The organism is Thermomonospora sp. CIF 1, assembly GCF_001896795.1.
Taxonomy (GTDB): Bacteria; Actinomycetota; Actinomycetes; order Streptosporangiales; family Streptosporangiaceae; genus Thermomonospora; species Thermomonospora curvata.
Window position 1 is genome coordinate 1 of sequence record NZ_MOYN02000012.1, and the last position, 54,003, is coordinate 54,003.

The window sequence follows — 54,003 nt, forward strand, 5'->3', positions numbered from 1 at the left end:
CCGCAGCCGAAGCCGCCGCTGCCGCCGCTGCAGGGGTCTGCCAGGGCCGGTGATCCTTGCAGGGCGGCCTCGCCGAGGACGGTGAGGGAGCTTGCGAGGATGATGGCGGCTGCGCTGAAGGCCGTGCGTTTCGTGGTGCGGCGGCCGGATGGTGCGGCGGGGGACGCCTTGTCTGCGGCTCGCGCAACGGTGTTGCGGGCTCTTGAGAGCAGTGGGCTGATCAGCATGGTTTGTCTCGCTTTGTGTTGGAGACCTTCCAGGCGCCGGATTCGTATGTGACGGCCGTGCGGTACTGGTAGGTGCCGCCGGGGCCGCCGCCGAGGCGCTTGCCGGTTTTGGCGGAGAAACGGTAGGCGGCCAGGGTGCGCATGCAGTCGACGACGTAGACGGTGTAACCGTCGTCGGAGCGGGCGTACACGCGCGGGTTGGAGATGTTGACGAAGCGCCAGATCACGCCTTTGGCGCGGGTGCGTTCGATGTCCTCGGTGAGAGTGGTGAGCAGGGGGTCGGTGGCCACCTCGGACAGCGGGGAGGGATCGTTGGTCTCGTACGCCTTTTTGTATGCCTTTTGGTAAGCGGCGTAGCTCTGCAGGACCTGGGCGTCGACCTGTTCGGTGGGCAGGGTGTGCGGGGCCGCCTGGGCCGCGTCGGAGGCGGCCGGGCGGGCGAGGCTGCCGGAGGGGCGGAACGTTCCCTTCCCGGAGGAGCCGGAGGCACAGGCCGCAGTCAGGCCGGTCAGCGTCAGGAGGCCGAGAGGCCGAACGAGCCGGGCGAGCATGCCTATCCCTGGTCGAGTGCGTGCCTGCGGAGCGCGGGGTACGCAGCGGAAGCTTACAGAAGCTTACAGAGACGCCTGTGACGGGAAAAGAGGATCGTTGCGTCCAGGCCCTTCCGGCGGTGAAGGGTTAGGTGGTTGTGACCTGCCGGGTCTTGGCGGGCGCGGCGGCGTCCGGGGCGTTACGGGCGTGATGCGAAGAATAGGGGAAGCCGGGGCCGGTGGTTTCCCGGCGTGAGGGAGAAAACCCGGGTGGAAACCGGTTCATCGGCCGGACCGCCCCGTAGCATGGGCGGACGCGGGGCTTGAGAGCGGTCGTGCGGCCGCAAGGCCCCGGATCGGTATGACGACATGGAGGGCCCGGTAATGAGCCGACGGCGGATCATCGCCATGGGGGGTGGGGCGGCGGCCATCGCCGCGATCACGATCGTGGGGTTCGCGGCAGCGAGCCAGGCCGGCCGCGCTCCCGATGCGCAGGAACCGGCACAGCCGGTGACGCATGAGGTGCAGCAGGATCCGCAAGAGGTCGAGGAGTACTGGACCGAGGAGCGGATGCGCAACGCCAAGCCGGCTCCCATGCCGGAAGTGAAGTAGTCGGCCGGGAGCCCGCTGAAGAACGCCTCGCACGAAGACACGACAAAGCGACGGGCCGTCGCCGGAGTGGTCCCCGGCGACGGCCCGTCTTTTCAGCTCAGCGGGTCGCGGTGAACGCGGGCCTCAGAGCTTGCGGACCGTCTTGTAGACGCTGGCCGCCGCCTTCCCGTGGTACGGGGAGTACATGTAGGTGTTGACCGTGGAGTGGGTGCTGTTGACACCCACGATCCGGCCCCAACCCTTGCTGTTCATCCCGTAGATCCACGGGCCGCCGCTGGCGCCGCCGCCCATGGTGCACTTGATGCCCAGGCCGATCGGCGCGTTGCTGTGGAAGCGGACACCCACGGTCTTACCGGTGCAGTAGTACATCCGGTGCCGCTGGGTCGGCTTCCCGGACGGCAGGAACACCATCGGGTAGCCGAAGAGGCGCATCGAGTAGGTGCGCTTCTTGTAACCCCAGTTGATGCCCTGGGCACCGGTCCGCGCCTGGATCCGCTTGCCCTTCCAGTTGCGGACGGTGAAGGCGGCCAGGTCGTACCCGTAGCGGCGGTTGACGTTCTTGCTGTTCACCCACTGCTTGGCGACCACCAGCTTGAGGGCGGTGTACTTACCGCGCGGCGCCTTGCCGTCGCGGTAGCCGGGCACGAACATGACGTTGGTGTGCCACTTGCCCTTGGGGCCGCCGCTGTGCAGGCAGTGCCCGGCGGTCCACACCGAACGCTTGTTGGGCGCGTTGACGACCGAGGCGCTGCAGACGTAGTCCTGGCCGTTCCGCTTGAAGAACACCCGGCCGGTCGTCTTGGCGATGCCGGAGTTGCGCTTGCTGGCCGGCCACTGCTTGGCCTTGATGACGGCCGCCGAGGAGATGCCGCCGGAGGCGGCCGCGGTGGCGCCGACGGGGGCGGGCGCCACACCGCCGGGGGCCACCGCCGCGTCGGCGGGGTCGACGGCGGCGGCCGCGGTGGCGGCGTTGTTCACGGTCTTGGGCACCGGAACGGGCTTGGCGGCCCGCATCCGCTTGGCGGTCCAGTACTGGAGCGTCGAGCTCGCGGAGACGTCGTTGACGGTGTGGACGACGACGTCGCTGGACGAAGGAGCGCTCGCCTTGCTCGCCGTGGCGGTCTTGTCCGGCCCGGCGGCGGCGAACGCCACGCTCGCGGTCGCGGCGGCCGTACCGATGACGGCGGCCGAGATGGCGATGCGGGGGGCTGAAAGACGCAAACTGCTGCCTTCCGTTTGAGACTGTTCGGAGCGGGGTACGGACGGAAAACCAAACAGGTTCTCGGCCAACTAGTCAAGCTGAAACCAAGTTGGCTATATCACTTTTGTGAAGTTTGTGGCTTTCTGTCCGAAATACTGAAGTGTGTGCGACCGGATCCGGCCGATCCGCGGATTCGGGCGACCGGATCGCCTCCGTTGGGCGATCCTTCCATATGAGGCCGGGTTCGACCGATCGTTCTCAGATGACGGATCGGTAAAGAATCATCTGCTACCGGCCGATATCGCGCACCAGGTCCAGGGCCAGCAGCAGGTCCAGGTGGATGAAGGTCTCCAGCTTGGCTCCCGGAGCGGCCGCGGGGTCGGCGGCGAGCTCCTCCAGCACGGCCAGCGCGGCCGGGCTGTCCAGGTCCTGCGCCAAGGCGGCCTCCGCGTCCGCGGCGTGCCGCCGGCTCATCGGCCTGCCGGGGGAGCGGGCCCACTCCGCCAGCAGGGCCCGCCAGCGGCCGAGCCGCGCCCGGGCATCGGCGGCCTGCTCGGGCAGCCGGAGCGGTTCGCGGTAGGGCGCGGACAGCATCGCCATGCGCAGCGTCACCGGATCCTCGTCGGCGAGCGACGACAGGGAGGACGGCTCGATGGGATGGACGAGCATCAGGTGCGCCGCTTTAGGACAGGCCGTTTCGGGCGGATCCTGCTCGGCCACCACCACCTGCGCGGACGCCGCGTCACCGGCGGGCACGTCCGGCACGTTGAATCCGGTGAGCGGCCAAGGGCGTGGGGGCGGCCCGGAACGGGTGAGGAGCGCGCGGCTGCGCCGCCGGGCGGCCGTGCGGCAGAGCACGTCGGCCGTGATGAAGGCGCGCAGCCCGGGCCCGTGCACATGGATGTGGAGCGGGCCCGGCGGCAAGTCCACCGCCCGGCCTTGGCGGGAGTCGTGAATCCGCACCGTCCCGTCCCTGCCTTCAGCCGTTCCGGTGCATGGCGGGCGTCTCCGGCGGCGGTCCGCCCGCGGGGGGACCCGCAGAAGGCGCGGCCTGCGGGTGCGGAGGCATGGCGGTGTGCATGTGGGGGCCGGTTCCGGGCGCGGGGCCTTGCTGCATGGCGGGCTGCATGGGAGTGACGTGCGGCGCGCTCGGCGGCTGCTGCGGAGGCGGTGGCGTGCCGGCCGACCCCCCGCGGCTCGCCGACCCGCCGCGGGGGCTGAAGGTGGGAGCCTTGCCGTCCGGTTTGCGCACCGCCGCGAAACGCAGCCGCACGTAGTCGGCCACCCACCCCGACTCGCGGCGCAGCGCGGGCGCGGCCAGTTCGTTGATGCGCGCCAGCAGCGGCTCGACGATCTCCGGGGGGACCTCTTTCAGCGCGCTGGCGGCGAACACCCGCACCCAGTCGGCGGCGCCGTTGGGTCCCTCGGTCATCAGGGTGGGACGGTCGAAGTACTCCAGCAGCCGCACCGTGAACCCGGCGGCCTCGAGCTTGGAGGCGTACTCGGCCGGGGTGGGGAAGTACCACGGCAGCTCCGGCTCGGCCAGCCCGAAGATCCGCCAGGCCGTCTGCATCGCGGCGATCAGCTCCGCGCAATTGCCGGCGCCGCCCATTTCGGCCACGAACCGCCCGCCCGGCCGCAGCGCCTTGTAGACCGCCTTGATGACCGCGTCGGGGTCGCGGGTCATCCAGTGCAGCGCCGCGTTGGAGGCCACCGCGTCGTAGGGCTCGCTGGTGGTGAAGTCGTGGGCGTCGGCGACCACGAAGGACAGCTGCGGGTAGGTCGCAGCGGCCTGCGCGATCATCTCCGGCGATCCGTCGATGCCCAACACCTGGGCGCCGCGCTCGGCGATGGCGGCCGAGAACACCCCGGTGCCGCAGCCCAGGTCGATGATGCGCTCGTCGGGCTGCGGATCGAGCAAGTCGACCAGCGGGGCGCCGTGCGCGGAGACGTACCCGAAAGCGGAGTCGTGTGTCGCAACGGCCCAGTTCACGTTCGTAACTTAGCCGACAATGCGAACAGTTGAACGAGGGTTGGCCAAGGGTATGCCCGACTCGGGCGAGCCCGTTACCCGCAGCGTTCACCGAACGACGTTCGGTCGCTGAAAGAGCCGGTACGGTGCCTGCCATGGGCATGCAAGGCCGAACTCACGGCGAGGTGACGATCGCCGGCCGGCAGACGCCCGAGGGGCTGACGCTGGTCACCCGGGGCCTGGCCGAGCGGGGCCTGCCGGAGCTGGCCGTCACCGGCCTGCCGCTGCTGCTGGGCCGGGGCTGGGCCAGGCTGCTGGCCGCGCTGGCGGTCCGCCTGGCCGCCTGCGGCGGCGACCCGCCCGGCGACCTCACGCTGACCCCCGATGATGTGTCGGCGATCGGCGCGGCGACCCGTCCCGGCTGGTCGAGCCTTACCGTCGGGCTGGCCCGCGACGGCGACCGGCTGACCCCCGTGCCGCCGCCCGGCTACGACGGCCCGCCCGAACGCTGGTACGCCGACGCGGTCACCCGGGTCTTCCCGACCCTCCGCGGCTGAGGCGGGCACGTCCCCTGAGACGGCACCGAACCGAACGCTCCCAGAACCGGGGGATACGTAATTAATAAGGGCGCATGGCGCCTGGAACCCCGCGCGCCGCTCCCCGGCGATTGCCGAGCGGAGAGGGGGAACGGATGGAGGGCCGGGCCTCCTCGAGGAGCCCGGGTGACGGGCGTGTCTAGAATCACATTCTGTTGCTGGTGGTGCAAGGAGAGGGCCGCGACGTGACGTACACCCAGATCGACTACAAGGTCGCCGACCGGATCGCGACGATCACGCTCAACCGCCCCGACCGGCTGAACGCCTTCACCTTCACCATGCGCAACGAGTTGCTGGACGTCTTCGACCGGATCGACGCCGACGACGAGGTGCGGGCGGTCGTGGTCACCGGGGCGGGCCGGGCCTTCTGCGCCGGCGCCGACCTGCAGGCCGGCGGCGACACCTTCAACAAGGACAAGAGCCTGGAGATGTTCGGCGGCGACGACCTGCTGGAGGACGGCACGCCCCGGGACGGCGGCGGCACCGTGGCGCTGCGCATCGCCCGCTGCCTCAAGCCGGTCATCGCCGCCTTCAACGGCGCCGCCGTGGGCGTCGGCGTGACGATGACGCTGCCCATGGACATCCGCCTGGCCTCGGAGAAGGCCAAGTTCGGCTTCGTGTTCGCCCGCCGCGGCATCGTCGCCGAGGCCGCCTCCAGCTGGTTCCTGCCCCGCGTGGTCGGCATCTCCCAGGCCATGGAATGGGTGGCCACCGGGCGGGTGTTCGACGCCCGGGAGGCGCTGGCCGGACGGCTGGTCTCCCGCGTCTGCCCGCCCGAGGAGCTGCTGCCGGCCGCCTACGCGCTGGCCCGGGAGATCGCCGACAACACCTCGGCGGTGTCGGTCGCCGCGATCCGCCGCCTGATGTGGTCGGGCCTGTCGGCGTCCTCCCCGTGGGAGGCCCACCGCGCCGACTCCCGCCTGATGGCGGAGCTGGGCGCGGCCCCGGACGCCGCCGAGGGCGTCACCTCCTTCCTGGAAAAGCGCCCGGCCGCCTTCCCCATGCGCGTCAGCACCGACCTGCCGCCCCAGGTCCCCGACTGGCCCCGGCCCTGACCCGCGGCCCCGGCGGGCGGGGCATTCCGCCGGGGCGATGGGGCATTCATGGGGGTATGGCATCAATCAGGCAGCTGGTCGCCCTGGTCGCCGCCGGAGGCGGAGCCTGGCTGTTACCGGGATGCGGACGGGCCGAACGGGCACGGCCCGCGGCCGAGTGGACGCAGGCGCCGGGCACGGCCGCGCTCCCTTCCCGGCGGGCGCCGCGCGAGCCGTACCAGGGGGAGACCGTCGACTGCACCCGGGCCAAGTGCGTGGCGCTGACCTTCGACGACGGCCCCGGCCCCCACACCGCCCGGCTGCTGGACCACCTGGCCCGCGCCCGGGCGCGGGCGACGTTCTTCGTGGTCGGCGCCCAGGCGGAGGCGAACGCCGCGCTGCTGCGCCGGATCGTCGCCGAACGCCACGAGCTGGGCAACCACACCTGGTCGCATGCCCGGCTGACGGGACTGCCGGCGGAAGGGGTGCGCCGGGAGGTGCAGCGGACTCAGCAGGCCGTGCACCGCTGCACGGGGGTGCGCCCGAGGCTGTTCCGCCCGCCGTACGCCGTCACCGACGCCCGCGTGGCGCGGGCGGCCGGGCTGCCGCAGATCATGTGGAGCGTCGACCCGATGGACTGGCGCGCGGCCGACCCCGAGCGCACGGTGCGCGCGGTGCTGCGGGACGTCCACCCCGGCGCCATCGTGCTGCTCCACGACACCCATGCGCCGACCGTGGCGGCGGTCCCGCAGATACTGGCCCGGCTCGAACGCCGGGGATACCGGTTCGTGACGGTGTCGGAGCTCTTCGGCGGGACGCGGCTGCGGGCGGGCCGTACCTACCGGCAGGCGCCCGGCCTGCTCCCTGTGAAAACGCCTTGAACGAGCCGACGCGCGCCGGACCGTCCCTCTGCCCCGAGCCGGGAACGTTCCGGCTCTTCGTTCCTGAAACGCCGTCCGGACGAACGCCCCGTTCAGGACCTGCGGCGGGGCGGGGGAGGAGGCGGGACCACCTTGCCCGCCACGACCGCATCGCGGGGCACCTCCACCAGCTCGCCGCTGCGGCGGCGGACGGTGAGCACCCCGCCGCTCCACGATTCGAGAACGCCCACGATGTCGCTGTACTCTCCCGTCGGCAGGCGGCGGCGCAGCGAGACCCGCCGGCCCACGTCCGCCTGCGTCAGGGAGACCACGAATCGTGCGGCGAAACGGGCCGACATCTGGTGCCCCCCAAGTCGAATCGACGATCCCCCAGCCGCAATACTAGGTGGAGCGAGCTTGCGGTGAGCCGTGGCGCACGGCGGGGCCGGAAGAACCCGAGAGGAGTCACGACGTGACCTACGTCATTGCGCAGCCCTGTGTGGACGTGCTCGACAAGGCGTGCATCGAGGAATGCCCGGTCGACTGCATCTATGAGGGCAAGCGCCAGCTCTACATCCACCCGGACGAGTGCGTCGACTGCGGTGCGTGCGAGCCCGTCTGCCCGGTTGAGGCGATTTACTACGAAGACGACATCCCCGACCAGTGGAAGGACTTCTACAAGGTCAACGCGGAGTTCTTCGACGACCTCGGCTCACCCGGCGGCGCCTCCAAGGTCGGGAAGATCGACAAGGATCACCCGTACGTGGCCGCGCTGCCCCCGCAGAACGCCGACTGAACCTTTTTCAACACGCCGTCTCCGCAGGTCGAGACGGGGCCTTGCAGCCAGGGCGGCGCCGTGACCGGCGACGTCGCGGCACCGGAGGTCACCGGGGCTCCCGTCCCCAGGGCCGTGGACCAGGCGTTGAAAAGGATTCACTGACGGGAACGCTGCAAAAGCCGAGCTTCACGGGCATCGCGGGACACCCCGCGATCGGCACGCTCACCGGGCCATCGGGCCGTGGCCTGTGCGAGGGCCACGGCCCCGTGGCGGCACGAGCCCGGTGAACGACGAGACCTAGAGAGGGGCTGCGTGTTCACGCTCCCGGACTTCCCCTGGGACCGGCTGGCCCCGTACAAGCAGATCGCCGCCCGGCACCCCGGCGGGCTGGTGGACCTTTCGGTCGGCACGCCCGTCGACCCGACGCCCGAGCCGATCCGCCGGGCGCTCGCCGAGGCGGCCGACGCCCCCGGCTACCCGCAGACCTACGGCACCGCGGCGCTGCGCGAGGCGGCGGCCGGCTGGCTGCGCCGCCGCCTGGGCGTGGCGGGGGCCGACCCGGCGGCCGTGCTGCCGGTGATCGGCACCAAGGAGCTGGTGGCCTGGCTGCCGACGCTGCTGGGCTGCGGCCCCGGCGACCGGGTGGTCTTCCCCGAGCTGGCCTACCCCACCTATGACGTGGGCGCCCGCCTGGCCGGGGCCGAGCCGGTCGCCGCCGACGGGCTGCTGCGGCTGGGACCGCTGCGGCCCAAGCTGCTGTGGATCAACTCCCCGTCCAACCCCACCGGCAAGGTGCTGCCGGCCGAGCACCTGCGCAAGGTGGTCGCCTGGGCCCGCGAGCGGGGCGTGCTGGTGGCCAGCGACGAGTGCTACATCGAGCTGGCCTGGGAGGACGACCCGGCCAAACAGCCGGTGTCGATCCTGCACCCGGAGGTGTGCGAAGGCAGCCATGAGGGGCTGCTGGCGGTGCACTCGCTGTCCAAGCGCTCCAACCTGGCCGGTTACCGGGCCGGGTTCGTCACCGGTGACCCCGCGCTGGTCAAGCGGCTGCTGGAGGTCCGCAAGCACGCCGGCATGATGGTGCCCGCCCCCGTGCAGGCCGCGATGACCGTGGCCTACGGCGACGACGCCCACGTGGACGAGCAGCGGGCCCGCTACGCCCGCCGCCGCGCCGTGCTGCGGGAGGCGCTGGAGCGGCACGGCTTCCGCATCGACCACTCCGAGGCGTCGCTGTACCTGTGGGCCACCCGGGACGAGCCCTGCTGGGACACCGTCGCCCACCTGGCCGAGCTGGGCATCAGCGTCGCCCCCGGCGACTTTTACGGCGCGGCCGGATCCCGGCACGTCCGCGTCGCCTTCACCGCCACCGACGAACGCATCGAGGCCGCGGCGCAGCGCCTCTGAGACCGAATCGAAATCGGGATTTCCCCATCCGGTATCGGATGTGTGTTGCGTCCGGTCCGCGGAGGCTCAGTAGGATCTGCGCGCTGGGTGTTGATCCCTTTCCGCACCGTCGCCATGGGAACGCGGCAACGCCGGACGGACCCGCGTCCCGCCGGCGCCGGTCGGTGAGGGGAGCAGCGGACCGACTTCCGGCGCGTGGAGGTGTGGAGCATGCTGGCCGCGGTGGTCGTGCTGCTCGCATTGATCCTGCTCGCCCTGATCGTGCTCATCGTGGTGCTGGTGCGCCGCCAAAGCCCGCACGAGCCGTCCCCGCAGCCCCGGCCCGCCCCCGCCGACCCGTTCGCCTCGGTGGGCGAGACGGCCGGCGACCCCCGCGCCCTCAAGGCCGGGGACATGGTCGAGTACCTGGGCACCCGTTACTTCGTGCGCGGCTCGGTGCGGCTGCGCGAGGGCGGCTACACCTGGAGCGAGCACCTGCTGGACGCCGACACCATCGAAGGCACCAAAGTGTGGCTGTCGGTGGAAGAGGACCCCGACCTTGAGGTCATCTGGTGGACCGAGGCCGACGTCGGCGACCTGCGTCCCGGCAGGCCCACCCTGACCTTCCAAGGGGTGGAGTACCGGCGTGAGGAGCACGGCACCGCCGAGTACCGCACCGAGGGCACCACCGGCCTCGGCGACACCGGACGGGTCGAGTACGTCGACTACGCCGCCCCCGGCGGGCGCTACCTGTCGTTCGAGAGGTTCGGCGGCGGCGCCTGGGAGGCCGGCACCGGTGAACGCGTCCCCGCCGGGACCTTGACCATCTACCCGGGGAGCTGAACGGCCGTGCACACCGACGCACCCCGGGCCGGCGGGGCCATGACCGCACCCGCGCACCGCGCCGGAGGCTGACCGCCGACCATGCGAGCCACCCTCGACGCCCCCTACCGGGACACCCGGGCCGACGCGCTGTCCTTCGCCCTCGGCCTGGAGCCCTTGGACGCCCTGGCGGTGCTGCCGGTGCGGCGCGGCGGGATCGACGTGGAGATGCGCCTGCTGGGCGCCTCCCACCAGGTCTTCGCCGGGCCGGTCAGCGAGACCGTCGCCTGCCTGCCCGGCCGGGCCGGCCCGCTGCCCGGCCGGATGCGCACTCAGGTGGACGGCTGGGCCTACGACTTCGGCGCACAAGTGCACACCCACGGCACCGATGCGGCGTTCACGGCGGCGGTGCGGCACCTGTGCGCCGCTCTCGCCGACCGGGACGACGCCCTGGTCGGCACGTTCCCCGGCTCGCCGCACGCGGTGACCGCCCTGGCCCTGGACGGCGATCCGCACGCCGGCACGCTGGGCTGGCGCACCTGGCACGCCTACCCGCAGACCCGTCAGATCGTCGTGACCCGCACCCTCCTGGAGGTCGCGCTGTGAAACATTACGTGGGCGGCGGCCTGCTGGTCCTGCTCGGAGCGCTCGTCGTGGTCGGCGCGCTGGCCGGCGGGAACACCTCGCCGCGCGGCTGGATCGGCGCGCACTACGCCAAGATCGCAGACGGCGCCTACCGGGCCCCGGAGCCGCCGACGAAGGTGGCGGCCGCCCTGTCCGGCAAGTTCAGACCGACGGACCGGGTCTACGACCCCTCCGGGGTGTTCCTGCGCTACCCGGACATGATCGTGGCGGTGCTGCCCGACGGCAAGGGCAGCCGGGTGCTGGTGGACGATGTCGAAACCGGCTACCGGCGGCACCACAGCTCGGTCGGCGGACGGTGGGGCGGGCCCGGCGGGCGCGCCTCCATGTTCCGCGGCGGCGGACCGGGAGGCGGCAAATGAGCGGTCCGGCCAAGTACGCCAAGTGGGAAAAGATCGGCAACCGTCTCTTCGTCTACCTGTTCGTGATCTCGGTGTTCGTGCCGATCGTCTACCTGGCGTTCAACGCCACCAGCGATGACGGGGACGCCACCGTCTACACCGGCGGGCTGTTCGACCGAGATGGGGCCGCTCACCTGGTGGACCGGCTGCGCACCGCCGCCGACGCCCAGGGCATCTGCTACGGCTGGGCGATCGACACCGACCTGCCGGACTTCCGGTCCTCCTACCCCGACACCGGCGCCGTCACCACCCCCGCCCCCGCCCCGACCCTCTCGGCGCCGTCGGAGCTGGAACAGCGGCTGCGGGAGCTGGAGCGGCAGGCGGTCCTCGACCTGGAGCCCGATGAGGACGTGGGCTCCAACCTCGGCGCCGGCGTCGACGCCCGGCGGGACCCGGTGCGCTGCCCCCGCTGGGTGGTGTTCACCGCCGACTACTCCTACAGCTCCTACGAGGAGGAGTGGACAGCGGTGAGCACGCGCATCGAGACCAACCTGCCGCTCACGCTGGACGCCTCCGACCTGCATGCCGCCGGGATCACCGATGACGACCTGCTCGGCATGCGGCCCTATGCCCGGCTGGCCGACGCCATCGGGGCGCTGCCCATGATCGTGGCGGAGAAGGGCGCCGCCGACCCGGTGCCCGCCCCTCCGACGCGGATCCCCTCGGCCGGGGACACCGTCTCCCCGCCCGGCATCGGCCGCTACATCTGGATGGGAATCGGGGGTCTCCTGGTCGCCCTCGGCCTGACCTGGATCATCGTCGCCGCCCTACGAAGCCGGAGGAGTGCCTGATGCTGAACACCATCGTCGAGGAAGGCGGCGCCGCGCTGGCGTACGGCGCGGTCGGCATCGCCCTGCTGGCCCTCGGCTTCCTGGTGGTCGAGGTCACCACCCCCGGCAGGCTGGGCCGGCAGATCTGGAGCGAGCACAACGCCGGCGCCGCGCTGATCCTGGCCGCCAAGCTGATCGGGCTGGGCGCCATCGTCACCACCGCCATCGCCACCAGCGAAGAGGGCCTGGCCGACGGTCTGGTGAGCACCGCCGCCTACGGGGTGCTCGGCATCATCCTCATGACGCTGGCCTTCTACCTGCTGGACCTGCTGACCCCGGGCAAGCTGGGCGCCATCGTGGTCGGCCGGGAGGGCCGGGCGCCCGCCGACCGCATGGCCCCGGCCTGCTGGGTGGTGGCCGCCACCGATTTGGCCATCGCCGCCATCGTCTCCGCCGCCATCGCCTAGCCCCCCGTCCCGTCTCCGCCGCGGCTGCGCCGTGAACCCGGCGGGGGAGCGGCCGCGTGCGCGGCTCTTTGGGCGCCGCCCGGGCCTGCTGCGGATGTGACGGTGGACTCGGGCGGCCGGTCCGGACGGTCCCGCCACGGCCGCCGGGCCGGATGCGGACTCCGGGCCGCCGGCCTCCCGGAGATGGAAACCGCATGGTGATCGGGACGGATAGCCTTCCCCCGATGCAGGAAGGGGATGCGGCGTGACCACTGACCAGGCCGAGTCCGAACGGGCCGAGCCGCAGGAGGCGGACCGTCCGGCGGTCGGGATCCGGGCGGGGGCGGCCCGGCTGCTGGTGCTGGCGGCGGTGTTCGCCTGCGCCGCCTGCGGGCTGGTGTACGAGCTGGCGCTGGTGGCGCTGGGCAGCTACCTGATCGGCAACGCCGTCACCCAGGCGTCGATCGTGCTGTCGGTGATGGTCTTCGCCATGGGCGTCGGCTCGCTGGCCGCCAAACCCCTGCAGCGCCATGCGGTCATCGCGTTCGCGGCGGTGGAGGGCGCGCTGGCGCTGCTGGGCGGGCTGTCGGTGCTGGGGCTGTACGCCGCCTACTCGTGGCTGGGCGTGTACGTGCCCGTCCTGGTGGTCGTGGCGTTCACCGTGGGCGTGCTGATCGGCGCGGAGATCCCGCTGCTGATGACGCTGCTGCAGCGGATCCGCCGCCAGGACGCCGGCAGCGCGGTGGCCGACATGTTCGCCGCCGACTATGTGGGCGCCCTGGTCGGCGGGCTGGCGTTCCCGTTCCTGCTGCTGCCGTTCTTCGGCCAGATCAAGGGCGCGCTGCTGGTGGGGGCCTGCAACGCGGTGGCGGGCATGGCGGTGGTGCTGTGGCTGTTCCGCGGCCAGGTGCGCCGGGCGCTCCGGGCGGCGCTGTGGGCGGGCATGGCGGTGGTGCTGGCGGTGCTCGCCGGCACCTACGCGCTGGCCGACCGGTTCGAGGTCTCCGCCCGCCAGGCCCTGTACCGGGACCCGATCGCGCTGGCCGAACGCACCCCCTACCAGGAGATCGTGATCACGAGGGCGCTGCGGCTGTCGGGCCGCTCCGATATGCGCCTGTTCCTCAACGGCGACCTGCAGTTCTCCTCGGTCGACGAGTACCGCTACCACGAGGCGCTGGTGCACCCGGCGCTGGCCGGCGCCCGCGGCCGGGTGCTGATCCTCGGCGGCGGGGACGGCCTGGCGCTGCGCGAGGTGCTGCGCTACCGCGACGTCCGCCGGGTGACGCTGGTGGAGCTGGACCCGGCGATGATCCGCCTGGCCCGCACCTACCGGGAGCTGGCCGAGCTGAACGGCCGCGCCTTCGACGACCCGCGGGTGCAGGTGGTCAACGCCGACGCCTTCACCTGGCTGCGCCGCCTGCCGCCCTCCCGGCAAGGCGCCTTCGACGCCGTCGTCGTGGACTTCCCCGACCCCGACGACGTGCCCACCGCCAAGCTGTACTCGCTGGAGTTCTACGGCCTGCTCCAGCGGGCGCTGGCCCCCGGCGGCCGGGTCGTGGTCCAGTCCGGCTCGCCGTTCTTCGCCCCCCGCTCGTTCTGGTCCATCGAGAAGACCATCCGCGCCTCCGGCATGGCCACCGTCCCCTACCACGTGGACGTGCCCAGCTTCGGCGACTGGGGCTATGTGCTGGCCGCCCCCGGCCGCACCGCCCCCGCGCTGCGGCTGGACCCGTCGGTGCAAGGCCTGCGTTTCCTGGACGAGCAGGTGCTGCGGGCCGCCGCGGTCTTCGCCAAGGACCTGCGCCGCACCGACGTGGAGGTCAACACGCTGGTCCGTCCGAAGCTGATCGACTACCACCGTCAGGAGTGGCAGGACCTTTAGCCGGGCGGTCGTCGTCGGCGGGGACGGAGCGGCGGATGGCGCGGTCCACGGCCTGCTGGAACGAGGTGACCAGGGACTGGATCATCAGCGGTTTGAGGCGGGCGGCGACCTCGATCAGCATCTGCCGTTCCTGGGGCTGGCGGCCCCGTTCGCGGTAGGGGCGGACCACGGTCTCCTGGAAGTTGCGCTGCAGTTCTTCGGCCAGGGCGGAGGTGTGGCGCTGGACGGCCTCTTGGGAGGCACGCAGCGTCTCCAGCGGCAGCGGCAGCTCGGCCAGTTCGGCGCTGACCCGCAGCAGGCCGGGGCTGATCACGCGGACGCGGCCGGCGGGCAGTTCCTCCACCACGCCCAGCGCGGCCAGCCGTTTGATGGTCTCGTCGTCCAGGTGGCGGCCGGCGCGGCGGTCCAGCTGGTGGCGGTCCATCTCCTCGGGGCGGTCGGGCGTCCACGGTGACAGCAGGGCCCGCTGCAGCGCCAGGTCCTCGGGGGTGGCGTCGTCGGGGATGCGTTCCAGGTGCCGTTCGATGGCGGCCAACGTCAGCCCCAGCGACTGCAGTTCGCGCACCAGCTCCAGGCGGGCCAGGTGCTCGGGCCCATACAGCCCGGTGCGTCCGCGCAGGCGGGGCGGCGGCAGCAGGCCGCGTCCGGCGTAGTAGCGCACGGTCCGGACCGACACCCCGGCGCGGGAGGCCAGCTCGTCCACCGTGAGCTCCATACGCCCCTCCCTTATGCGACAGTCCTGGTGTTACATTAACTCTGCATCAGAATTCACTTACATGTTGAGGAGACCCGCCGGATGGGACAGGAGATCTTTACCGAGGAGCACGAGGCCTTCCGCGACATGGTGCGCTCCTTCATTGAGAAGGAGGTCGCCCCGTACCACGAGCAGTGGGAGAAGGACGGCATCGTCTCCCGCGACGTGTGGCTGGCCGCGGGCCGCCAGGGGCTGCTCGGCATTGAGGTCCCTGAGGAGTACGGCGGTGGCGGCAACCCCGACTACCGCTACTACGTGATCCTCAACGAGGAGCTGGCCAAGGTCGGTGCGCACGGCCCCGGCTTCGCCGTCCACAACGACATCAACGGCTCCTACCTGCTGAAGCTGTGCAACGAGGAGCAGAAGCGGCGCTGGCTGCCCGGCTACTGCTCCGGTGAGATCATCACCGCGATCGCGATGACCGAGCCGGCCGCCGGCTCGGACCTGCAGGGCATCAAGACCACCGCGATCAAGGACGGCGACCACTACGTCCTCAACGGCTCCAAGACCTTCATCTCCAACGGCATCCTGGCCGACCTGGTCATCGTGGCCGCCAAGACCGACCCCTCGGCCGGGGCGCGCGGGGTGAGCCTGCTGGTGGTCGAGCGCGGCATGGAGGGCTTCACCCGCGGCCGCAACCTGGAGAAGGTCGGCATGCACGCCCAGGACACCGCCGAGCTGTTCTTCGACAACGTGCGGGTGCCCAAGGAGAACCTCCTCGGCGAGGAGGGCATGGGCTTCATCTACCTGATGCAGAACCTGGCCCGCGAGCGGCTGTCCATCGGCACCTCCGCGCTGGCCGGCGCCGAGGCCTCCTTCGAGCAGACCCTGGAGTACTGCAAGACCCGCGAGGCGTTCGGCCGTCCCATCGGCAAGTTCCAGCACAACCGGTTCGTGCTGGCGGAGATGAAGACCGAGCTGACCGTCGCCCGGGCCTTCACCGAGCAGTGCATCCTCAAGCAGGTCAACGGCGAGCTGACCGCCGAGGAGGCGGCCATGCTCAAGTACTGGAACACCGAGCTGATCAAGCGGGTCGTCGACCGCTGCGTCCAGCTCCACGGCGGCTACGGGTACATGCTCGAGTACCCCATCGGCAAGGCCTACCAGGACGTGCGCATCCAGACCATCTTCGGCGGCACCACCGAGATCATGAAGGAGATCATCGGCCGCTCCCTGGGGGTCTGACCTGCACTCGTGACCGGGCGCACGGCACCTGTGCCGTGCGCCCGGCCGTTAAGGCGCCGCTGGACGCCGAAATATGCTTTTCGGCTTGTCTGTGACCGTTGAGCTGGAATTTCGCGCCTTCGCGCGATCGCGCTCATCGGTGAGATGAGCGAAGCGGCATTGAATCTTCTTCAGTGAGCGTGGGTCTCGCGGACTTGCAGGACGAGGGCGGTCTGGGCGACATACTCGTCCCACTGCGTACCCGTCCCACTGCGGGCGGCGGCGCAGCTCGTACAGGACGCACCGGTTTTTCAACCGGGCGATCGCGTGTTCGGCCGGGCCGCGCGGCCGAGCGGGGGCGAATCTGAGGGACGAGCGGGCATGAGAGCCCAGACGATCTTGCCTTGGCCGGTGGCGGCGGGACGGGTGCCGGCGTCCCTGGCGTAGGCCGCGATGATGGCGAGGCCCCGGCCGGACTCCGATGTTTCGGAGGCCCGGCGGGGGAGGGGTCCCAACACTCCAGGAGCGGGGACCCGTTTTCAACGGCGCAGCGAATGCGGATGTGGCGGCCTCGGGCGGCGGCCACGGCGTTGGTGACGATCTCGCTCATCACCACCATGGAGTCGTAAATGACCTCACGGTCGTAATTCCACCTGGTAAGGGCGTAGCGGACCATCTCACGGGCCAGGACCACCGAGGAGGGCTCGGCGAGCAGAGTCAGGCGGACGTCCGGAGCGTCGGAGGCCGATGAGGACTGGGCGATGGTGTTCATGAAGCCGTCCTGAGGTCGGGGAATTCTCCCTCACTCTCGGTGTTCTCTGGCTAACGTGTGGTGCATTGAATGCAATGCAATACACGTACGGATGAGCGATGAGTGTCAGGGAGACCATCGACCCGAAGTCTTCGCTGGGGGGCCTGGTTGGCTTTTGACCTGTGGTTTTACCGGACTCAGAGAGGACTTTCGCCGGCCCAGACCGCCATGATCGTCAACGTGACGCGAGGGACTGTATCCAACTGGGAGGCGGGCCGTCTCCGGCCGGCTGAGAAGTGTCTGAAGCGCCTTGACGAATCCTGGAACACCGGAGGCCACTTCGAGTGACTTCACCTCTTCGCCTCAGCCGGACATGATCCCGATTGGTACAGGCAGTACCTGTAATACGAGGGAGCCGCGAAGATCATCAAGGTGTACCACGGGAAAACAGTCCCTGCTCTGGCGCAGGCAGAGGAATACGCTCAGGCGATCCTCAAGGCCGCCGGTCGCGCCTCCGAGATCAAGAGCGGTGCCAAGGCCCGGCTCAAGCGGCAGGAGATCTTGAAACGCGCGGACCCGCCGTATCTGTGGATTCTCATCGACCAGGAGGTCCTTGAGAACGTGGTCGGCGATGCCGCTGTCATGGCCGAGCAACTGCGCTATCTGCTCGAACTTGCAGAGGCCGATCGTGTGTGCATCCGGGTCGTCCCCAGGTCGGCCGGGTGGCACCCGGGGCATGACGGGCACTTCCAGGTGCTCACGACCGGTATCAGGGAGGTCGCATATGCCGTGGCGCAGGTCGCTGGAAGGCTGATCGAGACCGGGGACGAATCTGCCGTTCTGGGAGTGCGCTTCGATCAAATCGGGGCGCTGGCTCTGCCCCGGGCGGAGTCGAAAGCTCTGATCGAGCAGACGATGAGGATGTACCAGTGATCCAGTGGCGCAAGAGCTCGCACAGCGGCGGTGGAAACGATGATGCCTGTGTGGAGCTGGCGAGGTTTCCCGGTGGGATTGGGATCAGGGACTCCAAGCGTCCCGAGGGCGGCCGGTTGGAGGTTTCTCGGGATGCGTTCGCGGCCTTGCTGGCGCGGGTGAAGTGTGGTGAGCTCTGCCGGTAGCAGTCGGATGCCCGCTCATGAGAGCGTCCGTCGTCCTTGCTGGTCGGGGGCTTTTCTCTGCGCTGCGTTCCGGGCTGTGCGCCGGGTTCTGCGGTGAGGTCGAGAGGACGTCGAGGATGTACCAGTGATCCAGTGGCGCAAGAGCTCATACAGCGGCGGGCTGAACGACGATGCCTGTGTGGAGCTGGCGAGGTTCCCCGGCGGGATCGTGATCAGGGACTCCAAGCATCCTGAAGGATGCCGATTGGAGGTGCCCCGGGAGGCGTTCGCGGCCCTGCTGGCACAGATGAAGCGTGGTGAGCTCGGCCGATAGAGGTCGGATGCTCGCCCGTTGGGCGTCCGTCGTCCTCGCCGGCCGGATTCCTTATGGAGAGGGTTTCTCAGCGCTCCCGAGACCCAATGCTGAGTGGTGCGGGGGAAACGGCACGGCGACTTGGGCGTCGCACCGGTCATCGTGCCGTCCTTTCTGGGAGAACCGCGGCGGTCAGGGGCCGGCCGCCGCGGCCGGATGGGGGCCTTGGCGTTCCCCGGCGCGAAAAGCACACCGCCCGCCGGGCGTAAAGCCGCGACCTGCGAGGGCACGGACCTGCTTCACCGCGTGGCCTGACAACCCCGGCACTTGAGGCCGCGCGGGGAGCAAGGGTGAAATGATCGCCATTGGGCCGTGCCGTCGCAGGTCGCTTGGAGGCAGCGATGAGACGGGTCTACCGGGGCAGTGCCGCGGTGCGCATCGACGGCCGGGCGGCGGCGACCGTTGCGGTGACGATCGAGTTCGGCGGGGAACGGCCGATCTTCATGATCGCCTCCACCGGGAGCGGGCCCGGTGAGCTGCTGTGGATCGCCGCCGACGACGATGACGCCACCGTGGTCTTCGACCCGGCCGGCGGGCGGCTGACGGCCGACACCGATCACCGGCACGCCCCGGCGGCGCCTCCCACCTGGTTCGCCCCGGCCGGCGGGCCGCTTGGGAACATGGCGCTGCCGCAGGGCGCCGACCGGGCCCATGCGGTGCTGACGGTCTCTGCGAGCGGGCTGACCGGCTCGCTGACGATGAGCGGCACCCGCTTCGACGGGACGCCCACCCACTGCGCCGCCGAGGTGACCGCCGTCGCCGGGACGGGGCGCCGGTGACCGGCGACGAGCTGCTGAACCGCTTCCATGCCGCCTTGAACGCGCTGCAGGCGGCGCTGCGGGCCGGGGACTACCCGGCGTTCGTTGAACGGCTGACCGAGCTGGCGCGGCTGCGGCACGCCCTGGCGCACGCGCCCACCGTTTCAGAGTCCTGGCAGCGTGTCCGCGGCGAAGCCGCCGCGATGCTGCGCATGGACGCAGGCTGGCTGAGCCAGATGGTCCCGAAGCTGCCGGCGGACTCCCCGCAGGCCGCCCTCCTGACGGAGGCGAGCGGCACGGCCGTCCGGGCCGCCGGCGAACTGGAGGCGCTGGGCGCCGCGCCCGACGCCGCCTCACGCGCCCAGGAGATCCTCGGCCGCGCCGAGACGGCCCTGCGCGAGGCGGCACGGGCGGCGCTGCGGCACGACGAGCACCTTTTGGACGAGGCCCGGCGGCGGCGGCGCGAAGAACTGCTCGACCACCTGGCCGCCGGCTCTCAGGAGGTGGCGGCCTGCGAAGCGGCGTGGTGGGCGAGCCTGGACGACGACTCCGCACAGGTCGAGCTCGTCAGGGCCGTCACCATCATCGCCATCTACTTGACCGGGGCGGCGGCGCGCGCCGGGCAGCACCGGTGGCGGCTGCAGCGGCTCGACCTGCCCGCCGCCGCCGACTGGCACCGGCGCAGCAACGTCGAGGCGCTGGCGAAGCTGAACCGCTTCCTGGAGGGGTGGCGGGGCGGCCTGGCCGACGACTGGGCGCGGATCGAGGCGATGGACGGCGCCCGCACCGCTCACGCCGCCTTCGTCACCGCCCTGTACGACCTGGGCGCCCTCCCCGAGGCGTTCGCCGCCGCCGAGATGGCCCGCGCCCGCGCCCTGGCCGACCTGATGACCCCCGGCCGTCGCACCGCCCGCGTCCTCACCCCCGACCGGCTGCGCCGGGCGCTGCGCGGCCGGGCGGTGGTGGAGTACTTCCTGGCCGGGGACCGGCTGCTGATCTTCTGCCTGAGCCCAGAAGGCGAGCTGGCCGCCGCCGACCGGACGGTGGACCGCGCCGCCCTGACCGCCGCCGTCGACCGGCTGCACGCCCTGCTGACCGCCCACGACCTGGACTCAGCGGGCCTGGCGGAGCTGGGCCGGCTGCTGGAGGAGCTCGGCCGGACCCTGTGGGAGCCGCTGCCGTGGCTGCCGGAGGACGACCGGCCGCTGCTGGTCGTCCCGCACGAGGAGCTGCTGCGGGTGCCCTTCGCCGCGCTGCGCACCCCGGACGGGCGGCCGGTCGCCGCCCGTCACCCCACCAGCGTGCTGCCGGCCGCCGCGCTGGCGGCCCGGCTGCCCGAGCATCCGGCCCGCCCGGGCGGCCCGGCCCTGCACGCCCTGGTGGCGCCGGAGCCGATGCCCGAACCGGACCTGCGGCCGCTGGACCGCCTGGCCCGCCGTTTCCCCGCCATCGCCGCCCGCTACCCCGGCCCGGTGCGGGTGCGCTACGGGGACCGGGCCACCGTCGCGGAACTGGCGCACGTGCCGCGGCTGCGGCCGGACGTGCTGTGCCTGGCCACCCACGCCAAGGCCCTGCCCGAGCGGCCGCTGGAGTCCTACCTCGCGCTGGCCGGGGAGCGTCTGGAGGCCCGCCGGGTCGCCGAGCTGGAGCTGCCGGCCCGCCTGGTGATCCTGGCGGCCTGCGAAAGCGGCGCCGGCCGGGTCAGCGCCGACGGCGTGATCGGGCTGAGCCGCTCGTTCCTGCTGGCCGGGGCCGGAGCGGTGCTGATGACGCTGTGGTCGCTCACCGAACGCGACACCCTGGCGCTGCTGACCCGCTTCCACGACCACTACCTGGCCGGCGCCGCTCCCGCCCGGGCGCTGCGGGCCGCCCAGGCCGAGCTCGCCGCCGTTTACCACGATGATCCGCGACGCTGGGCGGCGTATGTCCTTTTTGGATCTCCTGACTGACAGGCCTCTTATGTGAAACCCTTGCTCACATGCCGGGGTTGGAATTCGACGTGCTCGCGCACCTGCCGCTGGGCGCCGAAGAACCGCTGCAGGGCCGCGCCGGAACGAGGTTCACCCGAGAGGCGGGGGTCATCATCGGGCGTCCCGTCGTCGAGGCGCTGTCCCCTTCGGACTTTCCGCCATCCGCCGCCTCCCGGGTCGACTTCGACCGATGGCGGTACTTCCAGATCCGCTTCCCCTTCGACCTGGAGGAGGCCCGCTACGGCCAGCGCTACATCGAGGCCCAGTACGAGGTCACGCTGATCGAGCTGGACGCGGTGGCCCTGCAGCTGGGCAAGACGCCCCTGGCGCCGGACGCCGGGCCGCTCCCGGACGAGGAGCTGACCACCTTCGGGCTCGGCCAGCGGGTCTTCCGCTGGCGGCTGCGCCCCCACGGCGACCGGCCGCTGACCGAGGGCAGCAGGGTCGTCCGGGTGGTGCTGCAACTGCCGCCGGACCTGACGGTGCTGCGCGGCGAGATCGGCGTCTCGGCCCTGCTGCAGGACGCCGCCGATCCCGGCGAGACGGTCCGGGTGAACCAGCCGGGCCCGCAGCCGTTTCGGCTCAACCTGTCCGACGGCGCCTTCGACACGCTTCCGGAAGCACCATGACCGATACCTACCACCTGTGCATGGCCACCGACCTGGAGTCCTACAGCGGTGTCGGTCTCGACGGCCACCGGCGGCTGCAGGAGATGCTGTTCGGCGCGCTGCAGGCGGCGCTGCGGGCCGCACTCGGACCGGACCTGGAGGACTGCAAGCGGCAGCCGCAGGGCGACGGGGAGCTGACGGTGCTGCCCTCCCACCGCAGCGACGGCGCCACGCTGCGCGTCCTGCTGATCGAGCTGATCTTGCAGCTCGCCCGGGCCAACGACGCCCTGCTGCCCGACAGGAGGGCCCGGGTCCGGATCGGGCTGGAGGGAGGACACCTCGGCGCGGCCCCCGGCGGTCACGCCGGGGATCCCCCCATCGCGGCGTTCCGGCTGTGCAACGCCGAGCCCGTCAAGGCGGCGCTGGCCGCATCGGCCGGCCACTACGCGGTGGTGGCCTCCGACTACGTCTACCGGAACATGATCAGGCCCGGCTTCACCGGCACCGGCTGGCAGTTCCGGCAGATCCCGGTGTCGGTGAAGGAGTACTCCGGCATCGGCTGGCTGCACGTCCCGGACGAGACCGGCGAGGCGGGACCGCTCGCGCCGCCGCCCGCCCGCCCCGATGCCGCCTCTTCTCCGCGCGGCGTCCGCTCCGCGCAGGACGGCCCGCCGCGGCTGCAGGAAGGCGGGCTGGTGTGATGGCGGTGCACGACGGCCCCTGGCCCACCGGCAGCCTGATGGCCCGCCTCAGCCCCGCCGACCGCGCCGCGCTGCTGGAGCTGGGCACCCGCGTGCAGTTCGCCCACGAGCAGGTCCTGGTCCGCCAGGGCGAGCCGGGACTGGAGCTGTATGTGCTGCTGGACGGCTTCGTCAAGGTCACCTTCGACACCCACAACGGCACCGTGCTGCCGCTGATGGTGCGCGGCCGCGGCGACCTCATCGGCGAGTTCGCGGTGCTGGACGGGCAGGAGCGGACCGCCACCGTCAGCGCGGTCGGCGCCGTGGTGGCGGTACGGATCGGCCGCTCCCGCTTCCACGACTATCTCGCCCGGCATCCGCAGGCCCGTTCGCAGATCGAGGCCGGCGTGCTGGCCAAGACGCGCCTTTCCATCCGCCGCCGGATCGAAAACCGCTCCCTGGACGCCAACGCCAAGGTGGCGGGAGGGCTGTACGACCTGGCCACCGCCTACGGCGAGCCCGTGCCGGAGGGCGTGATGATCGCCGTGCCGGTGTCGCAGGTCGTCCTGGGCGGGATGGTCGACGTCGGCGAGTCCACCGTCGAGCGGGTGCTGCGGAAGCTGCGCGAGGACGGCGTGGTGCTGACCCGCTACCGCCGGATCGTCGTGCGCGACATGGACGCGCTGAAGGACATCCGTGACGGGGGGACCCCTTAGCGGGAGGGAATCGGCGGGCTCCTTCTGCCGCATCGTTGGCTGGTATGGCCGAGCCAACCGGTATCCGCAGGCTTTGCCTTGCGGTGAACCTCTTCGAGCAGCCCCCTCCAGGGGAGGGGCGGCCGCCGGCCTCGGCCGCGGGGCCGTCCCGTCTCATGGACCGCCTGCTGCGCGAGACCGTCCCGGAACGCGTGTCGTGGAACAGCCGGGAGAGGCGGCCGTGGGTGGGCGTGCTGGCGCCGGGGATCGACGAGCCCGAGGCGCTGGCCGGTCTGCTGGAGGCGGCCCAGCGGGCCGTCCGGAGCGAGAACCTGCGCCGCCCGGGTTCTCCGGTCAGGCTGTGCCTGGCGCTGCACGAGGGCCTGGTGTCGCTGGAGGACGGGGAGTTCGACGGCCCTGCGATCACGGCGGTGCGGGCGCTGGCCCGCGGCGTCGCCCCCCGGCGGGCGCCGCTGCTGGTGGTGTGCTCGCTGCGGATCTTCGATGATCTGGCCGCCCTGGGGCCGCCCTGGCTGCGGCCGGACCGCTTCCGCCGCCTGGTGGACGCGGCCGTTCCCGCCCTGGCCGCCGAGTGGGATGAACAGTCATGATCTGGTGATATCTCCCGGAATGCACAAAGAGTTCGGTGACGGCCGATATTGCGCAAGATGCCCCGCCGATTTGTCCAAGTCCTGCGCTATGGTGTTCGCTCACTGAGCCTTTTTCGGCACGTGACCTGTGAGTCCCGGGCGGCGTGCGAGCCGTGGGAACCGGTCACCGGACCGTCCATGTCATGGGGGGAGCCGGCCGCCCGCGCCGGCGGACGGGCGGTGCGGGCGGCCGGAAGGCGCACCGGCCAGGGTGAGGGAGGGGGTTCCCAGGAGTGAGCGGACGTCGGGTGCCCGAAGGGCTGAACACCCGGATGCCGCACCCCGCCCGGGTATACGACTACTGGCTGGGCGGGGAGAACAATTTCCCCGCCGACCGGGAATTGGGCGACCTGATGGCCAGGATCAGCCCGGACATTTCCGTCTCGGTCCAGGCGGTCCGCGCTTTCTTCAAACGGGCCGTGCGTCACCTGGTCCGGGAAGCGGGCATCCGGCAGTTCCTCGACCTGGGCAGCGGCCTGCCCACCCAGGGGAACGTCCACGAGGTGGCCCAGCGCCTGGACCCCGAGTGCCGGGTGGTCTACGTCGACAGCGACCCGGACGTATGCGCCCACGGCACGGCGCTGCTGGAAGGCCCGGCCGCGGAACGGACCCGCATGGCCCAAGGGGACATCCGCTACCCCGCCATGGTGCTGGGCCACCCCGCGGTGACGGAACTGCTGGACTTCGACCGGCCGGTCGCCGTGCTGTTCAACGCGATCCTGCACGTCCTGGAGGACCGGCAGGAGATCGAGGCCATCGTGGGACGGTTCGCCGACGCGCTGGTCCCCGGCAGCCGGCTGCTCATCAGCCTGCCCTCGGCCGAACTGCTGCCGCCCGGCCAGAGCGAGGCCCTCTACGGCTCGGCCCGGATGGCGCCCTACCCCATCTTCTTCCGCACCTACTCGCAGATCCTGCGGCTTTTTTCGGGTTTCGACCTGGTCGAGCCGGGCCTGGTGCACATCTGCCAATGGCGCCCCGACGGGCCCGTCCCGCAAGAACACCGCCAGGCCGCCATGTACGGCGGCATCGGCGTCAAAAGATGAACGCCGGACCTTCAGCGGATGATGACCCGGTCGGACGGGGCCTCCTCGTCCTCGGTCCAGCCGTCATGGCCGGCCTCGGCCCGCCAGCGGCGGCCGTCGTAGCGGATCTCCTGCAGCCCATAGCCCTGGGCGTGGGAGACCGCCCAGGAGGCCACCGCCCAGCCGGTGCGCCGGGTCGGCACCCGCACCGTGTGCCGGCCGTCCTCCTCGGTCACCGGGATCTTGCTGGTGCCGAACGTCTCGTGCAGCGCCCGGATGGCCTCCGCCCGCCGCGGCTCGGTCCGCTTGCGGGGGGAGAACCAGCAGCGCACCGCGGCCGGCCGCCGCCCGGTGTAGGCCTCGGCCAGCTGCTTGGCCCGCTCCTCGTGCGGCGCATAGGCCGTCCCGTCGGCGCTGCGCTGCACCTGCTGGGCCGCATCGTGCAGGTCCCGGTCCAGGTAGTCCTTGACCTTCACCAGCGAGTCGTAGAACTTGCTGGTCGCATACACCGGGTCGCGCAGCTGGTCGACCCGGCCCCAGCCCTGGGAGGGCCGCTGCTGGAAGATGCCCACCGAGTCGCGGTCGCCATAGGGCAGGTTGCGGATGTGCGACTCCTGAATCGCCGTCGCGTAGGCGATCACCACCGCCCGTTCCGGCAGCGACTTGCGGAAGGCCACCCCGGCGATGGTCGCCGCGTTGGCCGCCTGCTCCAGGTCCAGCGGCACCACGCCGCCCGCGGCCGCCACCTCGCAGTTGGAACCGTGCAGGTAGGGCCGCAGATGCGACCAGGCCGCCCATCCGCCGGCGCCTACCACCAAAGCGATCGCCAACAGGAGCGCGCCCGAGCGCGGGCGCAACCGTTCCCAACCCCGCACACCAAAGACCGTACCGGCACATGCCCCCCACTAAGCTCACGTCCATGACCGATACGTTCACCAGCCCGATCCCCGGCGTCATCGACGAGCTGTGGGAACGGCGGGACCAGCTCAGCCCCGACGACGGCGACGCCCGCGCGGCCATCGTCGCGGCAGTGGACCTGATCGACACCGGCCGGGCCCGGGTGGCCTTCGTGGACCCGGCCACCGACCAGGTGGTCGTGGACGAGCGGGCCAAGCGGGCGATCCTGCTGAGCTTCAAGGTCCTGGGCATGGTGCGCGCCCAGGTCGGCGACTTCCACTACCACGACCGCATCCCGCTCAAGACCCGGCTGGAGGGGGTGCGCGTGGTGCCCGGCGCCATCGCCCGGTGGGGCGCCTACCTGGCCCCCGGCGTCGTGCTGATGCCCTCCTTCACCAACATCGGCGCCTACGTCGATTCCGGCACCATGGTCGACACCTGGGCCACGGTCGGCTCCTGCGCCCAGATCGGCAAGAACGTCCACCTGTCCGGCGGCGTCGGCATCGGCGGCGTGCTGGAGCCGCCCAACGCCGTCCCCGTGGTGGTCGAGGACGACGCCTTCATCGGCTCGCGCTGCATGGTCGTCGACGGCGCCCGCGTCCGCCGCGGCGCCAAGCTCGGCGCCGGCGCCATCCTCACCAAGACCACCCGCGTCTTCGACGTGGAGACCGGCGAGGAGCTGCCGCGCGGCGAGGCCCCGGCCTGGTCGGTGTGCGTCAGCGGCACCCGCACCAAGAAGTTCCCCGGCGGCGAGTTCGGCATGCCCTGCCTGCTGGTCCTCAAGCGCCTGGAGGAGGGCCAGCAGCACGACAAGCTGGCCCTCAACGAGATCCTCCGCGAGCACGGCGCCAACGCCTGACCTCGCACCCGGACGCGCGGCCCGCCCGCGGCCGCGCGTCCGAGCCCGAACGCTCCGCTCTTTACGTTTCCGGCGCCGGCGGGCCGCGGGAAGGACGACCCGCCGGCGAGGAGACCGGCGCGTCCCGGACCGCCCGGTGAGGAGGCGGATCCGGCCTCCGCGGCGTGCCCGCGCAGGCGGCCGGCATCGGTAGGGTCGGGTGGCATGAGGCTGGACCTGGGCGCGGACGTGGCGGAGCTGACGGCGGCGATCGTCGACATCGAGTCGGTGAGCGGGCGCGAGAAGGCCCTGGCCGACGCCGTGGAGGAGGCGCTGCGGCCGCTGCCGCACCTGCGGGTCGAACGGGACGGCGATGCGGTGATCGCCCGGACCGCGCTGGGCCGGGCCGAACGCGTGGTGATCGCCGGACATCTGGACACGGTCCCGGTCAACGGCAACCTGCCGTCCCGGGTGGTGGGCGACCGGCTGTACGGGTGCGGCACCAGCGACATGAAGAGCGGGCTGGCGGTCATGCTCAAGCTCGCCGCCACCGTGCCCGAGCCCACCCGGGATGTGACCTACCTGTTCTACGAGTGCGAAGAGGTCGAGGCCGTCCGCAACGGGCTGGCCCGCCTGGCCGCCTCCCGGCCCGAACTGCTGGCCGGCGACTTCGCGGTGCTGATGGAACCCACCGCCGCCGTCATCGAGGGCGGCTGCCAGGGCACCATCCGCGTCGAGGTCACCGCGCGGGGGGCGCGCGCCCACAGCGCCCGGGCGTGGATGGGCGTCAACGCCATCCACAAGGCCGGGGAGATCCTCGATGTGCTGCGCTCCTACCGGCCGCGCAAGCCCGTGGTGGACGGGCTGGAGTACCACGAGGGGCTCAACGCGGTGTTCGTCCGCGGCGGCGTGGCCGGCAACGTGATCCCCGACGAGTGCACGGTCACCGTCAACTACCGCTTCGCACCCGACCGGACGCTCGCCGACGCCGAAGCCCACCTGCGTGAACTATTCGAAGGCTTTGAGGTGACGGTGGTGGACGCGGCCGAGTCCGCACGCCCCGGCCTGGCTCACCCGGCGGCGGCCGCCTTCGTCGCGGCGGTCGGCGGCACGCCCCGCGCCAAGCTCGGCTGGACCGACGTGGCGCGCTTTTCGGCCCTGGGCGTCCCGGCCGTCAACTACGGCCCCGGCGACCCGCCGCTGTCGCACACCAAGGACGAGTACGTGGAGATCCCCCTCATCCGCGACTGCGAGCGGCGCATGCGCGCCTGGCTCACCGCCGGCTGAGCGGGCACGCCGGGTGACCTCGGCGCCACGGTCTGCTCTTTCCCGCAGATACAGCGGCCGTTAATGCGCTGAAAACGGCGGTGCGCCGCGGCTAACGTGAGCGCATGGACTCCCAAGACCACAAGCGCCTGCACCGGCAGGGACCTGCGATGCTGCGGGGCAAGGCCATCCCCCGCACCACCACCGACCAGCGGCTGCTGGACAGTCTGGGCCCGGCCGAGTGGGTGCACTCCGACCCGTGGCGGGTGCTGCGCATCCAGGCCGAGTTCGTCGAGGGCTTCGGGCTGCTGGCCGAGCTGGGCAAGGCGGTCAGCGTGTTCGGCTCGGCCCGCACCGCCCCCGACTCCGAGGAGTACCGGCTGGGCGTGGAGCTGGGCACCCGGCTGGCCGAGGCGGGCTATGCGGTGATCACCGGCGGCGGCCCGGGCATCATGGAGGCCGCCAACCTGGGCGCCGCCAAGGCCGGCGGGGTGTCGGTCGGGCTGGGCATCGAGCTGCCCTTCGAGCAGCGGATGAACGACTACGTCGACATCGGGGTCGAATTCCGCTACTTCTTCGTCCGCAAGACGATGTTCGTCAAATACTCGCAGGCGTTCGTGGTGCTGCCGGGCGGCTTCGGCACCATGGACGAGCTGTTCGAGGCGGTCACGCTGGTGCAGACCGGCAAGGTCACCCGCTTCCCCATCGTGCTGGTGGGCACCGCCTTCTGGGGCGGGCTGGTGCAGTGGATCCGCGACGTGATGGCGCCGTCCGGCAAGATCCGCGACACCGATCTGGAGCTGATCCACCTGACCGACGACCCCGCCGAGGCCGTCCAGGTGATCGTGGACGCGCACACCGAGCACGTGCGCCGGCTGGTCGAGGAGACGGCCGTGCGCGGCGTCGCCGAAGAGGCGGGCACCTGATGGGCGGGCTGGCGATCTGCGTGTTCTGCGCCTCCAGCAGCCGGATCGACCGCCGCCACCTGGAACTGGCCGAGCAGGTCGGCGCCGAGCTGGCCCGCCGCGGCCACAGCCTGGTCAGCGGCGGCGCCAAGGTCTCCTGCATGGGCGCGGTGGCCCGCGCCGCCCGCGCCGGGGGAGCGCGCACCGTGGGCGTCATCCCGCAGGCCCTGGTCAGCGTGGAGATCGCCGACCAGGACAACGACGAGCTGATCGTCACCCCCGACATGCGCTCCCGCAAGGCCGAGATGGACCGCCGCTCGGACGCCTTCCTGGTGCTGCCCGGCGGGATCGGCACCCTGGAGGAGCTGCTGGAGATCTGGACCTCCCGGGTGCTGGGCATGCACGACAAGCCGTTGGTGATCCTGGACCCCCACGGCATGTACGAGCCGCTGCGCGACCTGGTGGTCAAGCTGGCCGACCACGGTTTCGTCCGCCCGAGGGCCTTCGATGCGATCAGCTGGAGCCGTTCGGTCCCCGAGGCCTTCGACCTGCTGGAGGTCCGCCAGGTCCACCTGACCCCCACCGGCGAGGACTACGCGGAGGCCGAGCCGTGACCGCCTCTCGGGCCGGTTCTCAGGCCAGCCCGCGCCTGGCCTCGGCGGGGGGCCGCGTTCCCCTGATCGAGGCGACCATGTCCAGCACCTGCCGCACCGGATCGACGTCCCGCGCGGCGACCTTGAACACCCGCGCGCCCAGCCAGGCGTAGACGGAGACCGCGGCCAGCAGGCCCGCGTCCTCCCCGACGGGCTCGCCGGTCAGATCCACCAGCACGGCGAGCCCGTCGGCGGCCGGCTGCGCCACCCGGTCGGCCGCCGGCCGGCTCCCGGCGTCCAGGACCAGCCCGTCCGCACGCACCCCCGCCGCCAGCGCACGCCGCGCGTCCCGGCACACCAGTCCCGCGCCGCGGGCCGCGGCCGCCTCCGCCAGCTCATCTCCCACCAGCAGGTCCGCGCCGTCCGGGACGAAGGAGGCCGACACCACGGCCGGCCCGAACCCGGTGCCGGTCACGATGTCCACGCCCTCGGGAATCTCCCCGGCCGTCCCTGACGGCGCCTCGGCGAGCCAGAGCGCATGCTGCCCCGCCCCGAAGACCCGGGCGCCAAGCCGCAAATCCATGCCTTCGATCGTGGCACGATCGAAGGGAGGAGCCGAAGGAGGGGAGTTACCGATCGTGCTCGTGGTCCTCGCCCTGGCCGCGCTGGCCGTCTTGGTGGCGGTCGTCGTCCTGGCCACGGGCCGGGGCGGGGAGCTGGCCCGGACGCACCCGGACCACCCGCCGCTGCACATGCCGTCCGGGCGCCGCCTGACCGGCGCCGACGTGGCGACCCTGCACCTGCCGCACGGCCTGTGGGGCTACCAGGTGGACGTCACCGACGAGGCCCTGCGCCGGCTCGCCTGCGCGCTGAACGAGCGCGATGCGCGGCTGGCCGCGCTGGAGGCCGAGCTGGCCGAGCTGAAACGCCGCCACGGCCACGTCGAGGAACCCGCCTCCTGGGGCGATGCGGGACCGGCCTGGACGGGCCCGCGGATGCCGCCGTGGGGCGAGCCGCCCGCACGGCGGCGCGATGGGACGGCCGAAGACGGCGGCCCGGCGCACGGGCATCCCAACGACCCGCCGCAGACACTGCGCAAGGAGGAGCAGTGAGCCGGGTCGCAGTAAGCGCCCAGGCCGTCTCCACCGCCTCGGCGGAGCGGCTGTTCGCGGTGCTCACCGACTGGCCCCGGCACGGCGAGTGGATGCCCTTCACCCGCGCCGAGGGCGGCCAGGGGGTCGGCGCCGAACTTCGGGGATGGACGGGCATCGGGCCGGTCGGCTTCCTGGACACCATGGTGATCACCGAGTGGACGCCCGGCCGCCGGGTGGCGGTGCGGCACACCGGCCGGCTGGTGCGCGGCGAGGCCTACTTCGAGACCGCCCCGCTGCCCGCCGGCGGCACCGTGGTGTGGGCCGAGCGGCTGGAGCTGCCGCTGGGGCCGCTGGGCCGGGCCGGCTGGCTGCTGATCGGCCCGCTGGTGCGCGCCCTCATGCGGCTGGGCCTGCGCCGCCTGGCCCGCCTGGCCGAACGGGACGAGGGCGCCGCGCCGCCGGGGAGGGCGCGGTGAGCGGGGCGCTGCCGGGGCCGGACGGGCTGGCGCGCTGCCCCTGGGGCCTGTCGCCCCCCGACTACCTGGCCTACCACGACCGGGAGTGGGGCCGCCCGGTCACCGACGATCAGGGCCTGTATGAGCGGCTGTGCCTGGAGGCGTTCCAGTCGGGGCTGTCGTGGCTGACGATCCTGCGCAAGCGGGAGGGCTTCAGGGCGGCCTTCAAGGGCTTCGACCCGGCCGCGGTGGCGGCCTTCGGCCCCGCGGACGTCGAGCGGCTGCTGGCCGACCCCGCCATCGTCCGCAACCGCGCCAAGATCGAGGCGGCCATCGCCAACGCCCGCGCCACGCTCGAGCTGCCCACCGGGCTGGCCGCGCTGGTGTGGCGGTACGCCGACCCGGACGCCCCGGCGCCCCGCACCACCGCCGACGTGCCCGCCTCGACCCCGGCTTCCGCGGCGTTGGCCAAGGAGCTCAAGCGGCACGGGTTCAGGTTCGTGGGGCCCACCACCGCCTATGCGCTCATGCAGGCGTGCGGGCTGGTGGACGATCACCTTGTCGGCTGCCACCGCCGGGGTGCCTACGCGGCTGTCCTCCCGAAGCTCCGCTAAGGGACACAACCGGCGTCCGTTTCGAGGGGCCACCGAACGGGCATGCCACCGCCACGGTGGCTCGATGGGGGAGAGATGGCCGTCCGCATGCCTGGGGATGGTTCCTCAGTGAGATTCCGCACATTCCCGCCGCGCGGCCCGCGGGATGGTGATCCCGCGGTGACTTACGTCCTGAACAGGGCAAACGCACCTCGGCGGGCGGCGGGAAGGCATTGTCTGCCCTTTGCGACGCTGATCGTTACCACTTCGCGCCCGGAAGGCGAGATAATGGGCCACTACTGATAGTGCGGATACGAACGGCGGCCACGCGGCCAAGGATGTCCGGCACGCGGCCCTAGGCAGGAAGGGGATGCACGCATGGCGGCGATGAAGCCGCGGACGGGTGACGGTCCGCTCGAGGTGACCAAGGAGGGGCGCGGCATCGTGATGCGTGTCCCGCTGGAGGGTGGCGGACGCCTCGTCGTCGAGCTCTCCGCCGAAGAGGCCAGCGAGCTGGGCGACGCCCTCAAGAGCGTCGTCAGCTGATAAAGCCGCGGGCCGAATCAGGCGCTATTCGACACAAGACCACGGCGGCAGGTCCCGGCCTGGCCGGGGCCTGCCGCTGCCATGGCATCGCCGCGGGGGGCGCCGGCGGCGAGCGGTGATGAGCAGGGGGACCGATGCCGATCCACACCCGGGTGCGCAGCGAGGCGAGTGTCCGTCCGGCCGGCCGGGTGGCACTGGAGGCGGGAGCCGAGCTGGTGGCCGTGCCGGTGCGCTCCGGTCCCCAGGCGCACGCCGCCGACCTGGGCCTGACCCTGCCGCTGGATCCGGCGGAGCTGCTGGCCTTCCAGGACGCCAAGGGCGAGCCCGGCGAGATCGTCTCCTGCCCGGTGCGGCTCGGCGACGGGCCCGGCGAAGTGCTGCTGTACGGGGTCGGCGACCAGACGCCGGGCGCGCTGCGCAAGGCCGGCGCCGCGCTGGCCCGCCGCGCCAGGGGACGCAACGGCCTGGTCGCCCTCGCCCCCGAAGGGGACGTGGCGGCGTTCGTCGAGGGCGCGTTGCTGGGCTCGTATGAGTTCTGGATCGGCGAGCCGCCCCGCAAGCGCGCGGCCACCACCATCGTGGTGCTGGGGGCCGAGGCGGCCGCCGTGGAGCGCGGCACGGTGCTGGCCGAGGCCGCCGCGCTGGCCCGCGACCTGGCCAACACCCCGTCGGCGGAGAAGGGCCCGTCCTGGCTGGCCGAGCGCGCCGTCGAGCTGGCCGAGCGGCGCGGCCTGGCGGTGCGCGTCCGCGACGAGCAGGCCCTGCGGGAAGAGGGCTTCGGCGGGCTGCTGGCGGTCGGCGCCGGGTCGGTGCGGCCGCCCCGGCTGATCGAGCTGACCTACCGGCCCGAAGGCGGCGCCGACCGGCATGTGGTGCTGGTCGGCAAGGGCATCACCTTCGACAGCGGCGGGCTGTCGCTCAAGCCCAACGACAACATGAAGACCATGAAGACCGACATGGCCGCCGGCGGCGCGGTCATGGCGGCCATGGGCGCGTTGGGCGCACTGGGGGTGAACGCGCAGGTCACCGCGCTGGTCCCGGCGGCCGAGAACATGTTCTCCGGCAGCGCCATGCGGCCCAGCGACGTGATCACCCACTACGGCGGCAAGACCAGCGAGGTGCTCAACACCGACGCCGAGGGGCGGCTGGTGCTGGCCGACGCGCTCGCCTACGCCGACCGTGCCCTGGACCCGGACGTGGTGGTGGACGTGGCCACCCTCACCGGGGCGGCCAAGGTGGCCCTCGGGCTGCGGCACGGCGCCCTGTTCGCCACCGACCAGGAGCTGAGCGCCGAGCTGGCGGCGGCCGGCGAGGCGGCCGGTGAGCCGGTCTGGCCGATGCCGCTGGTGGACGACTACCGCGAGGCCATCGCCTCCGAGGTCGCCGACGTGGCCAACATCGAGCGCCGCGGCTTCGGCGGCGGCGCCATCATGGCCGCCCTGTTCCTGCGCGAATTCGTCGGCGAGCGCCGGTGGGCCCACCTGGATGTGGCCGGTCCCGCCCGCGCGACCTCCGACGACGCCGAGATCTCCAAAGGCGCCACCGGCTTCGGCACCCGCCTGCTGCTGAACTGGCTCACCGCCCGGAACTGACCGGCCGCCGGGTCACTTGCGGCGGCGGTCGATGACCGGGACGCCGTGGGCGCGCGCCTTGGCGACGATCCGCTTGAGCGGCACGTCCCAGTCGGGGTCGCACACCAGCAGCCAGGGCGCATGCCGCTCCCCGGCGGGCAGGTCGGTGAGGGTGAAGGCGACCAGCTGGGGCTTGTCGGCGGTGCGGGCGTGTTCGGCGTCCTGCGGGTCGGTCAAAAACAGCAGGTGGTCGCGCGCCTGGCCGCTGCGCGCCGCCACCCCGCGGCTGACCAGGCACACCGCCGCGATCTGCGACCAGGGCAGCACCCGGTCCCGGCTGCGCGGGCGCGGCCAGGCGGCCGGCCGGCGCACCCCGTCGGCGTCCAGCTCCAGCACCGGGCGGCGGCTCAGCAGCCGGCCCGCCGACAGCAGCGCGCCGGCGCCGAAGAAGACCGCCCCCAGCACGCCCACGGCCAGGAAGACGTAGTCGACCAGGCCGTCCCCGCGGGCGCCGCCGACCACGAACGCCCCCGCCGCCAGGCAGATGATCAGCGAGGAGACCACCCGGCCCGCCCAGTGCCACGACGGCCGGACCCGCACCGTCAGCGCGGCGGCCGCGGCCGGCCGCCGGGACTCCGCGGGGGAGTGCTCGTCGGTCATGTCCGCTCGTCTTTCGCTCAGGCGCGCTTGAGCGCGCACAGCAGGCCGTCGCCGACCGGGAGCAGCAGCGGCACCAGCCGTTCGTCGTCGCGGATCATCCGCGCCACCTCGCGGATCGCCACCGTCTCCGGGTCGCGCCGGAGCGGGTCGGCCACCCGCCCGTGCCACAGCGCGTTGTCGAAGGCCACCACCCCGCCGGGGCGCAGCAGCCGCAGCGCGGCGGCCAGGTAGTCGGGGTACTCCTTTTTGTCGGCGTCGCAGAAGACCATGTCGTAGGCGCCGTCGGTGAGCCGGGGCAGCACCTCCAGGGCGCGTCCGACGATCATGCGGGTGCGCGAGGAGGGGAAACCGGCCGCCGCGTAGGCGTCCTTGGCCATGCGCTGGTTGGCCACCTCCACGTCCACGCTGGTCAGCACCCCGTCCGGGCGCATGCCGCGCAGCAGCCAGATCCCCGAGACGCCGCAGCCGGAGCCGATCTCCACCACCGTGCGGGCGTTCAGCATGGCGGCCAGAAACCGCAGCGCCGCCCCGCAGGCCGGGCCGATCGGCACCGCGCCGGCCTCCTCGCCGAGCCGCCGGGCCTCCTGCAGCACCTCATCCTCGGGGAGATAGTCCTCCACGAAAGCCAGGGTGGCTTGTAGCGCGTCTATGGCCGCCTCCCTTGGTCCCTGGTCCGCTGAGAAAGACCATATCGTTGCCGCCCGTCCGGCTTGTGGGCTCATCGTCGTACTTGCGCGGCCGGGCCGGGAACTAAAACCGCCCGTCGCGACGTTCCCTCAACAGTCGGTCCGCGAACGCCCAGCCCAGGCGTGGCCGTGTCATATCGCGACGCGGCATGTCCGTCGCGGGAGAGGAACCGGCCATGGGAGGCAGTGCGCTGGAGGTGCGACCATGAACGTGGCGGCGCTTGCGCTGAAGGGGGCGGTCGCGGCCCGCGAACGCGACCATGCGCCGGAGGCCGTCTGGGAGCCTCCGTCATGGGAGGAGGTCGTCCGTGAGCACTCCGCGCGCGTCTACCGCCTCGCCTACCGGCTGACCGGCAACCCGCACGACGCCGAGGACCTCACCCAGGAGGTCTTCGTCCGGGTGTTCCGGTCGCTGTCGAACTACACGCCGGGAACGTTCGAGGGATGGCTGCACCGCATCACCACCAACCTGTTCCTCGACATGGCGCGCCGCAAGCAGCGCATCAGGTTCGAAGGGCTGGCCGAGGACGCCGCCGACCGGCTGCAGGGCCGGGAACCCACCCCCGCGCAGGCCTATGATGACCGCAACCTCGACGCCGACGTGCAGGCGGCGCTGGACTCCCTGCCGCCGGAGTACCGCGCCGCCGTGGTGTTGTGCGACATCGAAGGGCTGTCGTATGAGGAGATCGCGGCCACACTGAATGTGAAGCTCGGGACGGTGCGCAGCCGGATCCACCGCGGACGGGCCCAGCTGCGGGCCGCCCTGGAGCACCGCGCACCGCGCCGTCTGACGGAACTGCCCGAGGCGGGGTGAGTCTGTAAAAGACGCGAGCGAGCACGCGAGGAGGAAGGACGCCGCCCACGGAAGGGCGCGCCGGAGGCGAGCGGGGAGCACGTGTGAGTTGTCTGGGGGAACGCCTGACCGCCCTGGTCGACGGCGAGCTGGATCACGACGAGCGCGACCGTGCGCTCGCGCATCTGGCCGTCTGCCGGGCCTGCCGTCAGGAGGCCGACATGATGCGCCGGATCAAGGACCGGCTGCGTTCCCTGGCCGTCCCCGCGGCCGGTTCCTCCGCGGGCGCCCCCGACCTGCCCGATGAGGAGTTCCTGAGCAGGCTGCGCGCCCTGGGCCAGGCCGGCGGGCCGCCTGCCGACATCGCCTGGAACCGGCCGTCGCAGGGCGCCGTGCGTCCCGGCCGGCCCGCCGTCCGTCCGCTTGCGCCGGTGCCGGCCCGGCGCCGCGTCCCCCGCCGCTACCTGGCCGTCGGGGCCGCCGCCATGATGCTGGGGCTGGGCTCGGCCTCCTATGTGGCCGGCGGCCGCACCGAGCAGCCGCCCGCCGTGGTCCCCGCCTTCGACCGGCTGCAGGTCGAGCATGCGCTGACCAACGGCATGATCCCGGTTCCGGAGCCCTCGTCCCTGCCGGCGGCCCCGTGACGCCTGCGCCGATGCCTTCGCCGCCGGCGCGGTGCAGGCGGGGCCCCTGGCTGGTGGGCGGGGTCGCCGCCGTCCTGCTGATCGCCTGGGCGCTGACCGGGGACGCCGCCCCGGGGCGCCGGGCCGCAGGGGGCGACCCGCAGGCCCTGGAGCTGCTGCGCGGCACCGCCGCCGCCGCGCGCCGCACCCCCTATGAGGGGACCTGGACTCACACCACGCTCGCCGCCGGCGGGCGCGACACGAGCACGACCAAGGTGGCGCACCGGGTCGAAAGCCCGCCGTCCGGCACCTCCATGCAAAGCGCCTCCCCGCTCTCGGAGCGGCGCGAGGAGCTCGTCGTGACCGCCGGCGGGCTGCCCGGCCTCACCCCGGAGGCGCTGGAACAGCTGGCCCGCAACTACACGGTGGTGCGGGCGGCCGACTCTGTGGTGTGCGGGCGGAAGGCCCGCGTCGTGGAGGCCCGGCGCCCCGGCGGCGGCACCGCCGGGAGGTTTTGGATCGACGCGCAGACCGGCATCCTGCTGCAGCGCGAACTGCTGGATGAGACCGGCCGGGTGGTCAGCTCCGGTGGTTTCGCCGAGCTGCGCATCACCCGGCCCCGCATCTTGCCGCAGGCGGCCGCTCCCCGGGCCCGCCCCTGGCGGGAGATGACGGCGGCCGAAGTCGACCGGCTGCGCAAGCAGGGCTGGAGCGTGCCGCAGACCCTGCCCGGCGGGCTGGCGTTGCACCAGGTAAGGCGCTCCGGCTCGGGCGAGGACGGTACCCTGCACCTGGGCTATTCCGACGGCCTGGCGGCCGTTTCGGTGTTCGTCCAGCGGGGACGGCTGAACGTGCGGCGGCTGGCGGGCTGGCGCCGCGCGACCGTCGCGGGCCGCACGGTCTTCCGCCGCGAGGCACGTCAGCGGTGGGTGGTATGGGCCGGAGATGGTTATGTTTATACGGTGTTGACCGATGCCCCTCAGGCCACCTCGGACGCGGTGGTGGCGGCGCTCCCCCGAAGCGGCGCGGGTCTGTGGGAACGGCTGTGGCGCGGGGCACGGCGCATCGGGACGTGGGCGATCCCCTGGAGCTGATCGCTTCTTATGCCCGCCACATGCGCTGGCGGGCACGATGACCCCGATGAGAGAACGCTCGCTAGGAGAGAATGGCGCACCATGACCGAAGACAGCCGCAGGTCTGTCGACGCTCCGCCGCACGAGGACGGCCACCCCGCCCCCGGTCTCGCCGCCGGGCGGCACGATGAGGAACCGGGCACCGCGTCCGGCTCCGCCCAGGACGCCCCCCGGGTCGCCACCGACTCCGACGAGCGTGCCGAGCCGGTCGACGGCCGGCGGGACGACCTTCCCCGAGACCTCTCCGAAGACGACCGCTCCGGGGACGACTCCGCGCACCGGTCTGACGACGCCCCGGCGGGCGCCGGTTTCGCCCCGCCCGACGATCTCGGCACGTCGAACGATGACAAGCTGCTGGTGTCCGCCTCACCGCCGGTCGCGGACGAGCCGGCGCAGGGGGGATACGGGTCGTACGGGCAGCCGCAGCCTCCCTGCGGGGAGGCTCCCTCTTTCGCCCCGGTGGCCGGCGCCCAGGGGCAGGGCTCCGGTCACCCGCAGCCGGACTCCCGTCCGCGGCCCGGCTTCGTCCCGCACGACCAGCCGGTCGGCCGGCCGGTCGGTGAGCCCGGCGGGTACGGCGGATACGGCTGGGCGGCCTACCGCCAGGACCCGCCGCCCCCTTCCGGCCCGCCGGTGTCCACCGCGCCGCCGCCTCCGGACGCGCTGCCGCTGGGACAGGTCGGCCCGCCCAACTGGGCTCCCGTCCCGGCGCTTCCGCAGCAGCGCCGCACCCCTCCGTCGCTGGGGGTGCTGGCCGCCATCGGGCTGATCGTCGCGCTGGTGGCCGGGGCCGTCGGCGCGGGCATCGGGGTGATGGCCACCGGCGGCGACTCCTCCGAGGCGCCCCCGATCAGCCTGGGCGGCGGCGGAGGAGGCGACTCTGAGCCGGTCAAGCCGCGCCCGCCCGACTCGGTCGCCGGCATCGCCCAGAAGGTGCTGCCCAGCGTGGTCACCATCCGGGTGAGCGCCGGCGGCGAGGGCGGCTCCGGCACCGGCTTCATCGTCAACGGCGGCTACATCATCACCAACAACCACGTGGTGTCGTCGGCGGCCCGGGGCGGCGGCCAGATCGAGATCGTCTTCCACGACAAGAAGACCTCCCCGGCCGAGATCCAGGGCCGCGACCCGGCCTCCGACATCGCCGTGCTCAAGCCGCGCACCACCCACAACCTGCCGGCGCTGACCCTGGGCGACTCCGACGACCTGGCGGTGGGCGACCCGGTGATCGCCGTCGGCTCCCCCCTCGGCCTGGACGGCTCGGTGACCTCCGGGATCGTCAGCGCGCTGAACCGCGCGGTGCCCACCCGCGGCGAGGGCGCCGACGCCGCGGTGATCCCCGCCATCCAGACCGATGCGGCCATCAACCCCGGCAACTCCGGCGGCCCGCTGGTCAACGGCAAGGGCGAGGTGGTCGGCATCAACACCGCGATCGTCACCCTCGGCGGCGGCCTGGGCGAGCAGGGCGGCAACATCGGGCTGGGCTTCGCCATCCCGATCAACCACGGCCGCCGGATCGCCGAGGAGATCATCAACACCGGCAGCGCCCGGCGGACCATGATCGGCATCGGCATGGACACCACCTTCCCCGGCCCGGGGGTGCGCATCGCCGACCGGGAGCAGAACGGCGTGCCGCCGATCGTCGAGGGCGGCCCGGCCGACAAGGCGGGCCTGAAGCCCGGCGACATCATCACCGCCATCGACGGCCAGGTGGTGGAGGACCGGGCCGACCTGTCGGCCGCCATCCAGAGCAAGGCGCCCGGCACCAAGGTCAAGGTGACCTTCCAGCGGGACGGCAAGGAGCAGACGGTCGAAGTGACTCTCGCCGCCTCCGACTGAAGGCGGGGTCGCGCCGAGGCGAGCTGTGGATACCCTGAGGGGGCGGGCCGAGCGGCCCGCCCCTTCGGCGTTCGGTGGAGGTCGGGTGTTCGACGTCGGACTCGGCGAGATGGTGGTGCTCGTCGTGCTGGCCCTGGTCATCTTCGGCGACCGGCTGCCGTCGGTGGCGGCCCAGGCCGGGCGGGCACTGCGCCAGGTGCGGACCATGGCCGACAATGCCAAGCGCGACCTGCAGGAAGGACTCGGACCGGAGTTCAAGGACTTCGATCTGGCCGACCTGAACCCCAAGACGTTCGTCCGCAAGCATCTGCTGGAGGACCTCGACGATCCCTCCACCGGCCGCTACAAGTTCTCAGAACCGTCGCACGCGACCAGCTCCAGCACCCCGGACGGCGAACTCGGCTACGGGGAGCGGCCGCCCTACGATCCCGACGCCACCTGAGCCGGGAGCCTCTTCAAGGCCGGGTGAACCCCACCCGGCCGGTCTTCGGTGGCCGGGATGCATCCGGCAGGCCGGCGGGCGGGGAAAAACAACGGGAAATGAAACCGCGCGCAGGGGGAGGCCCTGCGCGCGGGACGTTTCGGATGAACGGACTTTCAGCCGCGCCGGGTCGGGCTGAGGCCCAGGGGACGGCCCACCAGGCCGCGGGAACGGCCCGCCAGCGTCTCGGCGATGGCGCGCAGCTCCTTGGCGGCAGTGGCGTCCGGGTCCGACAGCACCAGCGGCTTGCCCTGGTCGCCGCCTTCGCGCAGCCGGGTGTCCAGCGGCACCTGACCCAGCAGCGGCACCTTGACCCCCAGGGTGCGGGTCAGCGCGTCGGCCACCTGCTGGCCGCCGCCGGAACCGAAGATCTCGTTGCGCTCACCGCAGTGCGCGCACTCCAGATACGACATGTTCTCGATCACCCCGGCGACCCGCTGGTGGGTCTGCGCGGCGATCGCCCCGGCCCGCTCGGCCACCTCGGCGGCGGCCTGCTGCGGCGTGGTCACCACCAGGATCTCCGCGGCCGGCAGCAGCTGGGCCACCGAGATGGCGATGTCGCCGGTGCCCGGCGGCAGGTCCATCAGCAGGATGTCCAGGTCGCCCCAGTAGACGTCGGCCAGGAACTGCTGCAGCGCCCGGTGCAGCATCGGGCCGCGCCAGACCACCGGCTGGTTGCCGGCGGTGAACATGCCGACCGAGATGACCTTTATCTCGTGCGCCGACGGCGGGATGATCATGTCGTCGACCTTGGTGGGGCGGCCGTCGACGCCCAGCATCCGCGGCACCGAGTGGCCGTAGATGTCGGCGTCCACCACGCCCACCTTGCGGCCCATCGAGGCCAGCGCCGCCGCCAGATTGACCGTCACCGAGGACTTGCCGACCCCGCCCTTGCCGCTGGCCACCGCGTACACCTTGGTCAGCGACTGGGGCTTGGCGAACGGGATCTCCTTGACGGTCTCGCCCGGGCGCAGCTTCTCGCGCAGCGCACGGCGCTGCTCATCGCTCATCACATCCAGCTCGACCTGGACGGACTTCACGCCGGGCAGCTTGGCGACCGCCTCGGTGGTGTCCTTGGTGATCCGCTCGCGCATCGGACAGCCCGCCACGGTCAGGTACACCGCGACGCGCACCGTTCCGTCCGGCGCCACGTCGACGCTCTTGACCATGTCGAGTTCGGTGATGGGCTTGCGGATCTCAGGGTCGATCACCGTGGCCAGCGCCTTGGTCACCTGATCGACCGTCACAGGGGAGGACATGGCATCCATGGTATGAACTCCCCGGAGTCGTCCGCCAATCAGCCTCGATGACCATGGTCACTCCGCACGGCCGGCCTCGAGCTCACAGGCCGTGCGGGGCGTAGCCGCTCTCCGGCGGCACCCGGCGGCCCTCCCGGTGCCCGTTGTGCCGCAGATCCAGCTCCTTGAGCATCTGGTGCAGCTCTGAACGCAGGAAGTCGCGGGTGGCGACCTCGCCCATCGCCATGCGCAGCGCGGCGATCTCCCGGGTGAGGTACTCGGTGTCGGCCGCGGCGCGCTCGCCCCGCGCCCGGTCCTGCTCGTACTGGACGCGGTCGCGGTCGTCCTGGCGGTTCTGCGCCAGCAGGATCAGCGGCGCGGCATAGGAGGCCTGCAGCGACAGCATCAGCGTCAAGAAGATGAACGGGTACTCGTCGAACCGCAGCGACGGCGGGGCCAGCACGTTCCAGCCGATCCACACGCTCACGAACGCCGTCATGTAGACCAGGAAGCGGGCGGTGCCCAAGAACCGGGCGATCCGCTCCGACAGCCGGCCGAAGGACTCCGGGTCATAGTGCGGGCGGGGCAGCAGCGTGCGTCGCTGCTCCAGCGGCTGGTCGAGGCGCTGCCTGCTCATCGGGTCTCCTGCCTGTCTTCGTGCGGCATCCCGTCCTGGGCGGGCCGGCGCAGGGCCTCCTCTTCGGGGTCGGTGGGCTCGTCGGCGGCGGTCTCCAGCACCCTCTCCCGCCAGTCCTCGGGCAGCAGGTGGTCCAGCACGTCGTCGACGCTGACCGTGCCGAGCAGATGCCCGTCCTCGTCCACCACGGGGGCGGCGACCAGGTTGTAGGTGGCCAGGAAGGCGGCCACCGCCTCCAGCGACAGCGTCGGCCGCAGCGGCGCCAGCTCGGTGTCCACCAGCCCGCTGACCAGGAAGGAGGGGGGTTCGCGCAGCAGCCGCTGAAAGTGCACGGTGCCCAGGTAACGGCCGGTGGGGGTGGCGGTGGGCGGCCGGCACACATACACCTGGGCGGCCAGCGCGGGGTCCAGCTCGGGGTTGCGGATGAGCGCCAGGGCCTCGGCCACGGTGGCGTCCGGCGGCAGGATCACCGGGTCGGTGGTCATCAGCCCGCCGGCGGTGTGCTCAGGGTAGGTCAGCAGCCGCCGCACCGGCGCCGCCTCCTCCGGCTCCATCAAGGTCAGCAGCCGTTCGCGCTGTTCGGCCGGCATCTCCCCGAGCAGGTCGGCGGCGTCGTCGGGGTTCATGGCGTCCAGCACGTCGGCGGCCCGCTCCAGCCCCAGCTTGCCGAGGATCTCGATCTGCTCGTCCTCGGGCAGCTCCCCCAGCACGTCGGCCAGCCGTTCATCGTCCAGCGCCGCGGCCACCTCATCGCGCCGCTTGGTGGGCAGCTCGTGGATCAGGTTGGCCAGGTCGGCGGGCTTGAGCTGCTCGAACGCGGCGAGCAGCCCGGCGGCGCCCTGCCCGTGCTCCACCGCCGACAGCCCGGTGATCGCCTCCCAGTCCACCACCAGCAGCTCGCCGCGGCGCCGCCGCAGCCCCCGGCCGCCGCCGCGCCGCACCGCGACCTTCGACAGCAGCCAGTCCCGGGCCCGGGTCGGCTCCATCGCCACGTCCACCACCGACACCGTCTCACCGGTGTCGGCCAGCTGGACGGTGCGGTCCAGCATCTCGGCGATCACCAGGGTCTCCGAGGCGCGCTGCTGGAAGCGGCGCATGTTGAGCCGCCCGTCGAAGACGATCTGGTCGGCCTCCACGGTGGTCACCCGGGTGATCGGCAGGAACACCGGGCGGCGCGGCTGCACCTCCACCACCAGCCCGAGCACCCGCGGCGGCCGGCGCCCGAGCCGCAGCGCCACCACCACGTCCCGGACCCGGCCCACCTGGTCACCGGCCGGGTCGAACACGGCGATCCCGGCGAGCCGGGCGATGAACACCCGCGTCGGAGCGCTCAAGGCTCCTCCTTCCCCTTGCCGGGAGCAGACCCTGCCCTACGCGATCGCCGATTTCCGCACAGAGACTACCCAGGGCCGCACCGGTAATCCGTAGCCAAGGTCACGCCCGCAGGGCCCGTCCCGTCGCCGGGGACGGGGCTTCAGCGGTCGGCGGGCCGGCCCTTGGCGCCGCGCAGGCGGGGCGGCGGGCCCGCCGTGGCGGCCGGGGTGGGCACCGGGCGCACGGCGGCATAGCCGTCGTCGTAGCGGCCGGGTGCCTCCGGCACCTCACCGGTGGGGGTGAGCCGGACGATGTAGGACTCGGCCGCCCACCGTTCCAGCAGTCCTTCGTGGGCGGGGGCGTTGAGCCGCTCCTTGGCCAGCAGCGGCGCCACCTCCTCCCACCGGGCGCCGCCCGGCTCGAGCTGCTCGCAGGCCGCCACCCACGACAGCAGCCGTCCGCCGGAGTCCTTGCTGCGCACCGTCACCAGCACCCGGTCGGCCTCGGGCAGGCCGGGCAGGGGCTGCTCGCCCTCGCCGCCGGTGAGGATGTAGGCGGCGCCGTCGTGCCAGACGTGCCAGGCCGCGCGGGGCTGGGGCAGGCCGGGAAGCGTCAGCCACACCAGCGCGGACTTCTTCATCGCCTCTTCGATGAGCGCGGCCGTCGTATCGCCCATGCGCCGCACCCTACCCGGGTATCGGGGGAGGCCCCGGGTTTCGAAGAGCCGTCGGAGGGCTTCTTGTGGGCGCTGGATAGCATCCGGGCATGCGTTCGCGTCGATCCACTCTTGCGGTTCCCGGCAGCAACCCCCGTTTCATCGAAAAGGCCCAGGGCCTGCCCGCCGACGAGATCTTCCTGGACCTGGAGGACGCGGTCGCCCCGTCCGCCAAGGAAGAGGCCCGCAAGAACGTGGTCGCCGCGCTCAACGAGGGCGACTGGGACGGCAAGATCCGGGTGGTGCGGATCAACGACCTGCGCACGCACTGGGCCTACCGGGACGTGATCGAGGTGGTGGAGGGCGCCGGCGCAAAGCTGGACTGCCTGATGCTGCCCAAGGTCCAAGAGCCCGACGACGTGCGCTGGCTGGACCGGCTGCTCACCCAGATCGAGACCGCCATGGGCTACCCGGTCGGCCGGATCGGCATCGAGGCGCAGATCGAGGACGCCCGCGGCATGACCAACATCGACGCCATCGCCGCCTCCTCGCCCCGGCTGGAGACGCTGATCTTCGGCCCCGGCGACTTCATGGCCTCCATCAACATGAAGACCCTGGTGGTGGGGGAGCAGCCGCCCGGCTACACCGAGGGCGACGCCTACCACTACATCCTCATGCGCATCCTGCTGGCCGCCCGCGCCCACGACCTGCAGGCCATCGACGGGCCTTACTTCAACGTCCGTGACGTGGAGTCCTTCAAGCGGGTGGCGCGGCGTTCGGCGGCGCTGGGCTTCGACGGCAAGTGGGTGCTGCACCCGTCCCAGATCGAGGCGGCCAACGAGGTGTTCTCCCCCACCCAGGAGGACTACGATCACGCCGAGCTGATCCTGGACGCCTACGAGTACTACACCACCGTGGAGGGACGCGGCGCGGCCATGCTCGGCGACGAGATGATCGACGAGGCGTCCCGCAAGATGGCCCTGGTGATCGCCGCCAAGGGACGGGCGGCCGGGCTGAGGCGCACCAAGTTCTTCCAGCCTCCCGCGGACTGACCGGAACGGGGCGCGCTCGCCGTTCGTCCTCCAAAGAGTTACGACCGCAGACGGGGGAGCGAGTGGTGGACGAAGTGGACACCGGCGGCTGGGCGCCGCCCGACCCGGCGCTGACGGGCGGTCCGGGGGAGCCATCCGGTGAAGCCTCGCCCGCGCACGGCCGGCCCGACCCGGCCCGGCCGCCGGGGGCCGCCGTCCCGCCCCACGGGGCCTGGCCTGCGGCCCAGGGCGCCGCTGCAGACGAGCAGCCGCCATATGGGCCCGTTCCGTATGGCCCCGCCCCGTATGCGGCGCCGTACGGGCGGCCGCCGGCCCCGCAGCCGTGGATCGTGGAGACGCCCGAGGGGACCCCCTACCACCAGATGGCCCGCACCGCGGTGCAGCGCTGGTGGCGGCCGGTGGCGGGCACCGCGGCGATCGCGCTGACGGGAATGGCCGCGCTGATGGCCGTCACGTTCGCGTGGCTGATCGCCGTGGCGGCGGGCACCGGCACCCCCTTGATGGAGGTCATCGGCCGGATCGGCGGCCCGGATGACCCCATGCTGGGCAGCCTCAACGCCGAACTGGCCTTCACCTTGCTCAGCGTGGCGGTCTTCCTGCCGTTCATCCTGCTGGCCGCCCCGGTGTTCCAGCGCCGCCGCCCCGGCACCCTGTCCTCGGTGGCCGGCCGGCTGCGCCTGCGGTGGATGGCGGTGTGCGCCGGGCTGGCGGTGCTGACCGGCGTGGTGGGGGTGGTCTTCTCCTGGGCGGCGGGCGTCATGGTGGACGACCCCGTCACCGAGGGGGGCGCCTGGGTCGGCTGGTCGTCCTTCCTGCCGACGCTGCTGATCGTGGTGCTGCTGGTGCCGTTCCAGTCGGCCGCCGAGGAGTACTTCTTCCGCGGCTGGCTGCTGCAGGCCATCGGAAGCTGCACGCTGCAGGACCGCACCGCTCCTCTGGCCCGCAAACTGAGCGTGGTGTTCCGCACGCCCTGGCCGGCGATCTGCGCCGGCGGGCTGGCCTTCGCGGCCGGGCACGGCTACACCGGCTGGGGAGTGGTGGACATCTTCGGCTTCGCGGTCATCGCCGGCTGGGTGACGGTGCGCACCGGCGGGCTGGAGGCGGCCATCGCCGTCCACGTCGTCAACAACGTGGGGGCCTTCCTGATCCCGGCGGCGGTGGGGCGGCTCAGCCTGGAGCAGGGCGCGGTGCCCCTGCCGTATGTGGTGGCGGACCTGCTGCCGCTGCTGCTGTACGCCGCCTGTGTCGACAGGCTGGCCCGGCGGCGCCGCGTGCAGACCGTCACCGCCGCGAGCGGCTGAGGGCCGGTCAGGGCTCCAGCAGGCCCCACTCGGTGAGGAGCTCCACCAGCCCCGACGTGGTGGGCAGGGCGCGCAGCTCCGCGGCGGTGACCCAGCGGGCGTCGGCCGCGTCGTCGCCTGCGCGCAGCGTCCCGCCCACCACCTCCACCAGGTAGTCGTGGATCTCGTAGATCACCTCGCCCGGCCCCGGCCGGAGCACCGTCCCGACCGGCGGGCCGACGCGGGCCTGCAGGCCGGTCTCCTCCCGCAGCTCCCGCGCCACCGCGGCGGCGTCGGACTCGCCGGGCTCCACCCGTCCGCCCGGCAGCGACCACAGCCCCTCACCCGGCGGCTTGCCGCGGCGGATCGCCAGCAGCCGGCCGGTCTCGTCCCGGGCGATCGCCCCCACGCAACGCACCGTCCTCACCCCGCTATTGAATCTTGTTCGGGACGGGGTGCCCAGCCGGGGACGTCCGCTTTCCGCGCCCGGCGAGGTTCATCGTCCTCTCAGCGGCGGTTATAGCCGACGCCAAGAGCCTTGACTGACCTGCACGGGCGGACGAACGTGGGTTGTCGTGAGGGCCGACCCCACCTGTCCGCGGTGCGGCGGGTCGTTGCGCCCGCCGGGGATCTGGTCGAGCGACTGGATCTGCGCCGCGCACGGCGCCGTGCTGCCCAGGCAGCCCGCTCGGCGGCCGTCCCGCGAAGGACTGACCGTCGCCCTGCGCGATGCCCGGGTGCCGCTGTGGACGCCCTGGCCGCTGCCGGTGGGCTGGCTGGTCACCGGTTTCCTGGACGTGGGGGATGAGCGCAGCGGAGCGCGCGCCCTGGCGACGGCCCTGTCCGGGCCGGGCCTGCTGCAGGGCCCGGCGGACATGCTGGTGATCGCCGAGGAGCCCGGGGTGGGCCTGGGCGCCCACTTCGCCGGGCTGGACGGCTTCGACGGCGGGGGAGCCGGCGACGACACCCCGCCGCACGCCAAGATCGGGATCCGCACCTCGGGCGAGCGTCCCCACCAGGTGCCGCTGTGGGTCATCGACGGCGCCCCCGACCGGGCGGTCTACATCGGTGAGGCCATGGGGAATTGGCTGTGGATCGTGCTGTGGCCGGCCGAGACCGGGGTGCTGGTCCTGGAGGAGCTGCAACTGCTCGACCTGCGCGAACCCGGCATGGACCTCGACCTGCCCTATGGCGCCTTCTGCCCCCGGCTGCGGCAGTAGGGGTTTTCGGAGCGGCCGGGGGTCTTGCGTGAGGGGATAAGGTCTGACCCGTGGAAGCGCGCATCGAACGAGTGACGTCGAAGGGCAAGTGCACCGTCGACGACGTCGAGTACAAGGTCGAGAGCAACACCTACATCGTCGGCGACGACGAAGAGGTCATCGTCATCGACCCGGCGCACGACGCCGAGGCCATCCTCAAGAAGGTCGGCGACCGCGAGGTCATGGCGGTCATCTGCACCGATGGCCTGGACGCGCACCTGAACTGCGTGCTGGAGGTGGCCGCGGCCGGCGATGACGACCCCGACAACTGGGCCCCCATCGCCCTGCACCGCGGCGACCGGATCCTGTGGCGGGACTACTTCGCCCAGCTGGCCAAGGACGAGGAAGACGAAGAGGACGCCAAGGCGCTGCGGTCGCTGGAGCCGGACATCTGGCTGGAGGACGGCGGCACCTTCGAGATCGCCGGGGTCCAGCTGGATGTGATCCACACCCCGGGGCACACCCCCGGCAGCGTGGTCATCTACTGCGAGCAGCTGGGCGTGCTGTTCTCCGGCGACACGCTGCACCGCGGCCGGCCCGGCTCGGTCGGCGGGGTCTTCACCGACCTGCGCCGCCAGCTCAACTCGCTGGGCTCGCTGCTGACCCCGCTGCCCAAGGACACCAGGGTGCTGCCCGGCCAGGGCAAGGAGACCACCGTGGGCGATGAGGAGATCCGCTGGGAGAGCTGGGGCGCCCTCGCCCAGGAGAGCGACGGCTGAGTGGCCGAGCAGCTCGGCCTGGAGGGCATGCCGCAGCGGCTGTACCCGTGCACGCCGTCACGGCTGAACACCTGGCTGGAATGCCCCCGGCGCTACCGGATGACCTACCTGGACCGTCCCGCACCGCCCAAGGGGCCGCCGTGGGCGCACAACAGCCTGGGCCTGAGCGTGCACAACGCGCTGGCCTCCTGGTGGCGGCTGCCGCTTCCGGAGCGCACCCCCGAGGCGGCCGGGACGCTGCTGCTGCGCGGCTGGATCGCCGAGGGCTTCCGGGACGCCGCGCAGTCGGCCGCCTGGCGGGAACGCGCCCGCCGGTGGGTCGAGCGGTACACCGGCGGCCTGGACCCCGCCGCCGAGCCGGTGGGCGTGGAACGCACGGTGGCCGTCAAGACCCTCCGCATCGCGCTGCAGGGCCGCATCGACCGGCTGGACGATCGGGACGGGCAGCTGGTGGTGGTCGACTACAAGACCGGACGGCGCGAGCCCACCGCCGACGACGCCCGCACCTCCCTGGCCCTGGGCGGCTACGCGGTCGCCGCCGCCCATGTGCTGCGCCGCCCCTGCCGCCGGGTCGAGCTGCACCACCTGCCCTCCGGCACGGTCGCCGCCTGGGAGCACACCGCCGAGTCGCTGCAGCGCCACATCGACCGCGCCGAGCAGATCGCCGCCGAGGCGTCCGCGGCCGATGAGGCCTACCGGACCGGCCCGGCGCCCGCCGCCTCCGTCCGCTTCGACCTTGCCGACGAGCAGGCCCAGCGCGCCTACCACGAGCCCTTCGATGAGGTCTTCCCGCCGCGCACCGGCCCGCTGTGCGCCTGGTGCGACTTCAACCGGGTCTGCCCCGAGGGGCGCCGGACGGCCCCGGCCAAGGACCCCTGGGCCGCCGTGACCGCCGCAGAGGACGAGGAGGGGCCGGCTTCTCCGGCGGATTCGGCGTGATCGTCCCGTTCCGAACGGCCGGGCGGCGAGAGAGGGGACGCCACCGGAGGCACTGCCGCCCGGCCGTTCGGCGGAAGCCGGCCCGCCGTGGAGGAGAGAGGGGTCAGGCGCTCACGGGGGCGCCCCGGCGGGACGGCCAGCGGCGGGGATCGCGCAGACCGAACAGGCCCTTGCTCATGTCGTAGCCTTCGGCGGCCAGGCTCTGGCGGGCCCGCTCCAGCATCTGCCGGGTGTCCTTGTGGAACGAGAAGTCGTGCAGCCGCTCCGGCAGAGTGTTCATCGCCAGCCGGAACGAGCGCAGCGCGGCGGTCACCGTGGACTGGGGGACCTCCGGCAGCAGCCCGTACATCTCCCGCGCCCAGTCCGGCAGGGTGTAGTAGCACAGCATGCCGAACGGCAGGTAGGCGGGCTTGCCGGGGGACAGGAAGCGCATGTTGCCCGGCAGCTTGGGCCACAGCAGGAACTTCACCGTCTCGCGGGCCTCGTCGGTGACGCGCAGCTGCGGGCGCACCCGGGCGAAGTAGTCCTCCATCTCCTCGACGCTGCCGGGCACGTCCTCGGCCTTGAGCCCGACGTAGACGGCGCTCTTGCGCTGCTCGCGCAGGTACTGGTCGGCCATGGCGTCGGTGAGGGGGAGCCCGGCGCGGCGCGCGACCACCAGGTAGGAGTACACCTCGGCGCAGTGCACCCACAGCAGCAGGTCGGGCGCGTCCAGCCGCTCGGTCTCGCCGGTGTCGGGGTTGACGAAGCGCAGCTTGGCGTGGATCTTGCGCACCCGGGCGGCCAGCCGGTCCATCTCCTCCGGCGACCCGAAGGTGGAGGTGCCCACGAAGTGGGCGGTGCGCTGGAGCCGCCCGATGGGGTCGTTCTGGAAGACGGAGTTCTGCCACACCCCCCACATGGCCCTGGGGTGCAACGCCTGCAGCATGAGGCTGCGCACGCCGCCGACCCACATGGACCGGTCGAGGTGGACGCGCCAGGTCGCGCTCTCCGGGGGCTGAACCGTCACCGCCATGGAGGACCTCCGGGGGGGACGCGGGTGGTACAGGTGCGGCAAGTATACATGAAGCATTTTTTGTCTCATGTCGCGTGGGTCACAGGCGCCGGAGGGGATCACCGGCCCCGCCCAGGTCCTGCGTCCCGTTCACCGCTGCCTCCATGCCGCGGGCCGTCATCCTGATGGGAACGTCCATCTGACCGGGAAATCCTGAGAAAAGGAAGAGATCTCCGGAGGCTGAAAACACGTTCCCTGTTACGAGGAGGACGGTTCAAACGCATCGCGAACCGGTTCCTCGCTATTGGCGAGGAACTGAAATCGGGAAACAAGGCGGTCAGATCGCAGGCAAGCCGGCGCCGGTTGTGTTCCCGCCCTCAATGGAAGCCCGATGCGCTCTCATCGGCGGCCATCGAGCACCGGACTTTTTCAGCACATGGCCCAAGGCGCCGCGAACGGGGCTCCGATGGCGCTCGGTACTGCGACGTCCCGTTTCGGACTATGAAGACAACGTGCAGAAAGAAGGCCCACTGCAAGCGGGCCGCTTCAGCGGAGGCTCACACCGAACCGTGAAGACGCCGCCCGCGACGCTCCGTACCGCGACCGGACGAGCGGCTCAGCGGGTCAGGCGGCGGCACTCACCCTGGCGCCAGAAGTCGGCCAAGGTGCTGGCGGTGGTCTCCGGGGCCTCCACGGCGGGGGAGTGCGCCGCGCCCGGGATCACCACCTTCTCGGCGCTCAGCCGCTCGGCCATCGCCGCCTGGATCTGCGGCGACCAGGCGTTGTCGTCCTCGCCGTAGAGCACCAGCACCGGCAGGTCGATGTCGGCGGACAGCTTGGCCAGCTCCTCCACCCGGTCCGGGCACACCAAAAGCTCCTGGGCCATGCTCAGCAGGCCGGTCACGTTGTTGCGCAGCATCCGCGTGCGCAGAAAGTCCACGATGTGCGGCGGGACGCCGTTGCGCAGGGCGTCCGGCTCCATGTGGTCATGCCACACCCGCTCCAGGCCGATGCGCGGCAGCTCCGCCACCAGCGCGGCGGCGTCCTTGGCCCGCGGCCCGGTGATGGCGCCCGGCCCGGAGCTCATCAGCGTGTAGGTCAGCGGACGGGCGCCCGCGCCGAGAATGGCCTCCCGGGTCACCAGCCCGCCGAAGGAGTGCCCCACCAGGTGGGCCGGCTCGGGACCCAGCGCCTCCAGCAGAGCCGCCACGTCCAGGCCCAGCGCGGCACAGGTGTAGGCGGCCGGATCATCGGGGCCCGCGGTCTCGTACTGCCCGCGCATGTCGATCGCCACCACCCGCCGGCCGGCCCGCGCCAGCGTCGGCAGCACGGCGATGAAGTCCTCCTTGCTGCCGGTGAACCCGGGGACCAGCAGCGCCGGCGGGCGTTCGGGCACACCGGAGCCGGGCAGCGCCTCCAGCGCGGCGAACGTCCCGCGCGAGGTGGAGATCTCGGTCCGGCGGACACCGGGGGGCAGGGTCAGAAACCGGGGGGTACTCAAGCCGACTCGTCCTCTGCCGGGTAGCTGGGCACGTCATGGAACCGGGGCATGCTCACAGGCCGCCAGCATACCGAGACCGCGGGCCGGTGGCCCGGATGCGGCATGCGCGCACCGAAGGCCCGCCCGCGGCGCACCGCGCGGCCCGGCGATGCCGCCCGACCGGCATCGATCGGGCGCGGACGCACCGGCCGTCGCCGCCGTCCCCTGGGCGGCCGTGCCGGTCACCGGCCGCCCGCGGCGGGCCGGGGCCGCGGGGACCGGCCGCCCGAGGGGGTCAGCCGGTCCGGTCGCCGGTGGGGCGCCCGCCCCGAGTGCGCCGCCGGGAACGGCTGCGGGGGCGTTGCGGGGCCTCCACGACCGGGTCGAAGCCGCTCCCGCTCGGCGGCGGCAGGAAGGTCACCAGCGGCACCCCGGTGACCGCATCGGTCGGCGGCACGATCGGCTCGGGCGCCGGGACGAAGGCGGTCCGCTCCGGCTCGGGCTCGTGGCCGGCCTGCCCGGCGGCGGGCTCGTCCACCGCCTCGGGGACCTGCTCGTCCCGCTCCTCCTGCAGGGGGCGGTCCGGCTGGTCGGCGGGCTCGATCGGCTTGCCGCCGCGGGTGCGCACCCGCCGGCGGCTGCGCTTGCGGGTCCTGGTCCGCTCGCGGGAGCGGCTCTTGCCGGTCTCGCCGATGTCCTCCAGCTCCTCGGCCTCCAGCCCCGCGCGGCCGCGCCGCTCCTTGGGCAGCGTGCCGGTCGCCTCCCGCGGGATGTCCAGCGCCTCATAGAGGTGGTCGGAGGTGGAGTAGGTCTCCGGGGGCTCGCCGAACGGCAGCTGCAGCGCGTTGTTGATCAGCTTCCAGCGCGGCAGGTCGCTCCAGTCCACCAGCGTGACCGCGGTGCCCTCCCGGCCCGCCCGGCCGGTGCGGCCGATGCGGTGCACATGGGTCTCCGCCGAGTCCGGGCACTCGTAGTTGATCACGTGGGTGACGTCCTCGACGTCCAGCCCGCGGGCGGCCACGTCGGTGGCCACCAGCACATCGACCTTGCCGGAGCGGAAGGCCCGCAGCGCCCGCTCCCGCTGGCCCTGGCCCAGGTCGCCATGCACCGCGGCGGCGGCGAACCCGCGGCGGGTCAGATCGGCCGCGATGCGGTCGCAGGCCCGCTTGGTCTGGCAGAACACCATGGTCAGCCCGCGCCCATTGGCCTGCAGCAGCCGGGCCAGCACCTCCGGCTTGTCCATCGGGTGGGTCTGGAAGACGTGCTGGGTGACCTGCGGGGTGGCCTCGGACTCGGTGTGCACCTCGGCCCGCACGTTGGTGGGCCGGTTCAGGTAGCGCCGCGACAGCGCCACGATCTCGCCGGGCATGGTGGCCGAGAACAGCATGGTCTGCCGCTCGGCGGGGACCAGCTCGATGATCCGCTCGATGTCGGGCAGGAAGCCCAGGTCGAGCATGCGGTCGGCCTCGTCCAGCACCAGCATCTGGATCTGCGACAGGTCCAGGTGCCCCTGGCGGGCCAGGTCCAGCAGCCGGCCCGGGGTGCCGACCACCACGTCCACGCCGTCGCGCAGCGCCTGGATCTGCGGCTCGTAGGCCCGGCCTCCGTACACCGCCACCACCCGGGTGCCCAGCTTGCCGCCGGCCACCAGCAGGTCGTCGGTGACCTGGGAGGCCAGCTCGCGGGTGGGGGCCAGCACCAGCCCGCGCGGGGCCTTGCCGCCGTGCTCGATGCGCTGCAGCAGCGGAATTCCGAAGGCGAGGGTCTTGCCGGTGCCGGTACGTGCCTGGCCGATGATGTCGTACCCGCGAAGCCCTATGGGCAGGGCCATCTCTTGGATGGGGAACGCGTCGACGATGCCCTCGGACTCCAGGGCGTCGGCTATCTCGGAACACACTCCGAGTTCACGGAAAGTAGTCAGGGCTTTCAGCCTCCGTTGTGCGGGGTCCTCACTTCCGGGTCCGCGCTTGGGTTCGCGCCGAACGGGCGCCACCCCCTCGCGTTCGCCGCAGGGGCCACGGAGCCGTCGAACGTTGCCGGCAGGGCCGGTGAGATCCTGCCGATCGCTTCCTGTGGCCGCGCCGACGCGCGGAAGGGACCAGCCGTCAATCAGTACCTCGGCGACCGCTGTCAGGGGTATGGCGCAATCACTCCGTGTGGCTGCGCGCGGTCACTCTTCGCGACGCATAGTACCGGTAGTCGGTTCCTGACACCAATAGCCGTTCGATGTGATAACGCGCAGCCGCCCCCAATCTATTTCCCGGCGGGCCGGCCGCGTCCCGGCGCGCTAACCGCCGGACGGCCGAGATCGGCCGAGGTCAGGGGGGACCGCCCTGATGACCCGGCCTGGCGTGGTATTTCAAAACCATCCGAATAAGCCGCCCGGGCGGGGTGCGATGGCGGATTGGCGGTTGCCGGGTTTCACCGGGTTGCGCGAACTCGGCCGCGGCGCCCGGGGCCGGGTGATGCCCGCCCGCGATGGCGGCGAACTCGTCGCGATCAAGTATCTTGCGCCGGAACTGACGGTCGATGAACGCCCGCCGGAACGGTTTCGCGGCCGGGTCCGCACGCCGGCGCGGGTGGACGATCCGCCGGGGCGCCATGAGCCGGTGTTCCCCGGGCCGGCCCCGGTGATCCGCAAGAGCCCCGCCGGGACCGGCCGCCGCGCACGCTCCCCGGCGGCGCCCGCCCCGCGCCGGCGTGCGGACGGCTCTTTGAAGCGCGCCCTTTCCACGCCGGCCACGACCGGATGCCCGTTCGGGTGCGTCTCATCGATCGTCTGGTGAAA

63 protein-coding genes and 1 pseudogene are annotated in these 54,003 nt (G+C 72.4%); 44 read left to right on the top strand and 20 right to left on the bottom strand.

Annotated elements, in window-relative coordinates; all coding sequences use genetic code 11:
* Together BUE48_RS05640 and BUE48_RS05645 are read right to left on the bottom strand one after the other, a co-directional pair.
* Positions 1–227: hypothetical protein (locus tag BUE48_RS05640; RefSeq protein WP_286989171.1), on the bottom strand; the 227-nt coding region annotated here is incomplete at its 3' end.
* A complete protein-coding gene (locus BUE48_RS05645; protein WP_012851509.1) occupies positions 221–778 on the bottom strand; it encodes a hypothetical protein in 558 nt (185 codons plus the stop codon). The genes BUE48_RS05645 and BUE48_RS05640, both read right to left, overlap by 7 nt.
* A gap of 363 nt (positions 779–1,141) precedes the next feature.
* Between BUE48_RS05645 and BUE48_RS05650 the strand changes: the two genes are divergently transcribed.
* Positions 1,142–1,369, top strand: a complete 228-nt coding sequence (locus BUE48_RS05650; protein ID WP_012851510.1) for a hypothetical protein — start codon at positions 1,142–1,144, stop codon at positions 1,367–1,369.
* 123 nt (positions 1,370–1,492) lie between these two features.
* Here the strand turns inward: BUE48_RS05650 and BUE48_RS05655 are convergent, their stop codons facing one another.
* The 3 genes from BUE48_RS05655 to BUE48_RS05665 form a co-directional block, all read right to left on the bottom strand.
* Positions 1,493–2,590 carry a trypsin-like serine peptidase gene (locus tag BUE48_RS05655; RefSeq protein ID WP_012851511.1) on the bottom strand — a complete coding sequence of 366 codons (1,098 nt, stop codon included), beginning with the start codon at positions 2,588–2,590 and terminating at the stop codon, positions 1,493–1,495.
* A 268-nt stretch (positions 2,591–2,858) separates the two neighbouring features.
* On the bottom strand, positions 2,859–3,533 hold the full coding sequence (locus tag BUE48_RS05660) for a hypothetical protein (RefSeq protein WP_286989174.1): 675 nt from the start codon (positions 3,531–3,533) through the stop codon (positions 2,859–2,861).
* Positions 3,534–3,549: 16 nt separating this feature from the next.
* Complete coding sequence (locus BUE48_RS05665) at positions 3,550–4,563, bottom strand: class I SAM-dependent methyltransferase (RefSeq protein ID WP_286989175.1); 1,014 nt, start codon at positions 4,561–4,563, stop codon at positions 3,550–3,552.
* Between the two features lie 140 nt (positions 4,564–4,703).
* Here BUE48_RS05665 and BUE48_RS05670 point away from each other — a divergent pair, with 140 nt between their 5' ends.
* From BUE48_RS05670 to BUE48_RS05680, 3 genes are all read left to right on the top strand, one after another.
* Entirely contained in the window at positions 4,704–5,099 is a 396-nt protein-coding gene (locus tag BUE48_RS05670; RefSeq protein WP_083789970.1) for a hypothetical protein, read from the top strand.
* A gap of 224 nt (positions 5,100–5,323) precedes the next feature.
* On the top strand, positions 5,324–6,193 hold the full coding sequence (locus tag BUE48_RS05675; protein ID WP_041440980.1) for a crotonase/enoyl-CoA hydratase family protein: 870 nt from the start codon (positions 5,324–5,326) through the stop codon (positions 6,191–6,193).
* 56 nt (positions 6,194–6,249) lie between these two features.
* The gene (locus BUE48_RS05680; protein WP_286989178.1) at positions 6,250–7,053 is read left to right on the top strand and encodes a polysaccharide deacetylase family protein; all 804 of its coding nucleotides are present in this window, start codon (positions 6,250–6,252) and stop codon (positions 7,051–7,053) included.
* A 92-nt stretch (positions 7,054–7,145) separates the two neighbouring features.
* Here the strand turns inward: BUE48_RS05680 and BUE48_RS05685 are convergent, their stop codons facing one another.
* The gene (locus tag BUE48_RS05685; RefSeq protein WP_012851517.1) at positions 7,146–7,391 is read right to left on the bottom strand and encodes a putative acetyltransferase; all 246 of its coding nucleotides are present in this window, start codon (positions 7,389–7,391) and stop codon (positions 7,146–7,148) included.
* Between the two features lie 113 nt (positions 7,392–7,504).
* Between BUE48_RS05685 and fdxA the strand changes: the two genes are divergently transcribed.
* The 8 genes from fdxA (at position 7,505) to BUE48_RS05725 (ending at position 14,156) form a co-directional block, all read left to right on the top strand.
* Entirely contained in the window at positions 7,505–7,828 is a 324-nt protein-coding gene (gene fdxA, locus BUE48_RS05690) for a ferredoxin (RefSeq protein WP_012851518.1), read from the top strand.
* Positions 7,829–8,122: 294 nt separating this feature from the next.
* Entirely contained in the window at positions 8,123–9,214 is a 1,092-nt protein-coding gene (gene dapC, locus BUE48_RS05695) for a succinyldiaminopimelate transaminase (protein WP_012851519.1), read from the top strand.
* A 210-nt stretch (positions 9,215–9,424) separates the two neighbouring features.
* On the top strand, positions 9,425–10,036 hold the full coding sequence (locus BUE48_RS05700) for a DUF4178 domain-containing protein (RefSeq protein ID WP_012851520.1): 612 nt from the start codon (positions 9,425–9,427) through the stop codon (positions 10,034–10,036).
* 81 nt (positions 10,037–10,117) lie between these two features.
* Positions 10,118–10,621, top strand: coding sequence for a DUF2617 family protein (locus tag BUE48_RS05705; protein WP_012851521.1), 504 nt, complete (start codon positions 10,118–10,120; stop codon positions 10,619–10,621).
* Positions 10,618–11,019 (top strand): DUF4247 domain-containing protein, encoded by a 402-nt coding sequence (locus tag BUE48_RS05710; protein ID WP_012851522.1) that lies wholly within the window; start codon positions 10,618–10,620, stop codon positions 11,017–11,019. Before BUE48_RS05705 ends, BUE48_RS05710 begins: the two co-directional genes overlap by 4 nt.
* Positions 11,016–11,849: a hypothetical protein gene (locus BUE48_RS05715; RefSeq protein WP_286989181.1), complete on the top strand. Its 834-nt coding sequence runs from the start codon at positions 11,016–11,018 to the stop codon at positions 11,847–11,849. The genes BUE48_RS05710 and BUE48_RS05715 overlap by 4 nt, the downstream gene beginning before the upstream one ends.
* Positions 11,849–12,295, top strand: a complete 447-nt coding sequence (locus BUE48_RS05720; protein ID WP_012851524.1) for a DUF350 domain-containing protein — start codon at positions 11,849–11,851, stop codon at positions 12,293–12,295. Before BUE48_RS05715 ends, BUE48_RS05720 begins: the two co-directional genes overlap by 1 nt.
* Before the next feature lie 244 nt (positions 12,296–12,539).
* Positions 12,540–14,156 (top strand): polyamine aminopropyltransferase, encoded by a 1,617-nt coding sequence (locus BUE48_RS05725; protein WP_286989182.1) that lies wholly within the window; start codon positions 12,540–12,542, stop codon positions 14,154–14,156.
* Here the strand turns inward: BUE48_RS05725 and BUE48_RS05730 are convergent.
* On the bottom strand, positions 14,095–14,871 hold the full coding sequence (locus tag BUE48_RS05730) for a MerR family transcriptional regulator (RefSeq protein ID WP_286989184.1): 777 nt from the start codon (positions 14,869–14,871) through the stop codon (positions 14,095–14,097). The genes BUE48_RS05725 and BUE48_RS05730 overlap by 62 nt on opposite strands.
* A gap of 81 nt (positions 14,872–14,952) precedes the next feature.
* Here BUE48_RS05730 and BUE48_RS05735 point away from each other — a divergent pair, with 81 nt between their 5' ends.
* Positions 14,953–16,095, top strand: coding sequence for an acyl-CoA dehydrogenase family protein (locus BUE48_RS05735; protein WP_012851527.1), 1,143 nt, complete (start codon positions 14,953–14,955; stop codon positions 16,093–16,095).
* 133 nt (positions 16,096–16,228) lie between these two features.
* Here the strand turns inward: BUE48_RS05735 and BUE48_RS24465 are convergent, their stop codons facing one another.
* Complete coding sequence (locus BUE48_RS24465; RefSeq protein ID WP_353745272.1) at positions 16,229–16,846, bottom strand: ATP-binding protein; 618 nt, start codon at positions 16,844–16,846, stop codon at positions 16,229–16,231.
* A gap of 102 nt (positions 16,847–16,948) precedes the next feature.
* On the opposite strand from BUE48_RS24465, the gene BUE48_RS24470 reads away from it, so the two are divergent.
* The 11 genes and pseudogenes from BUE48_RS24470 to BUE48_RS05785 all read left to right on the top strand — a co-directional run bounded on the left by BUE48_RS24470 (position 16,949) and on the right by BUE48_RS05785 (position 24,699).
* Positions 16,949–17,173, top strand: coding sequence for a helix-turn-helix transcriptional regulator (locus tag BUE48_RS24470; RefSeq protein WP_148232935.1), 225 nt, complete (start codon positions 16,949–16,951; stop codon positions 17,171–17,173).
* Between the two features lie 69 nt (positions 17,174–17,242).
* Positions 17,243–17,758 (top strand): annotated as a pseudogene (locus BUE48_RS05740) (DUF5753 domain-containing protein); the annotation flags it as partial.
* The gene (locus BUE48_RS05745) at positions 17,755–17,943 is read left to right on the top strand and encodes a DUF397 domain-containing protein (protein ID WP_286989185.1); all 189 of its coding nucleotides are present in this window, start codon (positions 17,755–17,757) and stop codon (positions 17,941–17,943) included. The pseudogene BUE48_RS05740 and the gene BUE48_RS05745, both read left to right, overlap by 4 nt.
* 124 nt (positions 17,944–18,067) lie before the next feature.
* Positions 18,068–18,256, top strand: coding sequence for a DUF397 domain-containing protein (locus BUE48_RS05750; protein WP_286989187.1), 189 nt, complete (start codon positions 18,068–18,070; stop codon positions 18,254–18,256).
* Positions 18,257–18,636: 380 nt separating this feature from the next.
* Entirely contained in the window at positions 18,637–19,074 is a 438-nt protein-coding gene (locus tag BUE48_RS05755; RefSeq protein ID WP_286989188.1) for a hypothetical protein, read from the top strand.
* Positions 19,071–21,002, top strand: a complete 1,932-nt coding sequence (locus BUE48_RS05760) for a CHAT domain-containing protein (RefSeq protein ID WP_286989190.1) — start codon at positions 19,071–19,073, stop codon at positions 21,000–21,002. Before BUE48_RS05755 ends, BUE48_RS05760 begins: the two co-directional genes overlap by 4 nt.
* A gap of 29 nt (positions 21,003–21,031) precedes the next feature.
* Positions 21,032–21,652: a hypothetical protein gene (locus BUE48_RS05765; RefSeq protein ID WP_012851532.1), complete on the top strand. Its 621-nt coding sequence runs from the start codon at positions 21,032–21,034 to the stop codon at positions 21,650–21,652.
* Entirely contained in the window at positions 21,649–22,332 is a 684-nt protein-coding gene (locus tag BUE48_RS05770) for a hypothetical protein (protein ID WP_286989193.1), read from the top strand. The genes BUE48_RS05765 and BUE48_RS05770 overlap by 4 nt, the downstream gene beginning before the upstream one ends.
* Positions 22,332–23,027, top strand: coding sequence for a Crp/Fnr family transcriptional regulator (locus BUE48_RS05775; protein ID WP_012851534.1), 696 nt, complete (start codon positions 22,332–22,334; stop codon positions 23,025–23,027). Before BUE48_RS05770 ends, BUE48_RS05775 begins: the two co-directional genes overlap by 1 nt.
* A gap of 83 nt (positions 23,028–23,110) precedes the next feature.
* Positions 23,111–23,617: a hypothetical protein gene (locus BUE48_RS05780; protein ID WP_148232936.1), complete on the top strand. Its 507-nt coding sequence runs from the start codon at positions 23,111–23,113 to the stop codon at positions 23,615–23,617.
* Positions 23,618–23,889: 272 nt separating this feature from the next.
* Positions 23,890–24,699 carry an SAM-dependent methyltransferase gene (locus tag BUE48_RS05785; RefSeq protein ID WP_286989196.1) on the top strand — a complete coding sequence of 270 codons (810 nt, stop codon included), beginning with the start codon at positions 23,890–23,892 and terminating at the stop codon, positions 24,697–24,699.
* A gap of 11 nt (positions 24,700–24,710) precedes the next feature.
* Here the strand turns inward: BUE48_RS05785 and BUE48_RS05790 are convergent, their stop codons facing one another.
* The gene (locus BUE48_RS05790) at positions 24,711–25,553 is read right to left on the bottom strand and encodes a hypothetical protein (RefSeq protein WP_012851537.1); all 843 of its coding nucleotides are present in this window, start codon (positions 25,551–25,553) and stop codon (positions 24,711–24,713) included.
* Positions 25,554–25,597: 44 nt separating this feature from the next.
* Here BUE48_RS05790 and BUE48_RS05795 point away from each other — a divergent pair, with 44 nt between their 5' ends.
* From BUE48_RS05795 to BUE48_RS05810, 4 genes are all read left to right on the top strand, one after another.
* On the top strand, positions 25,598–26,434 hold the full coding sequence (locus tag BUE48_RS05795; RefSeq protein WP_041439343.1) for a 2,3,4,5-tetrahydropyridine-2,6-dicarboxylate N-succinyltransferase: 837 nt from the start codon (positions 25,598–25,600) through the stop codon (positions 26,432–26,434).
* A gap of 204 nt (positions 26,435–26,638) precedes the next feature.
* On the top strand, positions 26,639–27,700 hold the full coding sequence (gene dapE, locus BUE48_RS05800; protein WP_012851539.1) for a succinyl-diaminopimelate desuccinylase: 1,062 nt from the start codon (positions 26,639–26,641) through the stop codon (positions 27,698–27,700).
* A gap of 104 nt (positions 27,701–27,804) precedes the next feature.
* Complete coding sequence (locus BUE48_RS05805) at positions 27,805–28,605, top strand: LOG family protein (protein ID WP_286989198.1); 801 nt, start codon at positions 27,805–27,807, stop codon at positions 28,603–28,605.
* The gene (locus BUE48_RS05810; RefSeq protein WP_012851541.1) at positions 28,605–29,198 is read left to right on the top strand and encodes an LOG family protein; all 594 of its coding nucleotides are present in this window, start codon (positions 28,605–28,607) and stop codon (positions 29,196–29,198) included. Before BUE48_RS05805 ends, BUE48_RS05810 begins: the two co-directional genes overlap by 1 nt.
* 19 nt (positions 29,199–29,217) lie before the next feature.
* Here BUE48_RS05810 and BUE48_RS05815 read toward each other — a convergent pair whose 3' ends face one another.
* Positions 29,218–29,760, bottom strand: coding sequence for a hypothetical protein (locus BUE48_RS05815; protein WP_012851542.1), 543 nt, complete (start codon positions 29,758–29,760; stop codon positions 29,218–29,220).
* Positions 29,761–29,815: 55 nt separating this feature from the next.
* Here BUE48_RS05815 and BUE48_RS05820 point away from each other — a divergent pair, with 55 nt between their 5' ends.
* The 5 genes from BUE48_RS05820 to BUE48_RS05840 all read left to right on the top strand — a co-directional run bounded on the left by BUE48_RS05820 (position 29,816) and on the right by BUE48_RS05840 (position 33,457).
* A complete protein-coding gene (locus BUE48_RS05820) occupies positions 29,816–30,289 on the top strand; it encodes a hypothetical protein (protein WP_012851543.1) in 474 nt (157 codons plus the stop codon).
* Positions 30,286–30,747, top strand: a complete 462-nt coding sequence (locus BUE48_RS05825) for an SRPBCC family protein (protein ID WP_012851544.1) — start codon at positions 30,286–30,288, stop codon at positions 30,745–30,747. Before BUE48_RS05820 ends, BUE48_RS05825 begins: the two co-directional genes overlap by 4 nt.
* Positions 30,744–31,340: a DNA-3-methyladenine glycosylase I gene (locus BUE48_RS05830; protein ID WP_286989202.1), complete on the top strand. Its 597-nt coding sequence runs from the start codon at positions 30,744–30,746 to the stop codon at positions 31,338–31,340. Before BUE48_RS05825 ends, BUE48_RS05830 begins: the two co-directional genes overlap by 4 nt.
* Positions 31,341–31,697: 357 nt before the next feature.
* On the top strand, positions 31,698–31,865 hold the full coding sequence (locus tag BUE48_RS05835; RefSeq protein ID WP_012851546.1) for a DUF3117 domain-containing protein: 168 nt from the start codon (positions 31,698–31,700) through the stop codon (positions 31,863–31,865).
* A 134-nt stretch (positions 31,866–31,999) separates the two neighbouring features.
* Complete coding sequence (locus BUE48_RS05840) at positions 32,000–33,457, top strand: leucyl aminopeptidase (RefSeq protein WP_286989204.1); 1,458 nt, start codon at positions 32,000–32,002, stop codon at positions 33,455–33,457.
* 12 nt (positions 33,458–33,469) lie between these two features.
* Here the strand turns inward: BUE48_RS05840 and BUE48_RS05845 are convergent, their stop codons facing one another.
* Positions 33,470–34,096, bottom strand: a complete 627-nt coding sequence (locus tag BUE48_RS05845; protein ID WP_012851548.1) for a hypothetical protein — start codon at positions 34,094–34,096, stop codon at positions 33,470–33,472.
* A gap of 17 nt (positions 34,097–34,113) precedes the next feature.
* The gene (locus tag BUE48_RS05850) at positions 34,114–34,716 is read right to left on the bottom strand and encodes an O-methyltransferase (protein WP_012851549.1); all 603 of its coding nucleotides are present in this window, start codon (positions 34,714–34,716) and stop codon (positions 34,114–34,116) included.
* Between the two features lie 271 nt (positions 34,717–34,987).
* On the opposite strand from BUE48_RS05850, the gene sigE reads away from it, so the two are divergent.
* The 5 genes from sigE to BUE48_RS05875 all read left to right on the top strand — a co-directional run bounded on the left by sigE (position 34,988) and on the right by BUE48_RS05875 (position 39,609).
* Positions 34,988–35,596, top strand: coding sequence for an RNA polymerase sigma factor SigE (sigE, locus tag BUE48_RS05855; protein ID WP_012851550.1), 609 nt, complete (start codon positions 34,988–34,990; stop codon positions 35,594–35,596).
* Between the two features lie 83 nt (positions 35,597–35,679).
* Positions 35,680–36,219, top strand: coding sequence for an anti-sigma factor family protein (locus BUE48_RS05860; RefSeq protein ID WP_012851551.1), 540 nt, complete (start codon positions 35,680–35,682; stop codon positions 36,217–36,219).
* 11 nt (positions 36,220–36,230) lie between these two features.
* On the top strand, positions 36,231–37,292 hold the full coding sequence (locus tag BUE48_RS05865; protein WP_012851552.1) for a sigma-E factor regulatory protein RseB domain-containing protein: 1,062 nt from the start codon (positions 36,231–36,233) through the stop codon (positions 37,290–37,292).
* 81 nt (positions 37,293–37,373) lie between these two features.
* Entirely contained in the window at positions 37,374–39,167 is a 1,794-nt protein-coding gene (locus tag BUE48_RS05870) for a trypsin-like peptidase domain-containing protein (protein ID WP_286989208.1), read from the top strand.
* A gap of 85 nt (positions 39,168–39,252) precedes the next feature.
* On the top strand, positions 39,253–39,609 hold the full coding sequence (locus BUE48_RS05875; protein WP_012851554.1) for a sec-independent translocase: 357 nt from the start codon (positions 39,253–39,255) through the stop codon (positions 39,607–39,609).
* A gap of 155 nt (positions 39,610–39,764) precedes the next feature.
* Here the strand turns inward: BUE48_RS05875 and BUE48_RS05880 are convergent, their stop codons facing one another.
* The 4 genes from BUE48_RS05880 to BUE48_RS05895 form a co-directional block, all read right to left on the bottom strand.
* Complete coding sequence (locus BUE48_RS05880) at positions 39,765–40,916, bottom strand: Mrp/NBP35 family ATP-binding protein (RefSeq protein WP_012851555.1); 1,152 nt, start codon at positions 40,914–40,916, stop codon at positions 39,765–39,767.
* A gap of 73 nt (positions 40,917–40,989) precedes the next feature.
* Entirely contained in the window at positions 40,990–41,523 is a 534-nt protein-coding gene (locus BUE48_RS05885; RefSeq protein WP_012851556.1) for a DUF1003 domain-containing protein, read from the bottom strand.
* Entirely contained in the window at positions 41,520–42,857 is a 1,338-nt protein-coding gene (locus tag BUE48_RS05890; RefSeq protein WP_012851557.1) for a magnesium transporter MgtE N-terminal domain-containing protein, read from the bottom strand. Before BUE48_RS05890 ends, BUE48_RS05885 begins: the two co-directional genes overlap by 4 nt.
* Positions 42,858–42,997: 140 nt before the next feature.
* A complete protein-coding gene (locus tag BUE48_RS05895) occupies positions 42,998–43,513 on the bottom strand; it encodes a hypothetical protein (protein WP_012851558.1) in 516 nt (171 codons plus the stop codon).
* A gap of 89 nt (positions 43,514–43,602) precedes the next feature.
* Here BUE48_RS05895 and BUE48_RS05900 point away from each other — a divergent pair, with 89 nt between their 5' ends.
* The gene (locus tag BUE48_RS05900; RefSeq protein WP_012851559.1) at positions 43,603–44,544 is read left to right on the top strand and encodes an HpcH/HpaI aldolase/citrate lyase family protein; all 942 of its coding nucleotides are present in this window, start codon (positions 43,603–43,605) and stop codon (positions 44,542–44,544) included.
* 65 nt (positions 44,545–44,609) lie between these two features.
* Entirely contained in the window at positions 44,610–45,845 is a 1,236-nt protein-coding gene (locus BUE48_RS05905; protein WP_286989212.1) for a CPBP family intramembrane glutamic endopeptidase, read from the top strand.
* Between the two features lie 7 nt (positions 45,846–45,852).
* Here the strand turns inward: BUE48_RS05905 and BUE48_RS05910 are convergent, their stop codons facing one another.
* Complete coding sequence (locus tag BUE48_RS05910; protein ID WP_148232938.1) at positions 45,853–46,251, bottom strand: NUDIX hydrolase; 399 nt, start codon at positions 46,249–46,251, stop codon at positions 45,853–45,855.
* Positions 46,252–46,399: 148 nt separating this feature from the next.
* Here BUE48_RS05910 and BUE48_RS05915 point away from each other — a divergent pair, with 148 nt between their 5' ends.
* The 3 genes from BUE48_RS05915 to BUE48_RS05925 are packed head-to-tail and all read left to right on the top strand — an operon-like array spanning position 46,400 to position 48,741.
* Positions 46,400–47,044: a DUF6758 family protein gene (locus BUE48_RS05915; protein WP_012851562.1), complete on the top strand. Its 645-nt coding sequence runs from the start codon at positions 46,400–46,402 to the stop codon at positions 47,042–47,044.
* Positions 47,045–47,094: 50 nt separating this feature from the next.
* The gene (locus tag BUE48_RS05920) at positions 47,095–47,802 is read left to right on the top strand and encodes an MBL fold metallo-hydrolase (RefSeq protein WP_012851563.1); all 708 of its coding nucleotides are present in this window, start codon (positions 47,095–47,097) and stop codon (positions 47,800–47,802) included.
* Entirely contained in the window at positions 47,803–48,741 is a 939-nt protein-coding gene (locus BUE48_RS05925) for a RecB family exonuclease (protein ID WP_286989213.1), read from the top strand.
* A 103-nt stretch (positions 48,742–48,844) separates the two neighbouring features.
* On the opposite strand, the gene BUE48_RS05930 is transcribed toward BUE48_RS05925, so the two are convergent.
* From BUE48_RS05930 to BUE48_RS05940, 3 genes are all read right to left on the bottom strand, one after another.
* The gene (locus BUE48_RS05930; RefSeq protein WP_012851565.1) at positions 48,845–49,756 is read right to left on the bottom strand and encodes an oxygenase MpaB family protein; all 912 of its coding nucleotides are present in this window, start codon (positions 49,754–49,756) and stop codon (positions 48,845–48,847) included.
* Positions 49,757–50,351: 595 nt separating this feature from the next.
* Positions 50,352–51,236, bottom strand: a complete 885-nt coding sequence (locus BUE48_RS05935) for an alpha/beta fold hydrolase (RefSeq protein WP_012851566.1) — start codon at positions 51,234–51,236, stop codon at positions 50,352–50,354.
* Between the two features lie 274 nt (positions 51,237–51,510).
* Positions 51,511–53,112 carry a DEAD/DEAH box helicase gene (locus BUE48_RS05940; RefSeq protein ID WP_245536993.1) on the bottom strand — a complete coding sequence of 534 codons (1,602 nt, stop codon included), beginning with the start codon at positions 53,110–53,112 and terminating at the stop codon, positions 51,511–51,513.
* A gap of 499 nt (positions 53,113–53,611) precedes the next feature.
* Between BUE48_RS05940 and BUE48_RS05945 the strand changes: the two genes are divergently transcribed.
* A complete protein-coding gene (locus tag BUE48_RS05945; protein WP_012851568.1) occupies positions 53,612–54,001 on the top strand; it encodes a protein kinase family protein in 390 nt (129 codons plus the stop codon).
* Positions 54,002–54,003: the final 2 nt, after the last annotated feature.

Excerpts from the sequence above, each read along its gene's own strand:
- BUE48_RS05840 (WP_286989204.1), top strand. The coding sequence starts at position 32,000 with ATGCCGATCCACACCCGGGTGCGCAGCGAGGCGAGTGTCCGTCCGGCC.
- BUE48_RS05650 (WP_012851510.1), top strand. The coding sequence starts at position 1,142 with ATGAGCCGACGGCGGATCATCGCCATGGGGGGTGGGGCGGCGGCCATC.
- BUE48_RS05730 (WP_286989184.1), bottom strand. The coding sequence starts at position 14,871 with ATGGAGCTCACGGTGGACGAGCTGGCCTCCCGCGCCGGGGTGTCGGTC.
- BUE48_RS05720 (WP_012851524.1), top strand. The coding sequence starts at position 11,849 with ATGCTGAACACCATCGTCGAGGAAGGCGGCGCCGCGCTGGCGTACGGC.
- BUE48_RS05835 (WP_012851546.1), top strand. The coding sequence starts at position 31,698 with ATGGCGGCGATGAAGCCGCGGACGGGTGACGGTCCGCTCGAGGTGACC.
- BUE48_RS05900 (WP_012851559.1), top strand. The coding sequence starts at position 43,603 with ATGCGTTCGCGTCGATCCACTCTTGCGGTTCCCGGCAGCAACCCCCGT.
- BUE48_RS05805 (WP_286989198.1), top strand. The coding sequence starts at position 27,805 with ATGGACTCCCAAGACCACAAGCGCCTGCACCGGCAGGGACCTGCGATG.
- BUE48_RS05700 (WP_012851520.1), top strand. The coding sequence starts at position 9,425 with ATGCTGGCCGCGGTGGTCGTGCTGCTCGCATTGATCCTGCTCGCCCTG.
- BUE48_RS05795 (WP_041439343.1), top strand. The coding sequence starts at position 25,598 with ATGACCGATACGTTCACCAGCCCGATCCCCGGCGTCATCGACGAGCTG.
- sigE (WP_012851550.1), top strand. The coding sequence starts at position 34,988 with ATGAACGTGGCGGCGCTTGCGCTGAAGGGGGCGGTCGCGGCCCGCGAA.
- BUE48_RS05645 (WP_012851509.1), bottom strand. The coding sequence starts at position 778 with ATGCTCGCCCGGCTCGTTCGGCCTCTCGGCCTCCTGACGCTGACCGGC.
- BUE48_RS05895 (WP_012851558.1), bottom strand. The coding sequence starts at position 43,513 with ATGGGCGATACGACGGCCGCGCTCATCGAAGAGGCGATGAAGAAGTCC.
- BUE48_RS05735 (WP_012851527.1), top strand. The coding sequence starts at position 14,953 with ATGGGACAGGAGATCTTTACCGAGGAGCACGAGGCCTTCCGCGACATG.
- BUE48_RS05845 (WP_012851548.1), bottom strand. The coding sequence starts at position 34,096 with ATGACCGACGAGCACTCCCCCGCGGAGTCCCGGCGGCCGGCCGCGGCC.
- BUE48_RS24465 (WP_353745272.1), bottom strand. The coding sequence starts at position 16,846 with ATGAACACCATCGCCCAGTCCTCATCGGCCTCCGACGCTCCGGACGTC.
- BUE48_RS05770 (WP_286989193.1), top strand. The coding sequence starts at position 21,649 with ATGACCGATACCTACCACCTGTGCATGGCCACCGACCTGGAGTCCTAC.
- BUE48_RS05865 (WP_012851552.1), top strand. The coding sequence starts at position 36,231 with ATGCCTTCGCCGCCGGCGCGGTGCAGGCGGGGCCCCTGGCTGGTGGGC.
- BUE48_RS05775 (WP_012851534.1), top strand. The coding sequence starts at position 22,332 with ATGGCGGTGCACGACGGCCCCTGGCCCACCGGCAGCCTGATGGCCCGC.
- BUE48_RS05945 (WP_012851568.1), top strand. The coding sequence starts at position 53,612 with ATGGCGGATTGGCGGTTGCCGGGTTTCACCGGGTTGCGCGAACTCGGC.
- BUE48_RS05670 (WP_083789970.1), top strand. The coding sequence starts at position 4,704 with ATGCAAGGCCGAACTCACGGCGAGGTGACGATCGCCGGCCGGCAGACG.
- BUE48_RS05685 (WP_012851517.1), bottom strand. The coding sequence starts at position 7,391 with ATGTCGGCCCGTTTCGCCGCACGATTCGTGGTCTCCCTGACGCAGGCG.
- BUE48_RS05815 (WP_012851542.1), bottom strand. The coding sequence starts at position 29,760 with ATGGATTTGCGGCTTGGCGCCCGGGTCTTCGGGGCGGGGCAGCATGCG.
- dapE (WP_012851539.1), top strand. The coding sequence starts at position 26,639 with ATGAGGCTGGACCTGGGCGCGGACGTGGCGGAGCTGACGGCGGCGATC.
- BUE48_RS05765 (WP_012851532.1), top strand. The coding sequence starts at position 21,032 with ATGCCGGGGTTGGAATTCGACGTGCTCGCGCACCTGCCGCTGGGCGCC.
- BUE48_RS05715 (WP_286989181.1), top strand. The coding sequence starts at position 11,016 with ATGAGCGGTCCGGCCAAGTACGCCAAGTGGGAAAAGATCGGCAACCGT.
- BUE48_RS05755 (WP_286989188.1), top strand. The coding sequence starts at position 18,637 with ATGAGACGGGTCTACCGGGGCAGTGCCGCGGTGCGCATCGACGGCCGG.
- BUE48_RS05810 (WP_012851541.1), top strand. The coding sequence starts at position 28,605 with ATGGGCGGGCTGGCGATCTGCGTGTTCTGCGCCTCCAGCAGCCGGATC.
- BUE48_RS05880 (WP_012851555.1), bottom strand. The coding sequence starts at position 40,916 with ATGGATGCCATGTCCTCCCCTGTGACGGTCGATCAGGTGACCAAGGCG.
- BUE48_RS05885 (WP_012851556.1), bottom strand. The coding sequence starts at position 41,523 with ATGAGCAGGCAGCGCCTCGACCAGCCGCTGGAGCAGCGACGCACGCTG.
- BUE48_RS05680 (WP_286989178.1), top strand. The coding sequence starts at position 6,250 with ATGGCATCAATCAGGCAGCTGGTCGCCCTGGTCGCCGCCGGAGGCGGA.
- BUE48_RS05870 (WP_286989208.1), top strand. The coding sequence starts at position 37,374 with ATGACCGAAGACAGCCGCAGGTCTGTCGACGCTCCGCCGCACGAGGAC.
- BUE48_RS05930 (WP_012851565.1), bottom strand. The coding sequence starts at position 49,756 with ATGGCGGTGACGGTTCAGCCCCCGGAGAGCGCGACCTGGCGCGTCCAC.
- BUE48_RS05705 (WP_012851521.1), top strand. The coding sequence starts at position 10,118 with ATGCGAGCCACCCTCGACGCCCCCTACCGGGACACCCGGGCCGACGCG.